Raw genomic sequence first — 55,802 nt, 5'->3', positions numbered from 1 at the left:
AACTTTACGATAACTCCATAGTTCCTGCCAGTGAACGGTTCCGTTCAACCGGAGTTTCATTGTTCGTGCTGCGCACGCAACGAATCTCTAGCTGTTAGCGGATGTCTTATTTACTACTTGTTATCTCAAAACTATTTGGAAAATTTTCTTTTTTTACGAAAAGCAATGAAATAAATGGAATAAATATTAAAGGCAATATTACTTTTTTAGCAATAATTAATTGAACAATTAAACCTGTAATTGCAATTCCTATAATAATTCCCAAACCTAATTTATAAGTAACACTTGCATTAATAGTTATAGTTATGTCTTGAGCATATTTTATATTTATCTCTTTTACAATAGTGGTATTTTCATTTTTAATCTGAATAATATTTTTTCCGCTTTCTGCAATAAATATTTGTCTGTTATTTACATAGTCAAGTTCAGCTTTAGATTCATTATTAATGAGTATTTCGTACTTGTTACTTTTATTATAAATCCCAGTACTTTTAGACATTCTTACTATAATATTACTTTCTGCCATATTTACAACATTTAGGGTTTATTGTTTTTTGAATAGTTTCTTTATTTCACATTGTTTTTTAATTAACGAATTTTCCGAAGTTATACGCTAACTTGTATATAGGTCTGACAAAATCATCCCAATTTACCCTTATTTGGGTGGCTTTGTCTGACAAACGTCATCCCTTTTGCTTTTGCTAAAATAGAAATAAATTCGCACAAATCATTAAAAGGATTATAATTTACAATATCCCTTAGGCTGTCACAGAATAATGCTAAGAAGTCAGGACACTAGTATCAAAAAATAAAAAACATCTAATCATCTTTTCCTCCTTACCCCTACTCGTCCAACTATCATTATAATTACAAGTATTACTTATCACTATAAAAAAAAAAAAAGACACCTCATCAGCATCTTTTTCATCCATAAACAAAGTATCTACTTCTTCCTCCTACTCTTCCAGCTATCATTCTTTACGATTTTCCGTGAATACATTTAAATTATAATATAATTAGTTTAAATGCTCAATCTTTACCACCTCCGAACTCAAAACTTTAGTACCGCTTTCATTCATAGTTTGCTTTACGGTTACTTTAATTTTATCATATTGAGGAGTAGGGAACTTCATCAGGTCTGAAATATTTTTATACCCAAAAGCCTTTGCCAATAATGCAATATGACGCGTAGAATATTTGTGTCGTTGAGTAAATGATTCAACATTTCCAACAAATGTTTTTGTTACACCCATCGCCAGGCTTAAATCTTCCTTAGTAAAACCTTTTGATTTTCTCAAAGTTCTAATGTGATTTATTAACTCAAAATCGAATTGAGTAGTTTGAAATGCAAATGTTTTTTCCATTTAAAGCAAAATATAATATCCAACTTGTTGGATAATTAAATATTATTATTATATTTGTTCTAGCGAATTGACAATTAGCCTTTATTGGCATAATTAAAACGATGTTTTCTCGAACCGAAACGGCCAATTTTACCTCGAGAGTATCGTGAAGTCGCTCCATGTCAAAAAGTTTCTTACTTTTGCAACGGCATGCGAGCGGTTCTCACGTTAGCTTTAGGAGGTAACTTTTCAATCGAAAGATTTAAAAGACGGGTTTGGTCGCCCACGGTCCTGAAGTGTGAAACCGCTCCTTGCTTTTTTTGCAAGTACTCTTCATACCCGAAATACATCGTTCCATAACCATAAACCTATAAATTATGAGAACGATTTTTTTATGTACAACCGTCACCAAACCACCTTAACTACCTGCTAAAAGCAAGCTGCCTTTTGTTTCCCAAAACTGAAACAAACATTGTGTTAGGATAGGAAAACACCTAGAAGTACTCTTAATTAGAGACACTTCCTCCATCAGGATTTTAATACTGATTTGTTTAACTCTACCTTGATATATAAAAAGGGAATTATATAAAATAATAATCCTCTATATATCTAATCTCAAACCTAAAATGCTTTTGGCACTTAGATTTAAGCTTTTTCTATTTTTAAACTCGCACTTTAAAAGTATTGTCTTTATTTCTATTTTCCAAATGGTATGTTGTAATTTTTAGACTTTGTTTCAGAAAGGGTAACAAAAGGAGTTTTTTTAACTGAAAAACAAAGTGTAAATTTTAAAAAAATCTTAGTTGGAAGTTAGCATTTATATCTAAGTTCAACGAAAAAATGACCATAATCTTTAAATACCTGCACCGAAAAAACCTTTTGAATACAAATGGACATAATTTAATTTGAGTTAGTTACTAAAAGGTGCAGGTTATTTAGCCGCAACAGCAACTCATAACTCAGAACCCTTAACTAATAATTAAAAAAATGCCTATGAAATACTATAAACAAATACAAATAGGAATAATTATACTTTTTATAGCAACGATGTGCCTGTGGTTTTATGGTTGATATAAAGGTTATTTAGCAACAACCATTAACCCATAACTAAAAAACGCCTATGATATAGTAAAAAACACAATCCCTAAAGACATTCGACTTTAGACTTTGAGACTAAAGAAAAAGGCCCTCTAACTCGCCGGCAAGCTACACTAGAGGACCATCGCTAACAAAACTATCGTTTCATTTAACTATACCAATATTATGAAAAATATTTCATTTTACAAGGGTGGTTCGGCTTTTTGGTACCTGATTCTTTTTGGGTTCTCACTATCCTACACCCCTGCTCCAGCAAAAACCATACTGAGGCAATTGCAGTCGCAACCACAGCAAAGCCAAATAAGCGGTACCATTACTGATGCTACAAGCCCATTACCTGGCGTAACCATTTCCATAAAAGGAAAAGCTACATCTGGAGCTATCTCTGACGTGAATGGGAAATATACCCTGACCGCATCGCCCAACGACATTGTTGTTTTTTCTTTCATGGGCTTTAAAACCATAACAATACCACTTAATGGTCGCTCCGTTTTAGATATTCAGATGCAAGAGGATGCCACTGCGTTGCAAGAAGTCAAAATTAATGCTGGTTATTATTCCGTGAAAGAAAGCGAACGAACGGGAAGTATTGCCCGAATAACAGCCTCAGCTATCGAAACCCAACCGGTTACTAATGTGTTGGCCGCCATGCAAGGTCGTATGGCTGGAGTGAGTATAATACAAACCACTGGCGTACCAGGTGGTGGATTTGATATTAAAATACGAGGGCAAAACAGTATTCGAACCGATGGAAATTCGCCCTTATATATTATTGATGGTGTTCCTTACGCCACTGACCCTATTGGTTACAATCAAACAGCCTCTACATTCCCATCAGTTACCAGTCCTTTAAACAGTATTAATCCTGCAAGTATTGAAAGCATTGAGGTACTAAAAGATGCGGATGCTACTGCCATTTATGGTTCCAAGGGTGCGAATGGTGTAGTGCTCATTACCACTAAACGAGGAAAGTCGGGAAAAACGACCGTCAACGTTAAATCGACGACCGGCGTTGGAACGGTGACTAAATTCATGAAACTAATGAATACCGAGGAGTATTTAGCTATGCGCCGTCAGGCTTTCAGTAACGACCGTATCACAACCTATCCTCAATCTGCCTATGATGTAAACGGTACATGGGATCAAAACCGGTATACCGACTGGCAAAAAGAATTTATTGGAGGTACAGCACAATTTAACGATGTGCAAGGTGTGCTTTCTGGAGGCTCTAATAAAACGCAGTTTTTACTGAGCAGTACCTATCATACAGAAACTACTGTGTTCCCGAGCGATTTTATCTATAAAAAAGGTGGTGCTCAATTTAATATGAACCATAGCTCTGAGGACAATAAATTCAAATTCACTTTTTCGACGGGATATAATCTCCAGAATAACGACCAGCCGGCTTTCGATCTTACCGCAAGCTCTCGTTCTCTAGCCCCAAATGCACCAGCACTTTATAATGAAGACGGCAAACTCAATTGGGAAAATGGCACATGGCAAAATCCTTTGCGCTTTATGGTCGCTAAATTTAAATCCAAAACGAATGACTTGGTATCGAATGCCGTAATATCCTATGAAATTTTTCCAGCTGTTGTTTTAAAAAGCAATTTTGGATTTACAGACTTAAGACATACCGAAACCCGAACCTCACCCTCCACTATTTACAATCCATCCTTTAATTTAACAAGCAGCAATTCAAGTATCTACTTCAACACTACCAATCGACAGTCTTGGATTATAGAACCTCAACTAAATTGGGAAAAGGAATTAGGCACAAGTAAAATTGGAGTGCTTTTAGGAGGAACTTTCCAAAACCAAAACACAACCCGTCTTTACCAATTTGGTAGTGGTTTTACATCCAACAGTCTCCTTTATGATTTGGCCTCAGCAACAACTGCTCGTGTTCTTTTTAGCGACGATGCACAATACAAATACCAAGCTTTTTTTGGAAGAATAAATTACAATTGGAACGAACGCTATCTTTTCAATTTTACAGGAAGACGCGATGGCTCCAGTCGTTTTGGTCCCGGCAAACAGTTTGCTACTTTTGGTGCCATTGGTATGGCTTGGCTATTTTCGAAAGAAAATTTTCTAAAAGAAAACAGCTGGCTTAGCTTTGGAAAGCTTCGGGCCAGTTACGGTACTACCGGAAACGATCAAATTGGGGATTACCAGTTCTTAAACACTTATACTTCCACAGGTATTCTTTATGATTCCAATGTAGGATTGCAACCTTCAAGACTCTTTAATCCCAACTTTGGATGGGAGATTAACAAAAAATTGGAAGCTGCTATAGAGGCGGGATTTTTCAATGATCGACTATTTCTAACAGCGGCCTGGTACCAAAATCGATCTTCCAATCAACTTGTAGGTATACCATTGCCTGGTACAACAGGATTCCAGACCCTACAGGCCAATCTAGACGCTACCGTAGAAAATGCAGGTTGGGAATTTACTTTACGGACGGTTAATTTTAGTACTAAAAATTTTAACTGGACAACCAATTTGAATCTTACATTTGCTCAGAATAAACTCTTACGCTACCCCGGTTTAGAAACATCTACAAACAGTCAAAAGTATCGTATTGGTCAACCTTTGAACATTGAATTACTTTACGAATACACTGGTATTGATCCACAAAAAGGAGTTTATCAATTTAAAGACATTAATAGCGATGGTGCTATCACCTTCCCGAACGATAAACAAACTGCTGTAGATCTAAATCCTCAGTATTTTGGAGGAATCCAAAACCAATTGAGTTACAAAAACTGGAAATTAGACTTTCTTTTCCAATTTGTAAAACAGGAAAAACGCAATTACACCATCGGATTTGCAGGACAAATGACCAATCAGCCTGCCCGAATGGCTGACAGTTGGCAACAACTGGGAGACGATGCCACTGAACAAATCTATACAACCGGAGCAAATAGTGCAGCAGTGACTGCGAGTTCGCTGTACAATCAAAGTACTGGTATACTTACTGATGCCTCTTTTATACGGCTGAAAAACATTGCATTATCTTATGATTTGCCCCTCGTTATCCAAAATACAAAATGTCAAATCATTTTTCAGGGTCAAAACCTGCTGACTTTGAGTAGCTATAAAGATGGAGATCCCGAATTTATAACTGCTGGCTTTTTACCTCCTTTAAAAATTATAACTGCAGGAATTCAACTCACTTTCTAACTGTACACTTATGAAAACAATAAAACTAACACCGACTTCTAAACATCGCAACTGGCTGGTATTTCCAGTAGCGTTAGTATTACTTTGTATAACGTCATGTGATTCTTTTGTGGAAGTGGAACTGCCAAAATCACAACTAACAACCGTTACAGTATTCGATGAATATGCCACGGCCGAAGGTGCCTTAACTGATGTTTATTCAAAGATTAGAGACCAAGGTCTATTGACTGGCACTTCAGCAGGTCTTTCCTATCAATTAGCAAATTATACTGACGAATTTACTTGCTACTCTGCTCCGGGGGGACCTGCTCTGCCATTTTACTTCAATACGCTCCTGCCGGCTAACACTTCAATTTCTAGCTATTGGAATAGTTCGTATAATCAAATTTTCTCTGCCAATGCTGTAATGGAGGGTGTTCAGAAGAGTGCTAAACTATCTGTTAAACAAAAAGAGCAGCTTACGGGGGAGGCTCTCTTCATAAGGGCGCTGCTGCATTTTTATCTCACAAATCTTTATGGTGAAATTCCTTATATCCTAACTACAGATTATCAAAGTAATACTACAGTTAAAAAAAATACTGTAAATGAAGTTTATACACAGGTAATTTCAGACTTAGATACAGCAATAAATCTATTGTCACAACAATATGACGGTCCTGAGAGGATTCGTCCAAATCAATTTGTAGCTAAATCACTTTTAGCAAGGGTATATCTTTACGATGGAGCCTGGGCGGAAGCTGCCAATGCCTCGTCTGCAGTTTTAAATGCCACAAATTTCTATTTTCTTGAAAATGCGATCAGTACTGTTTTCCTTAAAAATTCAAAAGAAGCCATTTGGCAACTGCAACCTGCCACAGCTGGTAAAAATACCGATGAAGCTGCCTCATTTATCTTCCTTTCGGGTCCTCCGACGATGGTGGCGTTATCTGATAACCTGATAAACTCGTTCACTAGTTCTGACTTAAGAAAGAGTAACTGGACTAAAGCTGTATCAAAAGGCAGCGATATATGGCATCATCCATATAAATACAAAGCATTTAATCCAACGGCCGCTTCCGTAGAATATTCGATTGTGTTTCGTTTATCCGAGCAATATTTGATCCGAGCGGAAGCAAGAGCACAACAGGGCGATTTGATTGGGGCAAAAGAAGATCTTAACAAGATTAGAAAACGTGCAGGATTAAATGAAACAACTGCTGTTACACAACCAGAAATTTTAAATGCAGTACTGCAGGAAAGAAGATGGGAATTATTTACCGAATATGGACATCGATTTTTTGATTTGAAACGCTTTGGAAAAATTGATTCCGTGTTGTCTGCTACCAAAGCTGGTTGGAATTCAACCGATGTTTTATTTCCGTTGCCTCAAAATGAACTGAGTGTAAATCCTAACCTACGTCCTCAAAATAATGGCTATTAAAATTTATAGTATGATAATCCAAACTATTTCCGTTCGAGAGAAACTCAAAATAGGAAAACACTTCCAGCTGAATTTAAAACTCATTTTACTTTTAGTATTGATTTTTGCATTTTCAACCTGTCCTATTTGGGGGCAGGTGGTGCAAAAAAAACAGCTCATGGAATCTGACTATCATTTATGGGGAAAATTAAATCTTGATAAGGTAGCATCAAATGGAAAATGGTCCAGTTATAGCATGCGCTATGAAAAAGGTGCTGATACTTTGTTTGTGAGCAATACAGAAACGAGTAAAAAATTCGATTTCCCATCTGGAAAAAATTCGCTTTTCGCCGGAACAAATCATTTTGTTTGTATGGATGACAAAGGAGCTTTACGAATTTTAAATTTAGTCACTGGAAAACAGCGGATTTATCCTCCAGTAAGCCACTACGATTATTCTATAGAAACGAACCAGATTGTCCTACTCAGTAAAGAAGAACAGGTACTGAAAATTATAAATCTGAAGACCGACGCAACTGACACTATTAATGATGTTCAAAATTTTAAGATGGATCCTAGTAAAAAGGAACTCGTTTTTACGAAAATGAAAAATTTAAAGCACTCCATTGGTTTACTCCACTTGGGAAACCGCAATGCAATAAACTGGATTGTCGAAAACAGTTCGAATCATTTCCGTTATTTTACCTGGCATGAACTCGGCAAATCAATCGCCTTTTATACCTTTAATCTTTCAGATTCTGATGATACTAAACTGTATTTCTATAATGTAAAATATAATGCTTTACAGGAATTGAATCCTACAACTCAGAAGGATTTTCCAACGGATAAAATCTTGGATAGAAAAATGGTGTACCCTTTAACAATATCCTCTGATGGACTAAGTGTCTTTTTTGGGCTCTGTCCCCAATCGGAACAAGAACAAAAAAAAACGGCTGATAATGTCGAAGTTTGGAATGGCAATGCTAAATGGATTTATCCTTTTGAGAAAATAAAAAGCCAACCAAACGCAAAGGTTACATTAGCGTTATGGTATCCACATCTTAAACGTATAAAATCAATTTCGTCTCCTGCATTACCAAAAGTGATGCTGTCAGGTAATCAGGATTTTGCCATTCTATCCAACCCAAAAGAATATGAGCCTCAATTTGAATACGAAGGCCCAAGGGATTTTTATATCATGAACTTAAAAACCGGAGAAACAGAAATTCTACTTCAAAAACACAAATCCTTCAGTAAATATCTTTTACCCTCACCTTCTGGAAAATACATTGCCTATTTTAAGGACGCTCATTGGTGGGTGTATGATATTGCAAAAAGAACACATCAAAACGTAACTAAAAACAGCAATACGTCCTTTTCTGGAAAAATTCATATCCTTGACGGAACCGCTGCGTATGGAACTGTGGGATGGAGTAAAAATGATGAAAACTTAATTGTTTACGATCAATATGATTTATGGTCCATAAAATCCGATGGCACCGCTAGTAAGAGGCTTACACATGGGAGGGAAAAGCAAATAACCTTCAGAATTGCGTCACTCGCCGATAATGATCTTTTTAAATCTAATTTTGACGGAAATAAAAGTAAAACTATCGATCTCGACCATGAGCTAATTTTAAGTGCGGCAGGTGCTGATCAAAAAACAGGCTACTTCAAGTGGAACAGTAATTTTGGAGAAAAGCCAATTGTTTATAAAGACAGCTACATTGATCAAATGCACTATATCAAGGATCAGCAGGTATATGTCTATCAGGAACAGCAATCAGACCTCTCGCCTCGCTTGATGTTTCAAAAAAAAACCGAAATACCAAAACCTTTTTTCGAAAGTAATCCGCAACAGTCAAAATACCACTGGGGAACCTTAAAGCTAATTTCCTTTCGCAATTCCAATGGACAGGAACTAAAAGCAGTTTTATATTATCCGGCTAATTATGATCCCCAAAAAAAATATCCAATGATTGTTAATGTCTATGAGAAGCAATCCGATAAAATTCACTTTTACCACAATCCTAGCCTATTGATGCAAGCCGGATATAACCGAACTGTTTTTACGTCAAAAGACTATTTTGTGCTTTGTCCTGATATTGTACATGAGCAAGGAAAAGTAGGATTCAATGCTGTAGATTGTACGGTATCTGCAACCAAAGAAATAATCAAACTCGGTTTAGTGGACCCAAAAAAAATTGGACTAATTGGACACTCTTTTGGGGGTTATGAAAGTGCCTTTATTATTACTCAAACCAATATATTTGCAACTGCAGTTGCTGGAGCTACGGCAACGGATTTAACTAGTTTCTATTTGACTGTTGGCTGGGATACAGGAAGACCTGACATGTATCGTTTTCAAAGTGAGCAATGGCGGTTAGGAAAAACTCCTTTCGAAGACCCTTCAATGTACACAAGAAATTCACCAGTTGCGAATGCGAGTTCTATTGAAACTCCATTATTATTATGGACAGGAAAAGAAGACCAACATGTGGACTGGCATCAAAGTGTGGCATTTCATTTAGCCCTGCGCAGACTGGGGAAAAAGAATATTATGCTACTGTACCCCGATGAAAAGCACGTCATATTAAAACCTAATAACCAGAAAGATCTCAGCCACAAAATAGAGGAATGGTTTGATTATTACCTCAAGGAGAGAAAAGATAAATCCTGGATTAAAGAAGGCGTAAAGTAATTATTTTATAAAAAAACAGTGCAGTTCCTTATCGGAACTGCACTGCTCTTTTTGCTCGGCTGATAATTAGTTTGAAGGACGATATAGAATCTCACTACAATTATTATCTTTTCCGAAAGCCTGAACACCGTTTACCTCGCAAATTAGACCAGGATTGGTATCACAATTTACCTCGACACTACAAGGCCCTTCTGGCCCATCCATGTACCCTTGTTTCGGAGTAGCTAAATTAGAACCACTTTGCATCGACGTGGTCAAAAAGGCTCCTGAAATGCCTAGAATTGCAACTGCTGCAAAAGGCACGATCGTTTTAAAAAATGTCGTTTTCATAATAAAAAGTATTAAAATTAAACTTAAAATTGATCTACTTTTTTCTACAGGTTTTCGATCTTTTTTCCTGATACTGGCCGGTATTTTTTTATAAATGAGAATGTGAACACATTCCATTTATCATTTCTTTTCTAAGAATGTCTTTCAATTCGTAAATTTTTAAATTGGTACCAAGAATCACATACAAATGGGTTTTCGTAACAAATAGAGATTGTAATTTATTCTCCTTGACACCAAAAATTGGAAAGCTTAAAACATAGGTGTTCTTTTTTAGATTGTAGACGTCAATAATAGCGGCTTGTTTCCACATGGCATCATCCTCATATAATCCGGGAACCTTCGATTCAACAAATAAAAGGTTACTTTTTGTAGCAGTGTTTGCATTTACGATAGCGGGTGGGGCAGACATTTTTCGTTGCGAACCTTCTTTCAGATAAGCTACTTTAATCTTAGCATTTGATATGGTGTCAATCGTATGTTGCCTTTGTTGTAAGGTTCCATTTTTATCCGCTAAAATAATTTCATTACGATAGAAATAAACATAAACTATTCGACCTAATTCAGCATTAAAAAGCAACATCCCATCGGTATCAAAAATACCATCTATTTGTTTTTGCAATAGAGTAGGCAAATACTCAACTTTAGAAGATTGATTCGAGTTAAAAATACCAAGAATATGGGCGGCTCCTAACCCCGTATTATTTCGAAAAACTATGCTAGTACTATCGATAGGTTCTGCTAGTGTAAAATTAGGAACTCCTTTTAACTCCTCTGTAATTTTCCAATCTTCAATGCTGCCCTTAAAAATTCTGGGCACACTTCCATCTATTAGAAAAAAGTAGTTACCTCTGACTAAAACTTTTACCGAGCGAAAAGGAAGATTCCTATTTTTAAAATCAATTTCAATTCCTTTTACTGCTTTAAAACTAGAATCTATTGATAGTATGCGAAGTGGGTCTGTATAATTACCAAGATACATAGTGCCTTGGTTGTACCCTGAAAAATAGTAGGAATTAAATTTTAAATCTACCGAATGAACCAGCTCAATAGAGCGTCGGATATACCGCCTAACGAAAGGATTTTTTCGTTGCATTAAATCCTCTGAGGACAAAAAAAGAATAGTCATAATACCTACACTCGATACTATCGCGATAGAAATACTTTTAACAAGAGGCTGTATTATTTTAAATCGTGTATTTTCAATACTTATTTGATTTTGCCAAACCAAAGCTACAACAGCTAATCCAACAAATGCAACGTTAAAGACAAGATGGGTATTCCAACTCATTTTTTCCAATATACCGCCGCAAGAACAAGGAACAAAAGCACTAAAATTCAGCACAATAAAAATATAGCTTGTAAACAAGGTCATTAAACTTAGCGAGGCAAAAAGACCTAAAATACGCCACTTTGGAATTGCCAGTACTACCACTATTCCAAGTTCCATTATCGGAACTAATCCAGATACCCACCAAGCAAAAGCACTTAATAACGGAGACTGTCCCAATTGAACTTGAAAATTTTCAAAATCAAGTAATTTACTGACCGCTGCGTATATAAATAACAGAACGTATAAAAGACAAATTAATTCAACGGCAACACGCTTGATTTTGTTTAGTTGTTTCATAATTCTATAGTTTTTTAGTATACTGCTATTTTAATTAAATCCGTTACATTAGCTACATCCAAAACAAATTTAGGTACGTTATTTTAAAGATAGCGTGTCTGAAACAAGCCAATAGTTTTCAGAAATAAGCCATTTTATCCTTTTAGAAGAACAATAAAAAAAAGTGCTTACCACTATTTTGTTTGGTAAGCACTTCATTTTACTTTGAGCCGCTTATGCTATTTACAAGCTGCACTTAAAGTAGTAAGCTTTTGATTCAATTCTACAATTCCAGCTTTTTGAAGACACTCTTCAGCTACATTCTTAAGCTCTGATAACCCTTCTTTCGACAGGCTACCTAATACTCCTGAAACATCATTTTCCACTGTCATTCCCCGCTCAATAACATGATGCAACAACAGTACATTTTTTCGTGAAATTTTCAAGTCAATTTTCACCATCTCATTCATCCCAGGCGTGCTCAATATCGTATCAAACACTTTAGCCACATCATTTGTTGTCAGCATAATTTTCACATTTTAATTAATAATTTACTGTTACAAAGGTATAAAGGGACGTATTAACTTTGATAGGCGAAATATACATATGATAGGTAAGATTGCTACCGCTTACTTAACTTCGTATCTGATTCAAATTTTCAACTTAAAATTTATGGTACCAGATGCTGTTTTTTCTTTAAGACAAGAGCCAAAAACCTTCCTAAAAATAGTCAGGACTTTGTCTCTTTTAAGTCGAAATATTGCTTTGAAAAAGCACTTTCTAAATCAAAAATTTTGAATAAAACCGATTTGGATTTCGGAGGTCCAAAAGTTCAAAATTTTGCTTAGCGTGCCTTTTCCTTGAGTATTATAAATAAAGACAATACATAGACTTTGCAAAAACTGTAACATTTCAAAAATTATAGCAGTAGGCTTTTACACGCTCCGAAATACTGTTTTTACTATCTCTGATTTTAAAAAGTTGCTGTAAATAAGAAATCAGCTTTTTGAGCATTTTAGAACTATTTAAAATTCTAATAGACATTAAAGTCTCCGAAAGATTGCCACGTTCCTGCAATCGGCAAGATGTCCGGTTGTATCACAACCGATATCTTGCTGCCTATTCACTCGGGACTCGTGGGCAGTGACACTTAAAGATTAAAAGAGTTTGAAACACAAAAATGATAGATGATGGAAGAGCAAAAGAACCGAACAAAGTGGCTTCATCTGCGGTTAACCCCTGATGAATATCAAAAGATAATGAAGGAGTTTAATAAATCAACCTGTCGAAAAATAAGCGATTACGCAAGAAAAAATCTTTTACACAAACCTATCGTCAATACCTATCGAAATCAATCCTTAGACGATTTTATGGCGGAAATGATTCGTTTAAGAGGAGAACTTAATGCTATAGGAAACAACTTTAATCAGGCTGTAAAAAAACTTCATACGTTACATCAGATTATAGATTTTAAGCACTGGCTCATTAGCTACGAATTGGAAAAAAAGATTCTTTTTAATAAGGTGGATGAAATCAAAAAACACATTCAAAAATTTGCAGAATCATGGTTGCAATAATCAAAACTGGTCATTCCATAAATCGCATTTTGAACTACAATGAAAATAAAGTTCAGCAGGGTGTAGCAGAATGTATTGGCGCTGGAAATTATCCAGTCGATATTGAAAAAATGGTCTTTACAATCAAACTAAACCGGTTCGTGAAACAAGCGGATTTAAATGAAAATGTGAAACGGAACAGCGTACATATTTCGCTCAATTTTGATGGGACTGAAAAAGGAATTCCAAAAGAGAAACTAATGGAAATAGCGGATACTTATATGGCGAAAATTGGTTTTAGAGAACAACCCTATCTGGTGTATCAGCACCATGATGCGGGACACCCTCACATTCATATCATTTCCCTAAAAGTCAGGGAGGACGGTAGTAGAATTGACATGCAGAATATTGGTCGGAATCAATCTGAAAAAGCACGAAAAGAAATTGAAACAGCGTATGGATTGGTTCCAGCGGAGAAGCATAAACGAGAAAAAGAATTAGGAATAAAACCTGTTGATACCAACAAAGTGGAATACGGATGTACTGAATCCAAACGGGCCATAACCAACGTCTTGGATAAAGTGATTCAGAATTATAAATACACCAGCCTGCCAGAATTAAATGCCGTTTTGAAACAGTATAACGTTGCAGCGGACAGGGGAAGCGAAAATTCAAGGATTTTTCAAAACAAAGGGTTAGTGTATCGCATACTAGATCAAGGTGGTAATAAGGTTGGCGTCCCAATTAAAGCGAGTGACTTTTACAGCAAACCAACACTTAAATTTTTAGAAGATCGCTTTATTGAAAATGAAAAAGGGAGAGCACCCCATAAATCAAGAATAAAAAATACTGTTGATATTGCATTATTGAAGAACAAAAAAATTTCAATTCAGGAATTGGCAAAAATTGTAGAAGCGTCTGGAATCAAAATGGTTATTCGGCAAAATAAAGAAGGTTTAATTTACGGTATTACGTATGTGGATCACCAAACTCAATCTGTTTTTAATGGAAGTGCTTTGGGGAAATTATACAGTGCAAAAGCCATTCAGGAGCGTTGCAATTTGAATGAATTTGTTAATCAAAATACAACTGTTTCCACCGTTAAAAAATCCGATGAAAATTCCTTGAAATCAGACTCTAAAGAAGTTGGGCATATTTCTGTTGATCAAGATTCTAAAAAAAGTATAACGGGTGATGATGGTAACGTGATGTCAAAATTTGTTAACGCACTTACACAGTCGGAACACGATTCCTCCTACTTGCCCAATCAACTAAAAGGCAAGAAGAAAAAAAAGAAACGAAAAGGACAATCTGATAATCAATAAACGAAACCATTATGGCTATGCAAACAGGCGAAAACGAACAGGCATTACGAAAAATTCTCGATATGACCCGACTCATAAGTATTGTACTTTTACTCCTCCATTTTTATTATTACTGTTATAGCGCCTTCAAAGAGTGGGGCTTTGTTAGTGCCTTTAGTGATTCTATTTTAGGTAACATAAAGCGTACGGGATTGTTTTATTATTTTCATAAATCCAAGATTTTTACTTTGGGATTATTGTTGATTTCCTTACTTGGAGCAAAGGGCCGCAAAGACGAAAAACTAAATCATAAAACAGCTATTGCCTATATCATAACAGGTGCATTAATTTACTTTATGAGCTACCTGTCGCTATTGGTAAAAACAGATAATACTGCAAAATCAATTGTTTATATCGGTAGTACGACTATCGGATTTTTAGTAATGCTTTCGGGAGGTACCTTACTCTCACGGATTATAAAAAACCGGTTGAATAGCAACGATATTTTCAATAAAGAAAATGAAACCTTTCCGCAGGAAGAACGATTGCTGGAAAATGAATATTCCATCAATCTTCCGGCGCGGTATCATTTGAAAGATAAAGTCCGAAAAAGCTGGATTAACATCATCAATCCCTTTCGTGCGATGATGGTTTTGGGAACTCCAGGATCAGGTAAATCCTATTTTGTTATTCGACATGTGATTACCCAGCACATTCGCAAAGGGTTTACCATGTTTATTTATGATTTTAAATTTGACGACCTTTCAAAAATAACTTATAACACCTGGCTTAAATACAAACACCTCTATCCTATTCCACCACAGTTTTATGTGATTAATTTTGATGACCTGACCCGCACACACCGATGCAATCCATTGGAGCCTTCTGCTATGACCGACATCACTGATGCAGCAGAGTCAGCGCGAACTATACTATTGGGTTTAAATAAGGAATGGATTAAGAGACAGGGAGACTTTTTTGTCGAATCACCAATCAATTTTCTGACTGCGATTATCTGGTATTTAAGGAAGTACAAGGAGGGCCAATTCTGTACACTGCCCCATGTTATTGAGCTCATGCAGCTCGACTATGAGAGCCTGTTTACGATATTGCGGACGGAGAAAGAAATTGAGGTACTTATCAATCCCTTTATCACTGCCTATCTAAACGATGCCATGGAACAATTGGAGGGACAAATTGCTTCCGCTAAGATAGCCATGGCCCGACTTTCTTCTCCCCAGTTGTATTATGTACTATCGGGAAATGACTTTACATTAGATATTAATAATCCGGCTGAACCAAAGATTGTCTGCATGGGTAATAACCCTCAGAAAATACAAATTTATGGTGCAGTATTGTCCTTGTATGTCTCACGCTTGGTAAAATTGGTGAATCAAAAAGGTAAACTCAAAAGTAGCCTGATCTTCGATGAATTCCCGACCATCTATCTCAACAATATGGATAGCCTAATTGCCACTGCACGAAGCAATAAAGTAGCCACTTGTTTGGGGATTCAGGACTTCAGTCAGTTGCGTAAAGATTATGGTCGCGAACAGGCAGATGTGATTATGAACATCACCGGAAATATTGTGAGCGGTCAAGTTACTGGTGACACCGCCAAGCAATTGTCAGAGCGTTTTGGAAAAATTATGCAGGACAGAGAATCGCTATCTATAAATAGCGGCGACACTTCCATCAGCCGTTCTAAACAATTAGAGTCAGCCGTCCCTCCTTCTAAAATTTCCTCTTTAAGTTCCGGTGAATTTGTTGGCATGGTTGCCGATGATCCTAACTGCAAAATTGATCTAAAAACGTTTCATTGTGAAATTGTCAACGACCATGAACGGCTAAAAAAGGAAGAAGAAAATTATACAGATATTGCCATTATTAGGAAGATTGACAACACTATAGTGCAACGAAATTATTTACAAATTAAGCAGGATATTCAAGAGATTATGCAATCTGAAATTGAGCGTCTTTTAAATGATCCGAGTCTGGCCTATTTGGTATTGAAGAATTGAGATTGTCTATTTCCAATGAAAATAATATTTTTTATAGTGGTTTCAAAAACACTGTTAAACACCTATTCAATTCTTTTATTAGCTTCTTCCATGAGATGAGACTAAAAGCCTACGAACTCACTTTTTTACCGTTGGAGTATCATGAAGTATCACATAAGTTCGGCATAGTAGTATTTAAAAAAAACGACAATTTGTATTGTGATACCAAGACGTTGCAACAAGCAATTTTCATTATCATGCAAGACATTGTAGGAGAAAAATCGCTGTACCAAAACATCAATTTTGCGCAGTTGGAACAAGTACCGGATAACAAGGACGGGGTGATTAAATTGTACGATTTCCAATTGTTTCTAAGCAGTCTAAATGGTGCTGAATTAAATAATTATTTTCTCAAAATGTGGGAAACCGTAAGATAACTGAAATTTTATACTATAGATTTGACGGGATATTTTTAATCTAAACCTCACTAACAAATGAAAAAATTTACTATTGCTTTAATTATTACCCTATCATTAATACCAAAACAAGCACAAGCACAAAATAATGGTGGAGCAGCAGCTGCGGTGGCCGGTGGTCTGTTAGCCATAGGAGCAGGAATTGCTGCCGTAGAGGATATGAAAGAAAGAGCAGAATTGACTGCTACCCAATATGTTTTAGCGAATCATCCGGAATTAAATAGTTTTTCATTAAAAACACTTGATTTTAATGGAAAAAAAACAAAAGATATGTCAGCTACCTCTGTTATTTCTTTTAAAATACAAGAATTTAGTCCATCCGACAATCCAAAACTGGATGGTAAAAAGCTGGTATTACTTGCTTTTACCAGCTACGGTTGGATTAGCGATCAAGGTATTGATTTTAATAAGGTAGAATGGTACTTGATTGACAATAGCGAATGGATAAATATGATGGTAGCCTATGCTAAAGTAGCTTCAAAAGAAAAAAGTGATGCAGTACTAAAGGATGCGTTAGCTAACGGCGTTGTAGTTAATAAAGGAATAAAAGCAAAAGGTAAATCTGAGATTCCTTTTTTTAAATTAGAAGGTGATATGTATTTGGTAACCGATTATTCTTCGGAAATGAAATTGATTTATAATGAAAAAACACTCGGAATATTTTTAAAAAAAACTCGTAATTTAGTTCAGATGGGAAGAGCTGCCGTCATCGATACACACGAGTTCTTATTTCAACAAAATTAAGGCTAGAAATATCTAGCGGTCAACAAATGCAGCGGACTACCCTTTACACCAAATTAAAAAATAAACGATAACAAAAGGCACATGCAGCCTCTCCAATAAAAAGAAGCTGCAAGAGTCAATAAAGAGTTAGGTTGCTCCTGTTAAATAGTAAAGTAAAGGAGAACAGGCAACTTAAATATCACTAAAAGTGGGTATGGTAAAATTCTATAATACTTCGTTTATTTACACAATTACAATCAAAAGAAACAAACGGTATGGAATTATTGTAATTTAAAAATCACTTTAGAGGTTTCCTCTTTTGCCTTAATGAATTATTCAATACTTTAGCGGAAATTGCAAATCTTTCAAAACAATCATCGCTTAATGGCAGCCGAACAAAAACAAAAATTAGAACAACAACTCTGGAACATCGCAAACACTCTTCGTGGGAAAATGGATGCCGATGATTTTAGAGACTACATATTAGGTTTCATTTTCTACAAGTACCTTAGTACTAAAATGGATTTGTACGCCAACACCATCCTACAACCCGACGGTTTGACTTTTCAAGAAGTGATAGGAAATCCTGACGAAGCACTCTTGATGCAAGAAATAAAACAATTGGCTATTGACAAATTAGGCTATTTCTTAGAGCCTGCCGATTTATTCTCAGAACTAGCACGCAGAGGCAACGCAGGCGGAAAAAACAATTTCATTCTGGGCGATCTCGCCAAAGTACTAACGCACATTGAGCAAAGTACGATGGGATCAGAAAGCGAAGAAGATTTTGGAAACCTGTTCTCTGATCTAGATTTAACGTCACACAAACTAGGAAAGTCCGAAGCGGATAAAAACGAATTGATCGTAAAAGTCTTGATTCACTTAGACGAAATCGACTTTGATTTAGAAAATACCGACAGCGATGTTTTGGGCGATGCTTACGAATATTTAATAGGACAGTTTGCCAGTGGTGCCGGCAAAAAAGCAGGTGAGTTTTATACACCACAACAAGTCAGTAGTATTCTAGCACAACTTGTAACCGTGGGTAAAGACAAACTGAAAAGTGTGTATGACCCAACGTGTGGTTCGGGTTCCTTGCTGTTGCGCGTAGCCAAAGAAGTAAAAGATGTAAGTGCTTTTTACGGTCAGGAAATGAATCCTACCACCTACAATTTGTGCCGCATGAACATGATCATGCACGATGTACACTACAAACGTTTTGATATTAAAAACGAAGATACTCTAGAACGCCCACAACATTACGATTTGCGTTTTGAAGCCATCGTTGCCAATCCACCATTCTCAGCCAACTGGTCTGCGAGTCCGCTACACATGACGGATGATCGTTTTTCGGCTTACGGGAAACTCGCCCCAAGTTCTAAAGCTGATTTTGCTTTTGTGCAACACATGGTGCACCAGCTAGATGATAACGGAACCATGGCTATTGTTTTGCCACATGGCGTTTTGTTTCGTGGCGGTGCCGAAGGACACATTCGCCAATATTTAATACAAGAGAAAAACTACCTTGATGCCGTAATAGGTTTACCCGCCAATATTTTTTACGGAACGAGTATTCCGACTTGTATTTTGGTCCTAAAGAAAAAACGCAACAATCCAGATAACATTTTGTTTATTGATGCCAGCCAACATTTTGAAAAAGTAAAAACCCAAAACGTATTGCGTACCGAGGATATTGATAAAATCATTAGTACCTACGAAAACCGTTTGCCCGAAGATAAATACAGCCATTTGGCGAAGCTAAGCGAATTAGAAACCAACGATTACAACCTGAACATTCCGCGTTATGTAGATACGTTTGAAGAGGAAGATGCCATAGATTTAAAAGCAATAACGACCGAATTACGGGAATTAGCTTCACAATCTAAAACGACCGATGCTACCATTGCAGATTTTTGTATAGAATTAGGAATCGAAACCCCATTTTAATGAATACAGCAACTTTAAAAAACGGTTCTAAAAAAGGAATAGTACCACAATTACGATTTTCTGGGTTTGATGGGGAATGGGAAGTGAAAAAGGTAGGTGATTTGTGCGATAGTATTGTCCCGGGTAGAAATAAACCAACAAATTTTGAAGGTGACATTCCCTGGATTACTACGCCTGATATCGAACACAATGGAATCATAAATTATTCGAAAAAAGGATTAAATATTTCAAGACAAGAAGCTAAAAAAGTTGGATCAAAAATAGTTCCAATCAACTCAATTATTATTTCCTGTGTTGGTGAACTAGGTTTGTCAGCTATTGCTGGAAAGGAAATTATTATTAATCAACAATTACATGCTTTTATTCCCAAAGAAAGAATTGATTATAGATTTCTACTTTATCAACTAAATTTGAAGAAGAAATATATGGATAAAGTTGCCACTAAAACGGCTGTTCCATACATGAATAAGGATAATTGTAATTCTATTCCAATTGATTTTCCTACCATCCCCGAACAACATAAAATAGCTTCTTTTTTAAGTGCAGTCGATGAAAAAATACAGCAACTTTCCCGTAAAAAGCAATTGTTATCCCAATACAAAAAAGGTGTAATGCAACAATTGTTCTCAGGTAAATTGCGGTTTAAAGATGAGAATGGAGTGGATTATGCGGATTGGGAAGAGAAATTTTTTGGTGACATCTTCACATTCTATACTACTAATTCTCTATCAAGAGAAAAATTAAATTATGAATATGGTGAAGTAAAAAATATACATTACGGAGACATTCACACAAAGTTTAAAACTCTATTCGATATTAAAAATGAATTAATTCCTTTTGTAAATTCAGATTTTGATGTTTCTAAAATAAAAAAGGAATGCTATTGTCAAGAGGGAGATTTAGTAATTACAGATGCTTCAGAAGATTATGCAAATATTGGAAAATCTATTGAAATTATAAATCTAAAGAATGAAAAAGTTCTTGCAGGTCTCCATACTTTTCTAGCAAGGCCCAATAAAACGAGAATGTATATTGGTTTTTCAGGATATATAGTTCGTTCAGATAATTTTCGAAAACAAATTATGACAATTGCTCAAGGCAGTAAGATTCTAAGTATTTCAACAGGAAGGTTAGCAATGGTAGCAATGAAAATCCCATCCCTACCCGAACAACAAAAAATCGCCAATTTTTTATCGGGCATCGATGGTAAAATAGAACAGGTCAATGGGGAATTGGTAAAAACGCAAGAATTTAAAAAAGGATTGTTGCAGCAAATGTTTGTATAGTTATGAATAGGAAAATTATAGATTATATTGTTGTAGAGGTTAGAAAAGATCCAAATGAATATAACCAACATTATTCTCCAACAAATAAAGGGGAAGCCCTTAATATAAGCTTAAATATAAAAAATATTGAGAATGAAATATTAATTCAGGAGAACAAAAAAATACTTTCCCAGGAAGTAATTAAATACATTGATAAACTTTTGAATATAGTTGAAGATTTTTCAACTTATAAAGTATCTGAGAGTGATGATTTATTTTATCAAAATAAATACACTGATTTACACCCGTTAATAAGAATAACATCTTATGCTTTTTTAGATGAAAAGGAGGATGAATATTATAGAGTAGAACTTAAAAAAGAAACTCGAAAAAAGGAGAATGAAATTGCTGCTATTGATAAAAAAAATGAGAGGGCAACAAGTGAAATTCAGAAGCTGAAAATTAAAGAAAGCGCAATTGTAGAAAATAATCACAATCTCGATTTTGAAACTTTTCGCACTGATTTTGAAAAGAGTGTCATCTATTATTTGAAAAAAGGATATGAACTTCAAGGTGGGGTTTCAATGTCAAAAAGAGACTCTTTTGATTTTATATATTGTCAGGCGATGGTTAAATACGAGGATTAATAATTTCGGTATATAAAAGGATAAAGTATGAAAATTCTAGGCTATTCGGAACGTGGTATAATCAATTCTTTGATATTCTCTATAGGTGAGGATAAAGAGTTAATGGGAGAATTTATCAATAAAATAACATTAAACGAACCTTTTAATTTAGGAAAACCGGATAGGTACACTGTACTTTTAGAACAATCCTTTTCAGATTTTGGTGATGCAGATTTGGTAATTATCATTCATTACAAAGATGAAAAAATCGAAAAGGCAGACGACAAAATAGTATTATTTATTGAAGGAAAAGTTAAAACATCGGGTAGTAACTGGATTATAAAAACTCAATTTGATAAGTACTTTCAAAAGAAAGAATATAAAGGTTATTCATCCAACTTATTCTATCAGCTTTACTTTAAAAAACAACTAATTGACAATTGGCCAGAAATAAAAAAACAGATTGAAAAAGATAAAATAGATAAAAAAGGTGAAAAGCTTGAAATCAAATCCTTTTTTAGAAATAGGAAAATAGGAAACAATCCTATTGTTGAGAAAGCTTTTAATTTAATTGAATGTAAAGAAGCCTACTATATTGGTATTATTCCGACACTTCAAGAAGATATTAATAAATTTAATGATAAGATAGATTTTGAAATGAGTTTTCTTTCTTGGGAAAAAGTTGAGGAATTTTGTGAAGAAAATAAATCAAAACACCCTAGTTTAGAAAAAGTAATAGAAATATTTGATTACAATGATAAACAGATATATAATCGAATAAAAAAGGATTAATAATTTAATAGTCATGAGCCACCAATCCGAAGCCACATTAGAAAACAACTTAATCAAGCAATTGCGGGGTTTAAGCTATTCATCTGTCAAAATTCAGGATGGAGACGCTTTAGTTTCCAACCTTAAAAGTCAGTTGGAGCTTTTCAATGAAACCACATTTACAACCAAAGAGTTTGATGCCGTTTTGAATCACTTGGCCAAAGGCAATGTGTTTGAAAAAGCCAAAACACTTAGGGATCGCTTTCATTTAACTAAGGAAGATGGGACTTCGTTTTATGTTCGGTTTTTTAATGCAGAGAATAACAGCAAGAATTTATATCAAGTTACCAATCAAATCAGTCTGGAAGGCAGTTACAAAAACCGTTTTGATGTTACACTTTTGGTCAATGGTTTGCCATTGGTACAAATAGAATTGAAACGTTCCGGCATTGAAATCAAAGAAGCGTTCAACCAAATCAATCGCTACCAAATGCACTCGTTTTGGAGCAACCATGGTTTGTTTCAATACGTGCAATTGTTTGTGATAAGCAATGGCGTCAATACGAAATATTTGGCCAACAATAAATTACAATCGGTCAAACAAACCTTCTTTTGGGCTGATGCCAATAATAAAAACATCACCGAGTTACCAGAGTTTACAGCTGCTTTCCTAAACCCAAACCAATTGGGTAAAATGATTGCGCATTACATCGTGATCAACGAAACCCATAAAGTGATGATGGTGTTGCGTCCATATCAATTTTTTGCTACCGAGGCGATTATCTACCAAGTCAAAAACTCGAATGACAACGCATACATTTGGCACACTACAGGATCGGGTAAAACCTTAACTTCGTTCAAGGCCAGCCAAATTTTGATGGAATTGCCTGAAGTTTATAAAGTCGTTTTTGTAGTCGACAGAAAAGATTTGGATTATCAAACCATGAATGAGTTCAACGCTTTCAAAAAAGATAGTGTTGATGTCACTAATAATACCCAATCGTTAGTTAGGCAATTGACCGATAATACCAAGCTTGTCTTGACTACGATTCAAAAATTGAACAATGCCATTTCGGAAAGGTTTTCGGGCAAAATAGAAGCTTTACGACATAAGAAAATCGTTTTTATATTTGATGAGTGCCACCGTTCCCAATTTGGAGAAACACACGACCGCATTACCAAATTCTTTGAAAAAAGTCAGCTAATAGGTTTTACAGGAACACCAATTTTTGCCGAAAATGCTTCCAAGAATGATTTAGGAAAACGTACCACCAAAGATTTGTTTGGCAACTGCTTACACAAATACGTCATTACAGATGCGATTCGGGATCAAAATGTTTTGCGTTTTGGAATTGAATATGTTGGGAAATACAAGAACAAGAGCAATGCTTTTATAGATATAGAAGTAGAAGATATTGACAAACAAGAAGTGCTGGATTCCGAAAAGAGAATCAATAAAATTGTAGATTATATCATTGCGTATCACGATCAAAAGACGTTCAATAAAGACTACTCTGCACTGTTAGCAGTAAGCAGTATTGATAATGTGATTCAGTATTACGACCTTTTTCAACAAAAGAAAGAAGCTGGAGCACACGACTTGCGCATTGCTACTATTTTTACGTATGGCACCAATGAAGATTCAGAAGAAGCGCAAGATTATTTACCAAGTGACGAGGTTGACTTTGATGTTTTAGCGGAAAAGCCAACGACCTATCAATCCAAGCACACCAGAGACAAGCTAGAAAAATACATTAGTGATTACAACAAAATGTACAATACCAGTTTTTCGACAAAGGACAGCCAACAGTTTGAGAATTACTTCAAAAATATAAGCCAGCGATTAAAAGATCGCGAAAAAGAAAACTTCAATCACGAGAAAGACCGATTGGATATTGTGATTGTCGTGAATATGATGCTTACCGGTTTCGATGCTAAAAAAGTAAATACACTTTATGTAGATAAAAACTTGAAACAACACGGTTTGATTCAGGCCTATTCCAGAACCAACAGGATATTAGGAGAACAGAAGTCACAAGGAAACATTTTGGCTTTTAGAAACCTTAAAAAAGCTACTGATGAGGCTATTACTTTGTTTTCGAACAAAGAGGCCATTGAAGTCGTTACCATGCCCGATTATGAGGCCATTGCTGAAAAGTTTGATGAGGCCTTGAAACTTTTAAGAGAAATTACACCCACGTATCAAAGTGTAAATGATTTAAAAAGCGAAGATGAAGATGCTCAATTTGTGCAAGCGTTCAGAAAATTGATGCGAGCCATGAATGTATTGCAATCCTACACTGATTTTGATTGGGAGGATTTAGGAATTGATGAGCAAGAATACGAGGACTACAAAGCCAAGTATTTAGACATCTACCAAAAGGTGAAGCAGGATAATGAAAAACAAAAGACATCGATTCTGGATGACATCGATTTTGAATTAGAATTAATCCATACCGACCAAATCAACGTAGCGTGCATCTTGAAATTGTTAGCTCAATTGAAAGGCGAAAAAACGCCAACGGCAGCGGCAGCGCAAAAGAAAGCTATCATTGATTTATTGGGAGGAGACATTCAGCTACGAAGCAAAAGGGATTTAATCCAAAAATTCATTGATGAGAACATGCCCAACATCAAAGACGGTGATTCTATTGAAGATGAATTTGAAAAATACTGGCAAGATCAAAAAGTCTTGGCATTAGGCAAACTATGCGAGGAAGAGCACCTGGACAAAGCACAATTCAAATCCTTAATCGACGCGTACATCTATAGCGGTCGAGAGCCCATAAAAGATGAAGTTTTTCAATGCTTAGACAACAGGCCCAGCATCCTGCAAGCCAGATCCATTGGTGACCGAATTATTGCTAAAATGAAAGAGTTTGTGGAGGTTTTTGTGAAGGGGATGATGGCTTAGAATTTATAAATAATATCAAAGACTTAAGTACCAAAGTTAATGTTTTAAAGTAAAATATTTTAAATCAAAAATAAACTTATGAATTCCAGCCCTATATTCTCTTTCTTTAAAAAAAGTAAAAATGTAATTGATGATGTAACTTCTATCTCTTCTCTTGCTCCAAAAGTTTTAACATTAGATAATGATCTTGCCAAAGTACAACCCTATTTAGATAAATTAAAAGATACTCTAAATGCGAAGGGAATAAATAATATTGCTTTAACAGGTGGATATGGTTCTGGTAAAAGTACTCTGCTAAAAACGTTTCAACATTTGCATAAGAATGATTTTAAATTTTTAAATATTTCATTAGCTGCTTTTAATCAAACTAAGAGAAAAGACAACTTTAAAGATATTTATGAAATAAAAATTAAAAATGGGAAGTCGGAAAAAGAAGCTGAAAGAGAGATTGTAAAGGAATTTAAAGAAACTATAATTAGTAATACTGAAATTGAAAAACAACTTGAAATAAGTATTTTACAACAAATAATTTACAAAGTAAAGCCCGCAAATCTTCCGGAATCTCGTTTTAAAAGAATCGTAAATATTCCAAATTGGAAACTATGGGGATTAATTCCTTTTTCTTTTGTCTTATGGTTGTCAAGTTTAATATTACTTTTCAAATATGATTATCTAAAAAATATAAATCCCAATGCTTGGATTTATAAACATGATTTAGATTGGAGTTCCGTTTGTGTTTTCTTAATTTCTTTTTTTGGAATTGGATATTTTTCAAAATTAGTAGTTGAATTGTTTAGTAATTCAAAAATTAATAAGGTTAATTTAAAAGGTGAAATTGAAATCGGTGATGATTCTAGTAAGTCAATACTAAATGAGCATTACGACGAAATACTCTATTATTTCGAAAAAAACGATTTCAATGTAGTAGTTATTGAAGATTTAGATCGATTTGATAATACCAATATATTTACCAAATTAAGAGAACTTAACATATTACTAAATAATGCTGATACAATCCGAAATAAACCTGCTTATAAGAATTTTGGAATTAAGTTTTTATACGCAGTTGGAGATGATTTATTTAATGATAAAAAAGAAAGGGTAAAATTTTTCGAATATATTATTCCAGTAATTCCTTTTATTAACTCATCAAATGCGAATGATCAATTAAAGACACTAATAAAAGATTCAGACTTAGAAGAAAATGTATTCCCTAAAGAATTTATTTCAGACATAACTACTTTTATTGATGATATTGATATGCGGTTATTAATCAATATTTTTCATGAATTCGTTATTTATAGAAATATTTTAAAACCTGATGTTTTAGATGGTCATGAAGCTGAATTATTTGCAATGATTACTTATAAAAATATTGATCCCGAAGACTTCAATAAATTAAATTGTAAAGAAGGAAAATTATTCAAATTGATCAATAATAAAAGGACATATGTTCAAAAATTAATTTCTACTATATCCGCAAAAATAATCGTTAACGAAACTGAAATTGAAAACATTAAGGCTGAAAACATTTCTGATCTTGAAGAATTAAAGCCAATATATTTAATTAAAATTTCAGAAAAAATTGATAACGCAACAGATTTGTATATAAATAATAGAAGGCTCCGATTTAGTGATTTAATGCCGGATGATATATTTAATGTAATTATCAACTCGACAAGTTTTAAATATTATCAAAATGGAAATGGTGCATATACAAGTAATGTATCTTTTAAAGATGTAGAAGATGAAGTAAATCCAGATTTGACATACAAACAAAGAGTAGAACTAATTGAAAATAAACATAGCAACCGAATTACTTTATTACAAAGGGAAATCGAAAACTTAAGACATGAGAAATCAGAAATTCAAAATTGGGATTTAAAGCAAATTTTCAAAGAAGTAGATATAAATCAATACCTAAGCGATTTTTCTAATAATGGATTGTTAAGAAACCTAATCTTAGAAGGATATATTAGCGAAAATTACAACGATTATATTTCATTATTTCACGAAGTCTCACTAACCAGAGAAGATAAAAAATTTGAAAGAAATGTAAAAAGTGGGATTAATGAAGGTTTTGAATACAAACTAACACACATTGATAATCTTATTACTAATCATATTGATCTGAAGTATTTCGAAAGGGAAACAATTTTAAATTTTGATTTATTAGATTTTATGGGAAATAACTATAATGAATATTCAAAACAATATGATTTGTTTATTAAGTTATTGTCAAATGGAAAGGAGAAATCCATTGAATTTATTGATAGTTATATTTCAGATGAAAATCGACAATTAAATATATTCATTCAAAAAGTAGTAGAGAACTGGAAAGGTTTTTGGGAATATTTTTATAATAATCATTATTATACAGACGAAAAAATTTATACATATTTAAGTTTAATTATTAAATTTTCAAGATTTGAAACCATAATAAAAAATCAAAACAATAACTTATTAAAAAAAGCGATTGAGATTAATCCTCAATTTTTATCTTTAATTAAAAATGCGGATGGACTAAATTATTTTGGAAAAATTACAAAGCTTTTTGAACTTTTAAAAGTTAAATTCGAAAAATTGGATAATCCTACAGAGGAGACCAAAGAACTTTTTGATTTTGTGTACAATAACAATCACTATGAGATTAACGTTGGTAACATTATTCAAATGTTTGAACTAAATCGAGAAGATGAAGGTCTTTTTGATTCTTCAAATTATTCAACCATTCAAAAATCCAACTGTAAACCTTTAATCAATTATATCAATATTGAAATTAATACTTATGTAAAAAATATCTATTTGAAGTTAGATCCGAATAAATTTGAAGAAGAAGAAAGTTTAATCAACTTATTAAATCACAAAGAATTAGATTTCAAATTAAAATGTGACATTATTGAAAAAGTAGAAACAAAAATCTTTGATATAAGCGATATAAAAAGTAAGACCTTAAAAGGTGTACTATTGGATGAAAATAAGGTTTCTCCTAAATGGAGCAATGTTGTTGATTATTATATAGATTGTGATAAAACAATTGATGAAGATTTAATTCGTTTTTTAAATTTTGAAAATGTTTACAATGAATTATCTAATGAAAAAATGATTTTTAAAAGTGAATCTATTGATTACGCTTCATTTAGAGAAAATTTACTTTTGTGTAATGGGCTTTCATATGAAAGCTATAGTATTATTCTAAAAAGCAGTATTTATAGTCGTGGTATTTTACCTTTTGAGAACCTTAATGAAGATAAAGTTATATACTTAACAGAGTTCGTTCTGAATACAACAAAATCAAATTATGATTTGTTAAGAGAACATTTTCCAGGTAATCATATAACATTAATCGAAAGGGATTTTAAAAAAATAATTGAAAAAACCACTGAATTTGAAACTGATGAAGATGATATATTAATTTTATTGAAATCTGAAAAAATCAATATTAACTATAAATTTGAATATATCTCAAAATTGAGTAAACAAATAATTATAGACAATGACGATATAGCAAAAAAAGTTGGAGAAATTATCGTAAGTAAATGTGAAATAATTGAATTCGAATTCAATACAATTGAAAGCATTGTAAAAAGCTTTGATTCTACTGAAGATAAGGTGTGTCTAATTAATCTGTATTTTACAGAATTGAGTAATGAAAGTATTATTTCTTTAGTAAAAGGTATAGCATATTATTACAGTGAATTATTTGTAAAGCAGCATAGACCAATATTTAGAGATAACTCTTACAATAAAGAATTGCTAACAAAATTAGAATCAAAAGGTCTCATCAAAAGTTTTGATATAGACAAGAAAGATAAAACTTTAATTAGAGCTGTTGCTAACTACTAAAAATAATTTCAATGAAATTCACAAATACATTACGGCTTGAATTTGAACATGTTTTTCCAGAGGAGAGTCAGAATGAAGTTATTGAATATCTGAAATTAATTTCTAAAGAAACTCTTTTAAATATTATAGGTTTTGCAAATACATACCCACAACCTAATTTTGATAATTTTGCGTCTAATTTAGATATTAGAACAGACATTATTAATCGTGTAATTTATTATTGTCGTAAAAATAACATTAAAGGTAAGCCACAATTAGTATCAAGAGAATCGAGTTTAAAATTAGCTGAGATAATATTTTCAAATAAAGAAGTATTAATCGTTGGCAATAATAATCCAAATAAAATTGATTCAGACGAAATTAATTTGTTTAAATCATTTTTAGTAATCAATAAAGAAGTAAACGGTAAACAAAAATTAACTTCATCAGAAAACAAAGAAAGTCGAGAATCACTTGCTCAGATGATGATTGCTATGACATTTTCTGCCTCTGATTTAGGTATTTTTGAAGATAGCACATTTGAATTTGGAAAATTAGTCTATTGTGCTATAGATAGATTTGAAATATTAATAGAGTTTTTTAATTCGGATCCTGAATATCAATATTTAACCGACAGTATTTGTTCGTACTTTAAAGTAGAATCTATTGATGAGTTAAGAAAACACGTTAAATATTTGTTTTCTCAGTTACTGATATTAAAAACTAAAAACAGCTATAAATTTTATGTAAAAAATGATGATGATGAATCTAAGTTATTTTTAAATACTTTAATCTCGAATAAAATTGATATTGATGATGATTTTACAATTTTAAAGAATTACCCACTTTATAAAATAGATAGTGAAATATATTCTATAATTGATCACTTTTTTGTTGTAGATAAATTTTATAAAAGTGTTCGGTTCATTTTGAAGGAATCATTTAATAAAAAAAATAATTTATCAGATAAGGATAGAACATTCTTTAGTTTCTTCAATACTAAATTTTCAGAAGATTTTTTGATGAAAAAGGTTTTAGATAAAATATTTAATAGACCTCATTATGTTAAAAAATATCAGAATATAAATAAACCTCATGAACCTGATTATTATATTAGAGATGGTAAAGCGGTTTTTATTTTTGAAAACAAAGATGTTTTAATAAGAAAAGATATAAAAAGTTCGGGGGATATTGATGAAATATTAAATGTTTTTAAAGATAAATTCTTAGAGACTAAAGGAAAACCTATTGGTATTGGACAGTTAGTAAATTCGGTTTTTCAAATAGTTGAAAATAATTTTGACTATGATAATTATGTAAATACTAGAAAGAATTTCACTATATATCCTATTTTATTAGTTAATGATAGAATATTGGAAATCCCAGGAATTAATTATATTTTAAATAAATGGTTTTTGAAATCTATTAAAGAGAAACTAAAAGAAAAGTATAATTCAAAGTTCATCAAAGATTTAACAATAATTGATATAGACACATTGATTTTTGGTACAAACTATTTTAGAAAAAAAAATAATAATTTCAGACATTTTATAGAAAATCATTTAAAAGAAATAATCACAGTAAGAAGGCCTGGGGGTGAAACTTTGGAAGAAGTAGAAGAATCTAATAATAAAAATTTAATGAAACAGTTTTCTCCAATTAGTTTCAGACTTTCTAAAGATAAATTTGATACTAATTTGTTTATTGAAAAATTCAAGGAAATAATTACGGATTATCCAAAGTAGTGTTGTAGTAACTGTGTTAGTTAAAAACATTTTAACTTTAAATAGTTCTACCCTAAAACATATACGCTAAAAAATGCGGTGAATAGATAATCTTTTCACCGCATTTTTTTGTTGAGATTATTGAAACATTTGTATCTTAGTTTTAAGTTGATTCCAATGTTTTTCTTTCATATCCTTTGACAGAAAAGAAATTTCAAGCAATTTCTTCCATTTTGGAGTTTTTTTTCATTTGCTGCATAATAGTAGCGATTGCCTTTTCATTTAGTTACAGTCTTTCTTTGGCATAATAATCTACAAAAGCAGCTGCTTTTAAATTACTTTTTTTCCCTTTCAATGTCAGTGCTATTTCCTCTTCTGCATTTTTAATTGCTATAGTAGAATTTAAGAAACTATAAGTACAAATCTTCAGTTGATGCGGTGAATAATTAACTTATTCACCGCATTTTTGCGGTTTATTAAAATTGTTTACACCGCAAAATTACTTTCATGCCGTAATTAAACACTATATTTACCGCAAAAATGCGGTACTATGTATATTTATGAAAAGAAAGAGTGGCCAAATTTCACTTGGGATGCAGCTATAATTACGCCATTACTCGGGAAAGTAAGGCATCAGCAGGGAATAATACTAGGTGTTATGCAAGGGCTAGGTTTTCGGTTACAAGAAGAAACTGTACTTCAAACACTGACTCTTGATGTAATTAAATCAAGCGAAATTGAAGGCGAACAACTCAATCATGATCAAGTACGATCTTCGATAGCAAAACGACTCGGCATTGAGATCGCTGCTGCCGTGCCAGCTGATCGCAATGTAGAGGGTGTTGTCGAAATGTTGCTAGATGCCACACAACGCTATGAAGAACCACTAGACGAGGAGCGTTTATTTGGGTGGCATGCAGCGCTTTTTCCAACAGGTAGAAGCGGAATGTATAAAATCAAAACTGCAGACTGGCGCGATGGAGTGATGCAAGTAACATCGGGTGCAATGGGGAGAGAAATAGTTCATTTTGAAGCACCTGTAGCAGATAAAGTACCCCATGAAATGGATGTCTTTTTTAATTGGTTTAATACTGAGCAATCACTTGATCCTGTATTGAAAGCGGCTTTTGCACATTTATGGTTTGTTACCATACATCCTTTTGACGACGGAAACGGTCGTATTGCTAGAGCAATTACGGATATGCAGTTAGCACGAGCCGATCAAAGTAAAAAGCGATTTTACTCTATGTCAGCACAAATTCAAATTGAGCGTAAAACATATTACAGCATATTAGAAAAAACGCAAAAAGGGGATCTCGATATAACAGATTGGTTGGACTGGTTTTTGAATTGTTTGTTGCGTTCTATGAAGCAAACAGACCAGACTATTGCCATGACTTTAAAGCGTGCTCAATTTTGGGAAATTAATCACAATATTGATTTTAATAATCGCCAACAGAAAGTTACTCAAATGTTGCTAGATACTTTTTTTGGAAAACTGACCGTTTCTAAATACGCAAAGATAACTGGCGTTTCTACTGATACTGCGCTAAGGGATTTACAAGATTTAATATCTAAAGGTATTTTAGCACAAGAAGGTGCAGGAAGAGGTACTAGTTATAAATTAATTGATATAGCGTAAATCTATGTTATTAAGGCGATTATCTAATAATAAACTTGATACTTTTTGAGTGCAATTTTTGAAAGAAAGAAATTATTAATTGATGTTGATGTCAAGTTATTTGCTCAAAAAACTTGACATTTTAAATTGAATTATTTCATGGATTTATTTGCCCAAGTAACTTATGTCTTCGGTTTTTAATTTTTTGTGGTCATTTTTTCATCTAGTAAAAGAGGAAATAGATAAGAATTCATGGATTTTTGGCTGTAAACTTCTAATATCTTGAGCGATTGATCCCGCAGCTTAAAATCCAAATGTACCCCACTGCTGCACGAATCCTTTCGTGTAGTTCGTGAATAAAGAACAAAGATTTGAGGATAAAAAATATAATGCATTGAAATTATAAATTTAAAAAGACATTCGCGCGGAATTGAATTCCGTGTCCATTACATGTTGTAAAAACTAACTTCTCATAAATCCCACGTTAATAACTATTTCTTCACATTTCCTAACAACCAATTTCAACCTTCTCAAATTTTGTAAAATGAAACTACGAAGCCTGCATAAAACTCCAACACTGTAATTTTACTTCCATGACTATTCTTCAGCTTTAAATTGCTCTCTCTTAAGCTTCCTGACTTCGGTAGTCCTTTCTAACAATAACCTAAATTTAAAGCTTAATTTTCAAATCATTAATATCTCTTTTTAACTCTAAAAACATGTCTTTTACACTTGCTGTTTCCGTTACTTGCTGTTTTTCGTCGGTGAGTCCAATGTTACATACGTATTCCCAAATTTCGAGAACGTCAGAAACCTTAACTTCATAAACTGGGTAAAAACTGTTGTCTGATTCCACAAACAGTACATTTTTTTTGTTTTTATTCAAGCGCTTATAGACCATACCTTCACTTTTGGTTATCAGTATGTAAGTCTTGCCATCCTTGACATCTCCCAACTTTTCAATGTACTTCCCTACGATAATACTGCCATCCTCATGCGGTGGCATAGAATCTCCTTCCACCGGAAATCCCCTGTGCTTGCCCGAGCCCAAAAACGGTAATGAAATTTGCTGCAGACTTTCTATATATTCCGGATCGGAATACCCATTCAAATACCCGGCTTTTACTTTCTGTGTAACAACTTCTATAAAATTTTCTCCCTTATTATCTACAGTAATTGGTAACACCAATCTGTTATTTTCCAATTGTAACAAATCATCTACCGGTATTTTTCGAACATCCACAGATAGCAACAAGTCTATACTGATATGGTAATAATACGCAATTTTCTTTAATATTTCATACGGGGCTTCCGAGGTTCCGTCTTCGTATTTGACGTACCTACCTCTCGTTATCCCTAAGGATTCCGCCAGCTTTTCTTGCGAAATTTTATGTTGCACCCTAAGGTTCCTGATGTTGTCGGAAAATAAAGACATAGGTATTTTGTTATAATTTGTAACAACAAATATAATAAAATTTGTTAGTATCTGTACTAATTTTGTAACGTATAAAAAAGAAAAGAAGATGGAAAGAGCAATTGTACACATGGATTTAGATACTTTTTTTGTGTCCTGTGAAAGACTGGGGAATTCAAAACTGGAGGGAATTCCTTTGATTATTGGTGGCGGAGATCGTGGTGTCGTGGCTTCTTGTTCTTATGAAGCCCGAACTTTCGGAGTGCGTTCCGCCATGCCTATAAAAATGGCACTCCGCCTCTGCCCGCAAGCTAAAGTGATGAAAGGCGATATGGAATTGTATTCCAAATTATCGCATGATGTAACCGAAGTGATCCAAGATAAAGCACCAATTGTTGAAAAAGCCAGCATCGATGAATTTTACCTCGATATTACCGGAATGGATAAATTTTATGGGGGGTACAAATGGACCAACGAACTAGCACATTCCGTTACTAAAGAAACTGGTCTACCAATAAGCTTTGCTTTATCGGTTAACAAAACGGTTTCCAAAATTGGTACCGGCGAAGCCAAGCCGAAAGGAAACTTAGAAATACCCGAAAATATGGTGCGGTCTTTCTTAAATCCGCTTTCGATTCAAAAAATTCCTATGGTGGGCGATGTGACGTTTCAACTGTTATCCCGAATTGGAATCCGTACTATTCAGACCCTTTCAGAAATGCCTGCCGAAGTATTACAGCGAATGATAGGCAAGAATGGTATCGACATTTGGAAGAAAGCCAATGGCATCGACAACAATCCGGTGGAACCCTATACGGAACGAAAATCCATTTCAACCGAACATACGTTTACTCAGGATACTATTGACATTCCAAAATTAAAATCAATACTGGTCGGAATGGTGGAAAAATTGGCTTTTCAGTTGCGTTCCGAAGAATGGCTGACTTCCACGGTGGTGATCAAAATTAGATATTCCAATTTTGACACCGAAACCAAACAATGCAAAGTAGCCTATACCTCAGCCGATCATACGCTGACCAAAACAGTTACCGATTTATTTGATAAAGTATACCAACGTCGCATGCGGCTCCGTTTAATCGGAATTCGTTTCAGTGGGTTGGTTCGTGGAACCTATCAGATCAACTTGTTTGAAGATACCGAAGAAATGTTGTCTTTGTATCAAGCCATGGACAAAATGAAAACACGCTATGGATTTGATGCGGTGATGCGATGTGCCGGGGCCACCTTTAAACCCAACAACAAATCGGAAATTTTAAAACGTAAATCATAATCCATGTACCTTAACTGCCATTCTTTTCATTCCCTGCGCTACGGCACCATTCCGCTGTTGGATATAATACAGCAAGCTGTTGTTTGTGGGGTAAAAGCAATGGCATTAACGGACATCAACACGGTTACTGGCATCTATGATTTTACAAAAGCCTGTCACGAGGTTGGGATAAAATCAATCGTCGGAATAGAATTTCGCTGCAACCATCAATTGCGGTATATCGGTTTGGCTAAAAATGCAGATGGGCTCGCCGAAATGAACCGTTTTCTGACCCAACATAATTTTGAAGGCACTTCTTTGCCTTTGACTGCTCCTTCATTTAATAACGTCTGTATTATTTATCCTTTCGAAAATAGGCCAACAGAATTAAAAGAACATGAATTTATAGGGATTACTCCCGATCAGCTTCCCAAATTATTTCTACCGGAATGGAATTCTTGGCTTAGCAAAATGGTGATTTTACAATCTGTTACCTTTCGAACTAAAAGAGAATTCAACCTGCATAAAATTCTTCGAGCTATTGATACCAATGTGATTTTGTCCAAATTGACTGTGTACGATTATTGCAAGAACTCAGAAGTAATGATTCCTTTGGAGGAACTGCTTTCTAAATTTGAGGAGTATCCACAGATCATCGAAAACACGCAGAAACTGATGGATCAGTGTCATTTTGAATTTGACTTCAAAACGCCCAAAAACAAAAAATACTATTCTGGAAGTAGGGAAAGCGACATGCAGCTTTTGACGAACTTGGCTCACGAAGGGCTATTCAAAAAGTACGGTTCCGATAATTCGCAAGCTTTAGCAAGAGTAGAAAAAGAATTAAAGGTGATTGACCAATTGGAATTCAGCGGCTATTTCCTCATCACTTGGGACATCATCCAATACAGCATGAGTCAGGGCTTTTTGCACATTGGTCGGGGTAGCGGTGCCAACAGTATCGTGAGTTATTGTCTGGGTATCACGGACATCTGCCCTATTGAACTCGATTTGTATTTTGAAAGGTTCCTGAATGTGAACCGCAAGAGTCCGCCCGATTTTGACATTGACTGGTCCTGGAAAGAACGCGATACCATTCTCCGATACATTTTTGATACTTACGGTGCCGATCATGTCGCTTTTTGTGGTACCAATGTGGAATTTAAATACCGCTCCATTTTCAGGGAAGTCGGTAAGGTTTTTGGACTGCCAAAAGAGGAATTAGATGCATTGGCCAAAAATCCAATGGCATTACATGATAGCAATCAAATCGTGAAGCTAGTCCAGGAATATGGCATGTTGCTCGAGAAATACCCCAACCAACGCAGCATGCATTCCTGTGGTATCTTGATTTCCGAAGAACCCATTACCAATTACACGCCTTTGGAAATGCCTCCGAAAGGATTTCCAATAGTGTTGTTCGACATGCACATTGCAGAGGACATTGGTTTTGAAAAGTTTGATATCCTGAGCCAGCGCGGGATTGGCCATATCGATGACAGTGTGAAGTTGATTGAAAAAAATCAGGGGATTAAAGTCGATATCCGAGATACTGCTATATCAAAAAATGAGACGAAGGCGAATCATTTTCTAAGCCACGGAAAAACCATTGGATGTTTCTACATCGAAAGTCCGGCCATGCGCGGTTTGTTGCGCCGACTCAAATGCGATAATTACAAAATCCTTGTTGCGGCTTCCTCGATAATACGTCCGGGTGTCGCCCAATCCGGTATGATGAAAGAATACATTTTCCGACACAACCATCCGGATCGTTTTGAATATTTTCATGACGTTTTTAAGGAACAACTCGGAGAAACGTATGGTGTGATGGTCTATCAGGAAGACGTAATCAAGATTGCTTTGCATTATGCAGGACTTCCCGCAGCCGATGGCGACATTCTGCGTCGGGCCATGAGTGGTAAAGGACGCTCCAAAGCCGCATTGCAAAAAGTGAAAGACAATTACTTTGCCTGCTGTGCCCAAAAAGGACATCCGGTAAAATTGAGTGAAGAAATATACCGACAAATTGAATCTTTTGCTGGCTATTCCTTCTGTAAGGCGCACTCCGCTTCTTACGCTGTGGAGAGTTACCAAAGCTTATATTTAAAGGTCTACTACCCTATTGAATTTATGGTAGCGGTAATCAATAACCAAGGTGGATTTTACCGTACCGAAGTATATGTTCATGAAGCTAAAATGTCGGGTGCTACCATTCAGAATCCCTGTGTCAACAAGAGCGACTTTGAAACTACGGTATATGGTACCGATGTCTATTTGGGTTTCATGCATCTGGAAGGTTTGGAAAGTAGACTAGCGCATTTTATAGTTAAACAACGTCAGGAACGGGGCAAATTCATCTCTTTGGAAGATTTTATCAATCGCATTCCAATAGGTATTGAAGGGATACAAATTTTGATTTTTATTGGAGCGTTCCGTTTTACCGGTAAAACAAAAAATCAATTGCTGGTCATTGCCAGACTTATTCTGGTCAACTTCAAACCCGAAAACAGAAACCTAATGCTGCTGCAGGAGCCAATAAAAGACTATGAACTTCCAGTACTCGAACGCTCTCCTTTTGAAGATGCTTTTGATGAAATCGAACTGCTGAGTTTTCCGGTTTCCTGTACTCCTTTTTATTTATTGCAGACTAAATATCGTGGCGACGTAATGGCGAAAGATTTATTAAAACACCATAAAAAAACGGTGAAGATGCTCGCCTATCTCATTTCCAGAAAACATGTACCCACCAAAATGGGTGCCATGTATTTTGGAACTTGGGTAGACATAGAGGGCGAATATTTCGACACGGCGCATTTTACTAAAAGTTTGGAAAAATATCCGTTCCAAGGCGGTGGCTGTTATCTGCTCTTAGGAACTGTAGAAGTGGATTACCACTTTCCTACTATTACTATTTCCAAAATGGCAAAAATGCCGTTCATCCCAGATCCAAGATATTCAAACACTTCTGATAGGCAATATAAAGTGCACGAACAGATTCGGGAAGATGTCAGCATGACCCAACGGGCACCGTATCCTCAGGAACATGAAATTAATTTGCCGAGGCATAAAATGGAGGTGGGTCCAAAAAAAGTGTCAGTTTGACTATTTGACGGTTGGAGACTAGAGCACTTTGAACTTTTACACAAGATTATCAATATCATTCACGTTAAATATTAGATGAAAAAACAGGAATACGCAATAGTTGACATAGAAACCACAGGCGGCAATGCCAGTGGCAGCCGCATTACAGAAATTGCCATTATTATCCATAACGGAACTAGCATTATCGACCGTTGGGAAACGCTCGTCAACCCAGAAAAGGAAATACCGCTTGCCATTTTTTCGCTAACCGGAATTAATAATGAAATGGTACGGGACGCACCCATTTTTGATGCCGTTTCTGAAAAAGTTTTAGAAATGCTTACCGGACGCATTTTTGTTGCCCATAATGTGAACTTTGATTATTCCTTTGTTCGGCACCAACTCGAAGCAAGCGGATTCAAATGGACTGCGCCAAAATTGTGTACCGTTCGCGCCGCTAGAAAGATTAAGTCGGGACTGGCTTCGTACAGTTTGGGTAGACTTTGTAATTCGCTAGATATTCCTTTGACAAACCAACACCGGGCTGGCGGTGATGCAGATGCCACAGCCATCCTATTTTCTCGTTTGCTGGAATGGGACGTTGAAGGAGTAATCGAAAAAATGATAAAAAAAACTTCTCAAGACCAGCGCTTACCTCCCAACCTACCGCCTGCTGATTTTGAGCAGTTACCTGAAAAAGCAGGTGTATATTATTTTTACGATCAGACAAGAAAAGTCATTTACGTAGGAAAGGCAATCAACTTAAAGAAACGGGTCGCTTCTCATTTCAGTGGTCATAATATCACGCCTCAAAGGCAAAACTTTCTGCGGGACATATATGGTATTTCCTTTGAAGTTTGTGCTACCGAATTAATGGCGCTACTACTGGAGTGTACCGAAATCAAAAAGCTTTGGCCAATCTATAACAGAGCACTCAAACGTTTTGACCCAAACTATGGACTGTATGAGTATGAAGCCCGCAATGGGTATCGATATTTGTCCATTGGAAAGCTAGGCAAATTTCAGACGTGCATTGAATCTTTCAATAGTTTATACAAAGGCATCAATGTATTGCGCAGCTTATCCGAACAATTTGGCATTGATAATCGATTCTGCAATTACGGCATGGACGACCATGGAGAATTTATCCCAAAACCGGACCGGAACGATTTACCTGAAGTAGAACTACACAACGAACAAGTCGAAAATGCTATTGATTTTTTAGTAAAAAACAGACCTAGCTTTGCCATTATAGACAAAGGAAGATCTCCCGAAGAACGCAGTTGCATTTGGATTGATAACGGTCACTTTTATGGCATGGGATATATTGCTTCGGATATTGGTTTTACGGATCCCTCTGAAATTAAAGATCACGTCACACACTACAAAAGCAACCAATACAGTGTGGATTTAATTCTTGCTTATGCTGAGAAATATCCCGGTAAAGTTCTTTTTAAACAGCACCAGGAGGAATCATAGTTTATCTCAACTGCATCTAAATATTTACGAGAAGTGGTGGTAGCGGAAAGAAATTTATTGACATTCCAGAAACGAAACTTGCACTGTTTTTTACTCAACATATTGTATCTTTAATTGTAATTTTTAAAGAAGTATATTTTATGGAAACAATCGAATTAACTAGAAAAGAATTATACGATATAGTACGGTCAACATCACTTACAAAGTTGACATAGACCCCTATATACTCGAATGAAGGAATAAAGAAATGTGCAGGCAATTTCAAATCTGTTTGCGTGAAATTACATTTTGAGTTAATTCCAATTAGCAAAACAAGAATTAACCTCATTTCATCGATTGCTTATAGAAAATGAAACTCCTTTCAATAAAACAGTGCCCCTCCTGAACATAATTCCAATCATAATATAATACAGACTAAATAGGAAAAATTACCCTTTACTTCACAATAAAAAGGAATGATATTATATCCATACAATTATGCTAGTGTAATAAAGTTCTATATATTTGAGATATACAAAAGTGAATCAACCCATAGTCAAGCTAACAATTTTGGCTGTTTAGAAAAAGGTTTGTTTCACCTTTAAACTAATTTACAGCAAGCGTAGAACAACATCTAAAGAAAAAGATCAAATGACAAAACTTTTAATTATACTTTCAGTTTTTGCTTTTTCTACAATTAGTAGCCATGCACAATCTAAGACCAAAATAGAGAAAGTTTTCCTTGATAAAACAGACACAACAAAAAATTGTTATACAATAATTTATCCTTCAATACTTCCTTGGAAAGGATATTTGTTTTTAATTCCAGGTTTCGGAGAAACGGCAGAAATAGTTTTACAACAAACCGACTTACCAAATAAAGTAGCTGAAAATGGAATATTGACTATTATTCCAACTTTCCAAGATGGAGTTTTATCATTTGGTGTCGACAGTTTAAGCCAACAAACTTTTAAAAGAATTTTAAAAGATATAACTTCTAAACACAAATTAACTGACCTAAAATTTTTTGTGGGCGGGTTTTCAATTGGTGGCAGCTGTGCTATAAAATATGTTGAAAATCCAACAATAAAACCAACAGCGGTTTTTGCTATTGATCCACCACTTGACTTTGAAAGATTTTATAATTCCGCAAAAAGAGATATTAGACTTTCAAAAGACAACGAAGCCAATCCAGAGAACATTTATATGATAGAAAGACTTGAAAAAGAAACTGGGGGAAATCCGACCACAAATCTTGCCGCATATTACAAGCTTTCCCCTTACTCATTTTCAGACACTACTCAAAACGCTATTAAAAAGTTGACAAATATGCCTTTGAGAATTTACACAGAACCTGATTTTGATTGGTGGTTAAAAGAACGAAATGCTGATTTTACAAATATGAACGCATCGGAATGTTCTGCAATGATTTATGAACTAAACAGACTTGGAAATGAAAAAGCTAAATTGATAACTACACAAAATAAAGGTTTTAGAAAACCTGACAATAATAGACATCCGCATTCTTGGAGTATTGTGGACAATGATGAATTAATAGTATGGCTACTAAATCAGAAATAAATTCAGATGCTACCAGCGGTTTTCCGAAACTGCTATTTTTTCGCTTGAAATACGCTCTTTTTCAAGACTTCGCTCATTCCAGCTGAGAGTACTCAGTTCCAATTTTCGCAATTGTACCACAGACACATAGCATTGGCTCCGAATCAAAACCTGTATCCATTGTAATCAATTATATAATGACGATTTTTAGTCCATTTCTAACTTCTCTAATCTATTTTTTACCTTACAGACCTAACTAATATTCAACAACCAAGAAAAGAAAGATAAAACTGCTTTATCTTTGAGGTAAAGTATAAAAATAATCCCTCTTATACGTAAATCTAAAAATAGTATGCCTGAAAAAATCAATGATAAGACTATTTTTTCGCTTCTGGAGGTGACAAACAGTATCAAAAAAACGCTGGAAGAAAGGTATAAAAGTGCGTTTTGGATTAAAGCTGAAATGAACAAACTCAACCATTACAGTCAATCCGGTCATTGCTTCCCCGAAATAATAGAAAAAAAAGATGGAAAAATAATTGCGGAAATAAAAGCAACGTTATGGCGTGATGATTACCAAAACATAAATCGCAATTTTCTACGAATACTAAAAGAACCACTCAAAGATGGAATCAAAATTCTATTCCTAGCTAAAATATCTTTTGATCCAGCTTTTGGACTTTCACTTCAAATAATTGATATTGATCCCCAATACACGTTAGGAGATTTGGAAAATGAAAAGCGCGAAACAATCAAAAAACTGCAGCTGGAAGGTATTTATGATAAAAACAAAAAATTAGAACTCTCTTTTCTACCCCAACGAATTGCGATAATTTCAGTAGAAACCAGCAAAGGTTTTGGTGATTTTATAGATGTAATTGATAAAAATTCCTGGAATTATAAATTCTTTTATCTTTTATTTCCATCCATTCTGCAAGGAGACAAAGCAGTACCCGGCATCATTACACAATTAGAAAGAATTAGAAAAGTAATCCATCATTTTGATGCAGTCGCCATTATCAGGGGTGGTGGCGGTGATGTGGGACTATCTTGTTATAACAATTATGAATTGGCCAAAGCAATCACCCTATTCCCTATTCCTATTATCACAGGCATCGGCCATGTCACAAATGAAACGGTATGCGAAATGATTGCACATACCAATGCCATAACACCAACAAAACTAGCGGAATTCCTATTACAAAAATTCCATAATTTTTCGGTCCCTATTCAAAAAGCCAAAGAAAAAATAGCAGACAAATCCAGACGATTACTTAGCGAGGAAAATACAAAACTAGAATCCGAACTTAAATTATTTCGCTCTATAACGGTTTCTATTCTCAACAATAATGAAAATCGAATTAAAAATGCCAGTTATGCCATTCAGCAGCAATCACAATTTATAGTAAAAAACAACTACGGAAAGTTAAATGTACTACAAGCCAAAACACGCATTGCAACTAAATTCAATCTGAATCAATTAAAAGTAGCGGTAATTCAATTGCAGGAAAAATTAGAATTGCACCCCATACTGTATCTTAAAAATTCCGAACTTGCATTGGAAAATATTGAAAAAAATATTCAAATTATGGATCCTATAAATGTTTTAAAAAGAGGTTTTAGCATCACATATTTAAATGGAAAAGCTGTCAAAGATGTTTCCCAATTGGAAGAAGGCGCAGCAATAAATACAATGCTATTTAGCGGTACAATAGACAGTACAATCACAAAAATCAAAGAATAAAATGGAAGAACAATTGAACTATACAAATGCTTTTGAGGAGCTACAACAAATTGTGACAGAAATAGAGCATGGAGAAATCTCTGTTGATGAACTATCTGCAAAAGTAAAAAGAGCAACAGCATTAATTAAATTTTGCAAATTAAAATTAACCACAACTGAAGAGGATGTGAATGCAATTTTAAAAGAACTCGAAAATTAATTATCATAGAAAATAGTATGTGTTTTCACACCAAACAAACCAAACTAGCGTTAGAAGTACAAAGCAGGTTCAATGCAACTATTGACAATCCAATGGAATTCAAGCCAAGTGCTACTATCAATGGTTTTGCATATCCTAAAACTCCTGTAATTATTGATGAAAAACCAAACGTCATCACCCATTACAATTGGGGTTTAATTCCACCATGGACTATGGACGAGGAAATTAAAAAATACACGCTAAACGCAAAAATAGAAACAGTTCACCAAAAACCGTCCTTCAAAAATTCAGTGGATAAAAGATGCTTGGTGATTGCTAATGGCTATTACGAATGGCAATGGTTGGATCCAAAGGGGAAAGAAAAACAAAAGTACGAATTGTGTTTACCTAACGAAGAATTGTTTGCTTTTGCGGGTTTATATTCCCATTGGATAGATAAAGAAACCGGAGAAGTCAAAAACACCTGCACGATACTCACCACCGAAGCTAATCCTCTTTTGGCGGAAATACACAATCATAAAAGAAGAATGCCGGTAGTTTTAAAACGGGAAGAGGAATCTAAATGGTTGAATCATGAGCCAATACAACACTTTGCATTTCCCTACTCTGCCGATTTGATTGCTGTTAAACTATAAATGATAATATTCAAAAACGACTGTAGTTTCTACTTTGGTTTCACCACGCTCTTCAATAACAGAATTCCCAGAAGGATTATGTTTCTCCACAACATTCAAAAATGCTTTTCGCACTAAATGCGGTTCCGCATCCACATCAATACCCAAAAAAGTTTGGGGAACATCAAAACGGAATAAAACACCATCAAAAAGCAGTTCATCAATACCGTCAGCACCATTGTCTGGAACTAAACCAAAATAGTTAATCGCTTCGCTATCATTCTGCAACAATTCAATAATTTTAAATTGAAAGATAGAAAATAATTGTTCCTCCGGAACTTCACATGGCAAACTAGTAACCGGTGCATCAATAATTAACGAAAGCATTACGGCATCATGTATCATCCTGATATTTTTTTATAAAATTACAAAAAACTTTTTTATCAAAAATAGTAGTTAAAAAAAAACTTTATCATTTTCAATTCCACAATACAGCCATGCTTAGGCGATTTCAATCATCCTGTCTTTGGTCGTTCCCTTTTTCGAGTGGGGTAGCACCAATCAATTCACCCTAAACATGTTTCAGGGTCTAAATAGTGTTTTCTTTTTCGTGACCGTCTTTTCCACAAACACTTCACAGCACTAAAAAAACAGCACTCCCTCTAAAAGAAAAGGCGGGACAGCTATTTTTTTTTCACTATTAATTTCCGCATCTTGATGTATTGGCTTTTTCCTTTTGACAGGTTATTACATCCATAATTCCGGTTCATTGCATTACACTCCGCAGGCTCCGTTCCACTGCATTCCAGCAGCATCATGTCTGATGCTATTTATTTGGTTTATGCGTGGTGAATTACCGCGAATATCAATAGTTTAAATTCCTATCTCACAAAGCAAAGAGGCTTGCTAAAATTTTGTAAACTGCTGTTAAATGGAGATTATACATATGGATGACTACAGTGGCAAGTGTCAGTTGTATCGGTTCGCTGTTTCAATTGAATTTTTTTACATGATTTTATCCAATAGTAAAGAAACTTTCAGCAACCCAACTGGAAAAGAAAATTAGATCTAGAATAGATAAGACTTTAAACAAAATAGTATACCGTCTCTTCTTACTGCAGGTACTATTAAATTTTAAATCAATGCGGTTTGCTGCTGGTTGCTGTTTTCATTTCAAACGGACTAAAAGGCAGCTAAGATAGTGTCTCATGGATGCTGCGAGCGCATAATGGCTGTGCTGCACTGGCCACCCTTCGGGACTTATAGCTCTCCACATCCATAAGCCCCTTTTTTCTTGCTTTCTTTTTTTCCGTTTTTTCTTTGGAAAACATTTTTTGGAATGGGAAGGATACAGAGGAAAGAAATCAAAAATTAATAGTACTAATCTAAATCACAACATCATGGCACACAATCTTAATTTCAACGAGCAGACAGCAAAACACAGCTTTTTCAGTGTTAAAGAAAAAGCATGGCACAATTTAGGACAAATTATTCAAGACTATCCCACAAGTGCTGAGGCAATACTACACGCAGGCTTGGACTACGAAGTGGAAAAAAGGAAACTTTTCACTCCCATACAAGATGGTACAATTGAAATACCGAATTATTTCAGTACCGTACGCACTGATCATGATGCCGTTTTAGGCGTAGTCGGTAAAGATTATCAAATTGTACAAAACAGGGATGCCTTTTCATTCTTTGATGCTATTGTAGGTGGTGACGGTATGCTATACGAAACCGCAGGGGCTTTAGGAAAAGGGGAACGCATTTTTATAACTGCTAAACTTCCTAACTATATCCGAGTAGGTAAAGATGACCTTATCGAAAAGTATCTTTTTCTAACGACCTCACACGATGGAAGTGGAAGCATTACAGCCGCTTTTACCCCTATACGCATTGTATGCTCCAACACCCTGAACGCTGCCCTGCGCAACCAAAGCAATACCGTTCGCATTCGCCATACTGCCAATGCCAAACAACGCTTGGAGCAGGCGCACAAAGTAATGGGAATTACCGATGTTTTATCAATACAAATGGAAGCCATTTTCAACAATTGGTCTAAAGTACGCATCGCAGACAATGAGGTAAAAAAACTCATCCAGTCCGCCCTTGCACCAAGTAAAGAGGTTCTGAAAAACCTGCAAGATGGCAGAGCGGACGAACTTTCATCCTATTTTGTCAATATGGTAGACTGTGCATTTGAGTACGCCATGAGCCACCCGACTCAATTACTAGACACCACCAGAGGCACCGTATTTGGGGCCTATAATGCCATTACTGGCTATTTCCAAAATGTCCGATCCTACAAGGATGAGGAAGCCAAACTGGCTTCTCTCTTAATGGGAGGTACAGGGCAACTTCGAGCACAATCAGCATTTAATCTTTGCACCGATTTTGCAACGAATGGTGCCGATGCACTACTTCTTAATTAAACGATGAGGACAGGCAATTTATACTGCCTGTCCTCATTTTTATCAAACTGCTTTTAATTATTATGTCATATCGTATTCTAATTTCTAACGCTGCATTGTTAAAAACAACCGACCACGACAATATCATCCTAGAAGAAACCGCTGGATAGCTCCCCTTCTGCACCACCCTGCACAAATGGCTCCGCGGTAAGGAATGCTTTTATGGTTCTACCTGGGAAAAATTTCAAAAGACTTCAATCGAGGTGCTACCCTATAACACCATTGGATGAACAGGTAATATACAGCAGCGCGATACTAGCCAATATAGAAGCATCACTATTAACGGATGTATTGCTTAAAATAGCAGACGCCGATATAGCCCCGCCGCCCCGAAATCGCACCGTACTGCGTCGGACTCTTTTCGGGGCGCTTTGGATTGAATCAATTTCTATTATAGCGTAGATTATTGTATTATAAGCTGCAGACTGCTTCAATATATACACTTCTAATTATCCGATTTTTTTCATCGACTATTTACTTTTTATAATTACAATATTTAATGGAACGTCTGAAGCTTTAAAGTGAAGACCAGCAAAAAGTTGCTATGGGGTTTTTACTATATTGATGCTTATTAGAACTACATAAGAATTTTAAAGAAATGACACTATTAAATTGCTTCGAAAAATCCAAAAACTTATTTTAAAAATTTATATTGGGTATTAAAATAAGTATTGCCCCCCTTACTATGATGCAAAATCAATATAGAATCCCTACTACAATAGATTAATTGTGAGTATAAAAGAAAGATAAATCAGCGATGTTAAAAAGCATTTTTTCGAGAAAACAACAGGAAAAAAAAGATGAAATTTATACCTAAATTCTACAAGAATCCAAATGCTGTTTTATAAAAAAACACCGCAAAAAAGAACTAAATTTGAAAAACTTTAGTAAAAAATACTGTTATGAAATTTTTTTTGATACTCTTAATTTCAATTTTCTTTTTTTCTTGTCATCTTAAAGAAAAGGAGAATGCTCCCGCTACTGCCCCATATCCAACTGCAACAGAGATAAAGAAAGAAGAGAACATACAGATAGGCGACAACATTCAAATGAATTTTAAGAATGAAGAAGGTTTCTATACTGGTGAAGGTTCCTTAGATTCGATTCATTCAAGAGTATACATCACATTTAAAAGTGAAGATTTAGGCACGTTGCACGCTATGATTGTTCCAACAACAGGTAAAGGAAACATCCGTTTCAACCAAATTATTTTTCCAGATAAATCTTCAGATGGCCCCTTTGGAATGGATTTAAAAATCCCACTCAAGCAAAAAGGAGATTATATTTTAGTGATTGGACACTCTCTAATGGCGGATAATCCGTATTTCGGGAAATTCAAGGTACAGCTTGAGAATAAAAAAGAATAATTTTTGACGCTAACTAATAGTCAAAACCATAAATTACAGGCTAATTAGTTATTAATTTGTTGAGTAAACTGATCAAATCAAAGCTCCGTAAAATCAAAAGTGCTATCCTACTAGGTTAAATACTGCTATTCACTAATAGTAATTTATAATTATTATGTGAATGAAAAACCATTGTATAAATATGAATATTTAATCGATAAAATACCTGTTAAACACTTTTAAAATCATAATAAAAAAATGTATTTCAATGAATGGATACTCGATATAATACCGAGTATCTATTTATAATTTTACAAATTTTCTTATTATGGATTTCAGCAGATTATTATCTTCGTTTAAAAGATTAGTAATAAAACTCATAATTATTACATATCAACATTATAGTGTCTCAATAATGATCTAATTTTAACACCAGATTCTTTCAAATCATTCTTTTTCCATTTCCCTTCCGATTTAGCAGATTTTTTTAGAATAGAGCACGTTTCATCTTTGTCCGATACTGACCAAGTAATCCAACTCAATTTTCTACTTTCCATCCAATCGATGTATTGCTGCCAAGATTCATAGTCGAGTGGACCGTCCCCCGTAGCCTCCATTCCAGCAGATTCTGAGACAAAAACAGGTAGTCCACTTTTTATTGCGTCATCCGTTCTGTCACGCAACCATTTTCCGTGGGTTCCTGCGTAGAAATGCATGGTATACATTAAATTATCGAATCCTTTTATAGGATTTGCAGCTGGTAAATGAATATCCTGATCCCATTTGGGACAACCTACAAGAATAATATTATCTGAATCATTCTCGCGAATAACTTTTATAACCTCTTCCGAATAGGCCTTTATTTCTTCCCAAGATTCATAATCAGGCTCATTAAAAATTTCATAAATTACATTGGGGTACCTACCATATGTTTTCGACATTTCTGCAAAAAATTCTTTAGCTTCTTCTAAATTTATGTTGTGGCTGTGCCAATCTATTATTACATAAATATCCGCTTGAATTGCGCCTTCAACAACAGCTTTAACTTTTGCTTTCGAAAATTCACGTTCTTTCAAATATGGTTTGTCCCCTACTTCAATTCCCATTGCAGCGCGAACTACATTACATTTAAAATCTTTTTTGAGCCATTTAACCGCTTTTTCATTATAAAATCTTGGCCAGAAACTATGCCAGCCAAAACTCAATCCACGAAGCACAACATCTTCTCCGTTAGTATCTACAAGCTGCGTTCCTTCAAGTTTCAATTGCCCATGATTTTTCACAAATTGAGCGTTAGAAAAGCAGCAGCAGAGCAAAAAGAGCAATCCCGTAATTTTAGATTTTACTTCCATTTTTAAATTTTATTTAATTTCAAAGTAATTACATCATGCGAGGATAAATCAGAAATAAATATTTTTTTTGTATTTCCAACCTCTTTGTTTTTCCAAAGGTCAATAATTTTATAATTTGTCGTACTAAAATTAGTTTCTAGATTGAAATCGACATCTCGTATCACCTCTTTTATCCAATCGAAATATATCTTCTTTGTAACATCACTTCGATTCAAAAAAGTTATTACCCAATTTCCATCAGATAAGGGTTTAACCCAAATTTCCAGTCCATCCTTAGCAGAATATTTAAACCCTTGAATCCCCAATTTATCTTGATTTACAGCAATTAGCTCCTTGTTTGATAAAATTGCCAATGTTTCTTTAGACATTTTTCTGAAATCATTTCCAGCTATTAACGGTGAAGACATCATAGACCACATTGTGAAATGTGCTTTATCTTCGTTATTTGTCATGCCATTACCCACCTCCAACATATCGAAATCATTCCAATGATCCGGTCCGGAGAACTTACGAATGTTTTTACGCATTTCGATAATTTTCATAAATCCCCAGGACGACCAATTTCCTTGTTCGTGTTTAAATTCACAATCAAAACACGGATAAATATCTCCGGAGATTCTCCAAAGGTTACCAACAGGTTTTCCCCAATCCCAAGGCTGATTGTCACCCCATTCACATAAACTGAAAACGATTGGTTTACCTGCTGTTTGCAATGCGTTACTCATTGTGGTGTAGGCTTCTTTTGCATTGATTCCTTCAGTATTGCACCAATCATATTTTAAAAAATCAATATTTAAGTCTGCATAAAACCGGGCATCTTGATATTCATACCCACGAGTTCCAGGATATCCGGCACAAGTGTGCGTGCCTGCACAATTATACAAACCAAATTTCAGTCCTTTGGCATGAATATATTCGACTAATGATTTCATTCCGCTAGGAAATTTTATTGGATCTGGGACTAAATTACCTTTAGCATCGCGCTCTTTCGCCATCCAGCCATCATCAAGTACAATATAAGTGTAACCTGCAGCCGCCATGCCAGAAGCTACCATTATATCAGCAGTTTCTTTTACCAAATTTTCATCGATATTTGTTTCAAAAGTGTTCCATGAATTCCATCCCATAGGCGGAGTTAAGGCTAAATCATTGTATTTGGTACTTTTTTGTGCTATTACATTTCCTTGGCTATGGGCGGACAAAGAAAAAGCAATCATAAAAAAAGAACAGATTATTTTTTTCATCTTAATATTTTTATATTTAAAAACTATTTCTAAAAAGAATTCCCTAATTGTTGAATTAGGGAATTTCTTAAACAAACTCAAACAAAACCAAATATTTACTTTAGAACAAAACCTACATCATCAATAAAAATTTTATCCCCATTATCATTTCCAAATTCTTGAAAAACAATTTCATTAATTTCTGCAGGTGCACCACCTAGATCGCTAAATGGTATCACTACGCTAGTCCATTTATTATCAAATGAAACCTCTTTTCCAGCACCAAAATTTCCATTTAATACCACTTTAAATTTACCCGTTGCCTTCGTGCTTTTAAATGAAACTCTAAGCGCTTTGTAAGAAGCTGTTGAAACTGGAGCGGCGAACATTGGGAATTTGAAACCCGTATATCCGGTAAATGTGGTTTCTATCGAATTTTGACCTTGTACTTTTTCTGTAGTATTGACTTTATAACCACTTCCATCCCACGGTCCTAAATAATTTTCAACAAAAGAAGCCGGAGCATCATCATAAATTGCTGTCCCTATAGCTTGAGTAGAGGTTGCGAAACCAGATATATTTGTAACCGTAACGTACTTATATTGTGTGAGACCAGCGGGAACTGTTACCTTAATTTCTGTCAATGATGATGAAATTACAGTAGCGTTAATATCACCAATTTTAACGGAAGGGTTTAAGAAATATTTACCACTAATTGTTATAATATCGCCTGCAACTGCATTAATAGGATTGTAACTTCCAAAAGTAGGAGCTGGTGGAGCAATTATAAATGGATAAATTACAGTACCAAATTTTGTAACTATTTTTAATTCATTCGATGCATTTGCGTACGGAGTACTTTCATCAATCGTAACAAATATGGCTTTATCGGTAACTAAAGTTGGATTAAAATACGTATCCACATCATTAAAATAAATTTTTTCAAGGGTGGCAAAACCAGAACCTTGAATTACATATACATTTTTAGGTGATCCAAACGTAGTTGGAACCAGTTCTCCTTCTCCAGCTTTACTCACACTGTCAATTGTCAATGTTCCTGAAGAACCCTCATTGTCATCTGATGAACAGGAAAACAACATACTTGCCACTAAAAACAAGGTAAGAAAGGGGTATATATATTTTGCTTTAAGATTTTTCATAATAGTATATTTTTTTAGTTATTTAAAAACATAAGGAACTGCAGGTTCTCTTAATTTTGGATTTTGCAACAGCTCATTTGCAGGATAAGGATATATAAGTGTCGTAATGGGTAACGAAGAAATTTTAGTTGGTGCAATTTTTGTACCTCTGTCTTGAGCTTCCAATTTAGCCTTTGCAACAGCAAAATCAAGCCTGCCCAAATCAAACCAATAGTCATTTTCCGCAGCCAATTCAGCTCTTCTTTCTTTGAAAATGTCTTCAAAAGTTATCACAGTTTTAGGCGCTAAGCCAGCTCTAACCCTAACTTTATTGTAGGAGGCCAATGCCGCACCGTTTGAAGTACTACCAGATTGAGAACCTAAAATTGCCTCGGCATGGATCAATAATAATTCAGCATATCGCATCACATATGTATTTTGCTTAGTAAATCCATTTGCAAGAGCATTATACACTCCTGTAATGTCAGCATTACTTCTACCACATACATATTTTTTCATTGCAGCACCAGAACCTTGTGCGAAATTAGTTTGCCCATCTTGATCTAAATCTGGCATCGTATATCCCAATGTTATTGCCCCAGTTCCGTCATAATTTGCTGATGCTGATAATTTAGGGTAATTATCTCCAGGTTTCATAAATGTTTCTTTTCTACGCAAATCTCCTGGCTCAAAAGCATTATTAATCAAGTCTTGAGAGGGACCTACAACTCCAGCATAACTAGCTTCTGTTAGATTTCTATTACTTGCAAATTGTGTATTCAATGAATTCCCATAAAAGTAAATACCAGGCATCCATTGAAAAGCAATGATTGATTCTTCATTGTTGTTATATTTCGGAAGAAATAAATCTCCGTAATTAGTTGCTGGCACATCTGTACCAAATAGTTTAAATTCTCCGCTGTTGATTACTTCTTCTGCTAGAGCTCTAGCCTCGGCATATTTCTTTTGATATAAATAGACCTTTGCCAGAAGTGCTTTTGCTGAGCCTGAAGAAACTCTCGCATTATCCTGATAACTACCTCCTCTGACTTTAACTTTCAAATTATCTTTAGCAAATATCAAATCGTTTTCGATAAACTTATAAACATCCGAAACAAGATTAGTATTAATTTGAGGATTAGCAGCAAAATCTGCTGCATTCTCAACAATTGGTACAGGTCCAAAAAATCGTACCAAATTGAAATAAGCTAAAGCTCTCATCAAATGCGCTTCACCTAGAGAATTATTGATGGCTGTTTCGCTTACATTTGGATTATTAATATTAGGTAAAGCCAAAATTAAGGTGTTTGCATTTGCAACCACTCCAAAACAGGAAGACCAAGCTCCAAGTAAATTCTCATCACTTGTTTGAAACAACAATGTATTAAACTGATTAAATTCAGAAGATGTGTTCACTAAATTTCCAGATGCCATGTCAGTTAAAGCAAAATACGGCTTTACCGTTAATTCAAACCAAGCTTTTCCATAAAGTATATTAGTACTTGAAGCTACTTTCTCATCAGAATCATAATATGTCGCAGCGTCATAAGAATCCTTAGGAACTACATCTATAAACTCGTCTGAGCAAGATGATATGACCAAAATCGAACATAAAACAACTAATGTTTTATAATTTATTAAATATTTTTTCATTTTTTTAAGTATTAGAATTCAACATTTACTCCCACTGAAATAACTCTTGGAGTTGGATAACGACCATTATCAACACCGGACAATAAAGCGTCTTGATTGAACGATCCAACTTCCGGATCATAACCAGTATATTTTGTGAAAGTGTACAAGTTTTGCACACTTGCATATAATTTAAGTCTAGTCAACTTAGCTTGCGAGATAATATCCGTTGGTAATGTGTATCCAACTGTAATATTTTGTACTCTTAGGTAAGAACCGTCTTCAACGAAACGATCAGAAAAAATTAAATTAGGATGATCATAAGATGTAGGTCTTGGTAAACTTGCATCGAGGTTAGAAGGAGAATAAAAATCCAAAGCAGAAGCAAACTGATTCTGATATAAATTGGAATTTGATGTTCCAGCTCTCCTTGTAAGATTAAATAAATCATTTCCAACAGAGCCTTGCAAAAATACTGAAAAATCAAAATTTTTGTATGCAAAATTGTTAGTAAAACCAAATGTGAAATCGGGATTTGGATCCCCAATCGTCGTATAATCTAATTCATTTATCACACCATCATTATTATTATCTGCATATTTCATATCACCAGCAATAAAATCAACCGGGCTGGCACCAAAACCGTTTTTAGGCCCTGCGCTGGCATCGGCATCCGAGGTATAAATTCCTAATGAATTCAATCCATAAAAAGTACCTATAGGGCCTCCGACTAGTGTTTTAGTAATTGGTTTTCTTGTATAATCATTTATAAGAGCATATTTAATAAGCAATGAACTGTTAGAAATCTCAACTAACTTATTTACATACTTAGACACGACTAATGTAGAATTCCAAGAAAAACCACTATCTAATTTGGTACTATAGTTCACAGACATTTCAATTCCTTTATTTTCCAATGTTCCAATATTTCCAAAAGCTGAGGCTACTCCACCACCATCGGCACTTCCAGTAAGAAATAATGGCAAAGGAATTTGATACAAGAAATCTTTAGAAGTCTTTTTATAAACATCTATCGAAGCATTTAATCCCGAGTTAAAAAGTGAGAAGTCTAAACCAATATTTATTTGTTTTTGTGACTCCCAAGTTAAATCAGGATTTGGAGATCTGGAAAGTTGGAAACCAGCACCTAAAGGAGATTGTACCAAAGTCAATGCCGGAGCATATAAATTATTTGCAATTTGCTGATTTCCAGTCTCACCATAACCAGCTCTAATTTTTATATTTTTAACAGCATTAAAGTCCTGCATGAACTCCTCATTAGATAATTTCCATGAACCCGAAATAGCAGGAAAATAGCCCCATTTATTTCCTTTTGCGAACTTTGATGAACCATCTGCCCGAATAGAACCAGAAATACTGTAGCGTCCGCCATAATCATAAACTGCTTTTCCAAAAAGTGAATACAATCTTTGTGAACCACTGTAGGCGAAACCTGGTTCAACTTTTTGCAGTTCTGCAGCCACAGGTAATTCAGGTAACGAATTATCGAAAAATCCAATTCCAGTTACAGCCAAACCTTTCCAATTGCCTTCATTAGCCTCTTGGCCTGCTAAAATATTAAAACTATGCTTTCCTATTTCAGTTTTATAGGTTAGTAAATTTTTAATGTTTATCGAATAAAAACTATTTGTTCTTGAAGTAAGCGAAGCTGTATTATTGCTTGCAGCTCCCCAATTATAAGTTGGACGGAATTCGTTTCCTTCACTAAATTCTGCATATCCGCCTATCTCAAAACGATACTCTAAACCCTTCATTAATCGCGCTTCAGTAAAAACATTTCCAGAAAAATTCTTTCTGACCAATTTATTTGTGTTAGATAAAGCTTCAGCGATTGGGTTTCTAAAATATATTCCTTGAGAATTTGTTGGAGGGCCAGCATAAGTTCCATCTGCATTATACACTACTACATCAGGTGTACTCAACAATGAAGTACTAACTATTCCGTTTTGACTTCCATTTAATGTAATATTTTCGTTTGTAATTCCAGTATTTACAAATGCACCCACCTTCAACCAATCCTTCACTTTAGCATCCACATTAGTTCGAAAAGTATATTTTTTAAATCCAGATCCAATCACAGTACCTTCCTGATCAATATACCCTCCAGATACATAATAACTCACTCCTTCTTTTCCTCCAGAAATAGACAATTGATGCGATTTCATGATGGCAATTCTGTAGATTTCATCTTGCCAATTAGTTCCTTTGCCTAATAACTCCGGATGTGAAAAATTATCATTTTTTAATGCTGTTGGGGTTAAAGCATCAATCAATCCATTTTGTAATCTGGCGTACCCTTGTAAATCCAGAACATCGATTAAATTTGTTTGCTCTTGAATAGAGTAACTATGATCATAAGTCAATTTACCCGAACCTTTTTTTCCTGATTTTGTAGTTATAATTACCACACCATTAGCGCCACGAGATCCATATATTGCTGTTGCTGAAGCGTCTTTCAGAATATCCATCGACTCAATATCATTGGGATTTAAAAAAGCAATTGGGCTTACAGAACTATTCCCTGTCGATGTACTACCCTCACTAAAATCATTTCCTACCAGCGGTTTACCTGTAGTTGACTTACTGGTTGCATCACCAGAAATTGGTACACCATCCACAACATATAATGGCTCATTTGTACCACCAAGGGAAGAAATACCTCTAATTTTCACAGAAGTGTTGCTCCCGGGTTGACCAGAATTACTAGTCACTGTAACTCCTGCTGCTTTACCCTGTAACATCTGATCTACAGACACCTGCTTTAAATTTTCAAGATCCTTAGCTTTTACAGAAGATATTGCACTAGTTACATCGCCCCTTTTTTGAGTACCATAACCTATAACCACAACTTCTTGAAGGT

The 55,802-nt window shown here is 34.7% G+C and carries 37 protein-coding genes (1 of these 37 only partly in view); 25 read left to right on the top strand and 12 right to left on the bottom strand.

Annotation, left to right across the window (positions count from 1 at the left end; translation table 11 throughout):
- Window positions 1-106: 106 nt before the first annotated feature.
- Both DR980_RS13995 and DR980_RS13990 read right to left on the bottom strand, forming a co-directional pair.
- The gene (locus tag DR980_RS13995) at window positions 107-526 is read right to left on the bottom strand and encodes a hypothetical protein (protein ID WP_113637248.1); all 420 of its coding nucleotides are present in this window, start codon (window positions 524-526) and stop codon (window positions 107-109) included.
- Window positions 527-1,016: 490 nt separating this feature from the next.
- A complete protein-coding gene (locus DR980_RS13990; protein WP_113637245.1) occupies window positions 1,017-1,364 on the bottom strand; it encodes a helix-turn-helix domain-containing protein in 348 nt (115 codons plus the stop codon).
- A gap of 1,242 nt (window positions 1,365-2,606) precedes the next feature.
- On the opposite strand from DR980_RS13990, the gene DR980_RS13985 reads away from it, so the two are divergent.
- The 3 genes from DR980_RS13985 (at window position 2,607) to DR980_RS13975 (ending at window position 9,730) form a co-directional block, all read left to right on the top strand.
- The gene (locus DR980_RS13985; RefSeq protein ID WP_113637243.1) at window positions 2,607-5,630 is read left to right on the top strand and encodes a SusC/RagA family TonB-linked outer membrane protein; all 3,024 of its coding nucleotides are present in this window, start codon (window positions 2,607-2,609) and stop codon (window positions 5,628-5,630) included.
- Window positions 5,631-5,640: 10 nt separating this feature from the next.
- Entirely contained in the window at window positions 5,641-7,050 is a 1,410-nt protein-coding gene (locus tag DR980_RS13980) for a RagB/SusD family nutrient uptake outer membrane protein (protein WP_113637241.1), read from the top strand.
- 157 nt (window positions 7,051-7,207) lie between these two features.
- Entirely contained in the window at window positions 7,208-9,730 is a 2,523-nt protein-coding gene (locus DR980_RS13975) for a S9 family peptidase (RefSeq protein ID WP_167400570.1), read from the top strand.
- A 66-nt stretch (window positions 9,731-9,796) separates the two neighbouring features.
- Here DR980_RS13975 and DR980_RS13970 read toward each other — a convergent pair whose 3' ends face one another.
- The 3 genes from DR980_RS13970 to DR980_RS13960 form a co-directional block, all read right to left on the bottom strand.
- Window positions 9,797-10,060, bottom strand: a complete 264-nt coding sequence (locus DR980_RS13970; RefSeq protein ID WP_146779248.1) for a DUF6520 family protein — start codon at window positions 10,058-10,060, stop codon at window positions 9,797-9,799.
- A gap of 88 nt (window positions 10,061-10,148) precedes the next feature.
- Entirely contained in the window at window positions 10,149-11,687 is a 1,539-nt protein-coding gene (locus DR980_RS13965) for a MauE/DoxX family redox-associated membrane protein (RefSeq protein WP_113637234.1), read from the bottom strand.
- Between the two features lie 218 nt (window positions 11,688-11,905).
- Window positions 11,906-12,193: a hypothetical protein gene (locus tag DR980_RS13960; RefSeq protein ID WP_113637231.1), complete on the bottom strand. Its 288-nt coding sequence runs from the start codon at window positions 12,191-12,193 to the stop codon at window positions 11,906-11,908.
- Between the two features lie 660 nt (window positions 12,194-12,853).
- Here DR980_RS13960 and DR980_RS13950 point away from each other — a divergent pair.
- From DR980_RS13950 to DR980_RS13885, 13 genes are all read left to right on the top strand, one after another.
- The gene (locus DR980_RS13950) at window positions 12,854-13,243 is read left to right on the top strand and encodes a plasmid mobilization protein (protein WP_113637225.1); all 390 of its coding nucleotides are present in this window, start codon (window positions 12,854-12,856) and stop codon (window positions 13,241-13,243) included.
- Window positions 13,231-14,547, top strand: coding sequence for a relaxase/mobilization nuclease domain-containing protein (locus tag DR980_RS13945; protein ID WP_113637222.1), 1,317 nt, complete (start codon window positions 13,231-13,233; stop codon window positions 14,545-14,547). The genes DR980_RS13950 and DR980_RS13945 overlap by 13 nt, the downstream gene beginning before the upstream one ends.
- 17 nt (window positions 14,548-14,564) lie before the next feature.
- Window positions 14,565-16,547, top strand: coding sequence for a conjugal transfer protein MobC (mobC, locus tag DR980_RS13940; protein WP_113637263.1), 1,983 nt, complete (start codon window positions 14,565-14,567; stop codon window positions 16,545-16,547).
- 95 nt (window positions 16,548-16,642) lie between these two features.
- Window positions 16,643-16,963, top strand: a complete 321-nt coding sequence (locus tag DR980_RS13935; RefSeq protein WP_146779247.1) for a hypothetical protein — start codon at window positions 16,643-16,645, stop codon at window positions 16,961-16,963.
- 57 nt (window positions 16,964-17,020) lie between these two features.
- On the top strand, window positions 17,021-17,746 hold the full coding sequence (locus DR980_RS13930; protein WP_113637216.1) for a hypothetical protein: 726 nt from the start codon (window positions 17,021-17,023) through the stop codon (window positions 17,744-17,746).
- A 363-nt stretch (window positions 17,747-18,109) separates the two neighbouring features.
- Complete coding sequence (locus DR980_RS13925; RefSeq protein ID WP_113637215.1) at window positions 18,110-19,672, top strand: type I restriction-modification system subunit M; 1,563 nt, start codon at window positions 18,110-18,112, stop codon at window positions 19,670-19,672.
- Entirely contained in the window at window positions 19,672-20,958 is a 1,287-nt protein-coding gene (locus DR980_RS13920; RefSeq protein WP_113637213.1) for a restriction endonuclease subunit S, read from the top strand. The genes DR980_RS13925 and DR980_RS13920 overlap by 1 nt, the downstream gene beginning before the upstream one ends.
- A 2-nt stretch (window positions 20,959-20,960) precedes the next feature.
- Window positions 20,961-21,584 (top strand): DUF1737 domain-containing protein, encoded by a 624-nt coding sequence (locus tag DR980_RS13915; RefSeq protein WP_113637211.1) that lies wholly within the window; start codon window positions 20,961-20,963, stop codon window positions 21,582-21,584.
- A 27-nt stretch (window positions 21,585-21,611) separates the two neighbouring features.
- Complete coding sequence (locus DR980_RS13910) at window positions 21,612-22,355, top strand: hypothetical protein (RefSeq protein WP_113637207.1); 744 nt, start codon at window positions 21,612-21,614, stop codon at window positions 22,353-22,355.
- A 13-nt stretch (window positions 22,356-22,368) separates the two neighbouring features.
- Window positions 22,369-25,248, top strand: a complete 2,880-nt coding sequence (locus tag DR980_RS13905; RefSeq protein WP_113637204.1) for a type I restriction endonuclease subunit R — start codon at window positions 22,369-22,371, stop codon at window positions 25,246-25,248.
- 78 nt (window positions 25,249-25,326) lie between these two features.
- Window positions 25,327-29,094, top strand: coding sequence for a YobI family P-loop NTPase (locus DR980_RS13900; RefSeq protein ID WP_113637201.1), 3,768 nt, complete (start codon window positions 25,327-25,329; stop codon window positions 29,092-29,094).
- Window positions 29,095-29,105: 11 nt separating this feature from the next.
- Window positions 29,106-30,818, top strand: coding sequence for a hypothetical protein (locus DR980_RS13895; RefSeq protein ID WP_113637198.1), 1,713 nt, complete (start codon window positions 29,106-29,108; stop codon window positions 30,816-30,818).
- Between the two features lie 529 nt (window positions 30,819-31,347).
- On the top strand, window positions 31,348-32,439 hold the full coding sequence (locus DR980_RS13885; RefSeq protein WP_113637195.1) for a Fic family protein: 1,092 nt from the start codon (window positions 31,348-31,350) through the stop codon (window positions 32,437-32,439).
- Window positions 32,440-33,088: 649 nt separating this feature from the next.
- Here the strand turns inward: DR980_RS13885 and DR980_RS13880 are convergent.
- Entirely contained in the window at window positions 33,089-33,853 is a 765-nt protein-coding gene (locus tag DR980_RS13880) for an XRE family transcriptional regulator (protein ID WP_113637192.1), read from the bottom strand.
- Window positions 33,854-33,941: 88 nt separating this feature from the next.
- On the opposite strand from DR980_RS13880, the gene dinB reads away from it, so the two are divergent.
- The 7 genes from dinB to DR980_RS13845 all read left to right on the top strand — a co-directional run bounded on the left by dinB (window position 33,942) and on the right by DR980_RS13845 (window position 43,779).
- A complete protein-coding gene (gene dinB / locus DR980_RS13875; RefSeq protein ID WP_113637190.1) occupies window positions 33,942-35,123 on the top strand; it encodes a DNA polymerase IV in 1,182 nt (393 codons plus the stop codon).
- A 3-nt stretch (window positions 35,124-35,126) separates the two neighbouring features.
- Window positions 35,127-38,204: a DNA polymerase III subunit alpha gene (locus DR980_RS13870; RefSeq protein ID WP_113637188.1), complete on the top strand. Its 3,078-nt coding sequence runs from the start codon at window positions 35,127-35,129 to the stop codon at window positions 38,202-38,204.
- Between the two features lie 75 nt (window positions 38,205-38,279).
- Window positions 38,280-39,662: an exonuclease domain-containing protein gene (locus DR980_RS13865; protein ID WP_113637185.1), complete on the top strand. Its 1,383-nt coding sequence runs from the start codon at window positions 38,280-38,282 to the stop codon at window positions 39,660-39,662.
- A 630-nt stretch (window positions 39,663-40,292) separates the two neighbouring features.
- Window positions 40,293-41,222, top strand: a complete 930-nt coding sequence (locus DR980_RS13860; protein ID WP_113637183.1) for an alpha/beta hydrolase family protein — start codon at window positions 40,293-40,295, stop codon at window positions 41,220-41,222.
- Window positions 41,223-41,553: 331 nt separating this feature from the next.
- The gene (gene xseA / locus DR980_RS13855; protein ID WP_113637180.1) at window positions 41,554-42,945 is read left to right on the top strand and encodes an exodeoxyribonuclease VII large subunit; all 1,392 of its coding nucleotides are present in this window, start codon (window positions 41,554-41,556) and stop codon (window positions 42,943-42,945) included.
- A gap of 1 nt (window position 42,946) precedes the next feature.
- The gene (gene xseB / locus DR980_RS13850) at window positions 42,947-43,144 is read left to right on the top strand and encodes an exodeoxyribonuclease VII small subunit (RefSeq protein WP_113637178.1); all 198 of its coding nucleotides are present in this window, start codon (window positions 42,947-42,949) and stop codon (window positions 43,142-43,144) included.
- 17 nt (window positions 43,145-43,161) lie between these two features.
- The gene (locus DR980_RS13845; protein ID WP_113637175.1) at window positions 43,162-43,779 is read left to right on the top strand and encodes an SOS response-associated peptidase; all 618 of its coding nucleotides are present in this window, start codon (window positions 43,162-43,164) and stop codon (window positions 43,777-43,779) included.
- Here DR980_RS13845 and DR980_RS13840 read toward each other — a convergent pair.
- Window positions 43,774-44,163, bottom strand: coding sequence for a hypothetical protein (locus DR980_RS13840; RefSeq protein ID WP_113637173.1), 390 nt, complete (start codon window positions 44,161-44,163; stop codon window positions 43,774-43,776). The genes DR980_RS13845 and DR980_RS13840 overlap by 6 nt on opposite strands.
- Before the next feature lie 995 nt (window positions 44,164-45,158).
- Here DR980_RS13840 and DR980_RS13835 point away from each other — a divergent pair.
- On the top strand, window positions 45,159-46,190 hold the full coding sequence (locus DR980_RS13835; RefSeq protein ID WP_113637260.1) for a DUF932 domain-containing protein: 1,032 nt from the start codon (window positions 45,159-45,161) through the stop codon (window positions 46,188-46,190).
- Between the two features lie 941 nt (window positions 46,191-47,131).
- Complete coding sequence (locus DR980_RS13830) at window positions 47,132-47,596, top strand: hypothetical protein (protein WP_113637170.1); 465 nt, start codon at window positions 47,132-47,134, stop codon at window positions 47,594-47,596.
- A gap of 365 nt (window positions 47,597-47,961) precedes the next feature.
- On the opposite strand, the gene DR980_RS13825 is transcribed toward DR980_RS13830, so the two are convergent.
- The 5 genes from DR980_RS13825 to DR980_RS13805 form a co-directional block, all read right to left on the bottom strand.
- A complete protein-coding gene (locus tag DR980_RS13825) occupies window positions 47,962-48,927 on the bottom strand; it encodes a glycoside hydrolase family 5 protein (RefSeq protein WP_113637167.1) in 966 nt (321 codons plus the stop codon).
- 2 nt (window positions 48,928-48,929) lie between these two features.
- Window positions 48,930-50,171, bottom strand: coding sequence for a glycoside hydrolase family 27 protein (locus DR980_RS13820; protein WP_113637165.1), 1,242 nt, complete (start codon window positions 50,169-50,171; stop codon window positions 48,930-48,932).
- 95 nt (window positions 50,172-50,266) lie between these two features.
- Window positions 50,267-51,310 carry an IPT/TIG domain-containing protein gene (locus DR980_RS13815; RefSeq protein WP_113637162.1) on the bottom strand — a complete coding sequence of 348 codons (1,044 nt, stop codon included), beginning with the start codon at window positions 51,308-51,310 and terminating at the stop codon, window positions 50,267-50,269.
- A gap of 18 nt (window positions 51,311-51,328) precedes the next feature.
- Window positions 51,329-52,942 (bottom strand): RagB/SusD family nutrient uptake outer membrane protein, encoded by a 1,614-nt coding sequence (locus DR980_RS13810; protein WP_113637159.1) that lies wholly within the window; start codon window positions 52,940-52,942, stop codon window positions 51,329-51,331.
- 11 nt (window positions 52,943-52,953) lie between these two features.
- Window positions 52,954-55,802 carry the 3' portion of a SusC/RagA family TonB-linked outer membrane protein gene (locus DR980_RS13805; RefSeq protein ID WP_113637156.1) on the bottom strand. It continues 331 nt past the right edge of the window, so 2,849 of the gene's 3,180 nt are visible here — the last part of the coding sequence; the start codon falls outside the window, past its right edge — the gene reads right to left on this strand; it ends in the stop codon at window positions 52,954-52,956.

It is taken from the genome of Flavobacterium psychrolimnae (assembly GCF_003312425.1).
GTDB lineage: Bacteria > Bacteroidota > Bacteroidia > Flavobacteriales > Flavobacteriaceae > Flavobacterium > Flavobacterium psychrolimnae.
The sequence above is the reverse complement of the archived record's forward strand: the minus strand, read 5'-3'. Positions and strand labels throughout refer to the sequence as shown.

Bases quoted from the DNA above. Each gene is read 5' to 3' on its own strand.
- DR980_RS13995 (WP_113637248.1), bottom strand. From the start codon at position 526: ATGGCAGAAAGTAATATTATAGTAAGAATGTCTAAAAGTACTGGGATT.
- DR980_RS13990 (WP_113637245.1), bottom strand. From the start codon at position 1,364: ATGGAAAAAACATTTGCATTTCAAACTACTCAATTCGATTTTGAGTTA.
- DR980_RS13985 (WP_113637243.1), top strand. From the start codon at position 2,607: ATGAAAAATATTTCATTTTACAAGGGTGGTTCGGCTTTTTGGTACCTG.
- DR980_RS13980 (WP_113637241.1), top strand. From the start codon at position 5,641: ATGAAAACAATAAAACTAACACCGACTTCTAAACATCGCAACTGGCTG.
- DR980_RS13975 (WP_167400570.1), top strand. From the start codon at position 7,208: ATGGAATCTGACTATCATTTATGGGGAAAATTAAATCTTGATAAGGTA.
- DR980_RS13970 (WP_146779248.1), bottom strand. From the start codon at position 10,060: ATGAAAACGACATTTTTTAAAACGATCGTGCCTTTTGCAGCAGTTGCA.
- DR980_RS13965 (WP_113637234.1), bottom strand. From the start codon at position 11,687: ATGAAACAACTAAACAAAATCAAGCGTGTTGCCGTTGAATTAATTTGT.
- DR980_RS13960 (WP_113637231.1), bottom strand. From the start codon at position 12,193: ATGCTGACAACAAATGATGTGGCTAAAGTGTTTGATACGATATTGAGC.
- DR980_RS13950 (WP_113637225.1), top strand. From the start codon at position 12,854: ATGATGGAAGAGCAAAAGAACCGAACAAAGTGGCTTCATCTGCGGTTA.
- DR980_RS13945 (WP_113637222.1), top strand. From the start codon at position 13,231: ATGGTTGCAATAATCAAAACTGGTCATTCCATAAATCGCATTTTGAAC.
- mobC (WP_113637263.1), top strand. From the start codon at position 14,565: ATGCAAACAGGCGAAAACGAACAGGCATTACGAAAAATTCTCGATATG.
- DR980_RS13935 (WP_146779247.1), top strand. From the start codon at position 16,643: ATGAGACTAAAAGCCTACGAACTCACTTTTTTACCGTTGGAGTATCAT.
- DR980_RS13930 (WP_113637216.1), top strand. From the start codon at position 17,021: ATGAAAAAATTTACTATTGCTTTAATTATTACCCTATCATTAATACCA.
- DR980_RS13925 (WP_113637215.1), top strand. From the start codon at position 18,110: ATGGCAGCCGAACAAAAACAAAAATTAGAACAACAACTCTGGAACATC.
- DR980_RS13920 (WP_113637213.1), top strand. From the start codon at position 19,672: ATGAATACAGCAACTTTAAAAAACGGTTCTAAAAAAGGAATAGTACCA.
- DR980_RS13915 (WP_113637211.1), top strand. From the start codon at position 20,961: ATGAATAGGAAAATTATAGATTATATTGTTGTAGAGGTTAGAAAAGAT.
- DR980_RS13910 (WP_113637207.1), top strand. From the start codon at position 21,612: ATGAAAATTCTAGGCTATTCGGAACGTGGTATAATCAATTCTTTGATA.
- DR980_RS13905 (WP_113637204.1), top strand. From the start codon at position 22,369: ATGAGCCACCAATCCGAAGCCACATTAGAAAACAACTTAATCAAGCAA.
- DR980_RS13900 (WP_113637201.1), top strand. From the start codon at position 25,327: ATGAATTCCAGCCCTATATTCTCTTTCTTTAAAAAAAGTAAAAATGTA.
- DR980_RS13895 (WP_113637198.1), top strand. From the start codon at position 29,106: ATGAAATTCACAAATACATTACGGCTTGAATTTGAACATGTTTTTCCA.
- DR980_RS13885 (WP_113637195.1), top strand. From the start codon at position 31,348: ATGTATATTTATGAAAAGAAAGAGTGGCCAAATTTCACTTGGGATGCA.
- DR980_RS13880 (WP_113637192.1), bottom strand. From the start codon at position 33,853: ATGTCTTTATTTTCCGACAACATCAGGAACCTTAGGGTGCAACATAAA.
- dinB (WP_113637190.1), top strand. From the start codon at position 33,942: ATGGAAAGAGCAATTGTACACATGGATTTAGATACTTTTTTTGTGTCC.
- DR980_RS13870 (WP_113637188.1), top strand. From the start codon at position 35,127: ATGTACCTTAACTGCCATTCTTTTCATTCCCTGCGCTACGGCACCATT.
- DR980_RS13865 (WP_113637185.1), top strand. From the start codon at position 38,280: ATGAAAAAACAGGAATACGCAATAGTTGACATAGAAACCACAGGCGGC.
- DR980_RS13860 (WP_113637183.1), top strand. From the start codon at position 40,293: ATGACAAAACTTTTAATTATACTTTCAGTTTTTGCTTTTTCTACAATT.
- xseA (WP_113637180.1), top strand. From the start codon at position 41,554: ATGCCTGAAAAAATCAATGATAAGACTATTTTTTCGCTTCTGGAGGTG.
- xseB (WP_113637178.1), top strand. From the start codon at position 42,947: ATGGAAGAACAATTGAACTATACAAATGCTTTTGAGGAGCTACAACAA.
- DR980_RS13845 (WP_113637175.1), top strand. From the start codon at position 43,162: ATGTGTTTTCACACCAAACAAACCAAACTAGCGTTAGAAGTACAAAGC.
- DR980_RS13840 (WP_113637173.1), bottom strand. From the start codon at position 44,163: ATGATACATGATGCCGTAATGCTTTCGTTAATTATTGATGCACCGGTT.
- DR980_RS13835 (WP_113637260.1), top strand. From the start codon at position 45,159: ATGGCACACAATCTTAATTTCAACGAGCAGACAGCAAAACACAGCTTT.
- DR980_RS13830 (WP_113637170.1), top strand. From the start codon at position 47,132: ATGAAATTTTTTTTGATACTCTTAATTTCAATTTTCTTTTTTTCTTGT.
- DR980_RS13825 (WP_113637167.1), bottom strand. From the start codon at position 48,927: ATGGAAGTAAAATCTAAAATTACGGGATTGCTCTTTTTGCTCTGCTGC.
- DR980_RS13820 (WP_113637165.1), bottom strand. From the start codon at position 50,171: ATGAAAAAAATAATCTGTTCTTTTTTTATGATTGCTTTTTCTTTGTCC.
- DR980_RS13815 (WP_113637162.1), bottom strand. From the start codon at position 51,310: ATGAAAAATCTTAAAGCAAAATATATATACCCCTTTCTTACCTTGTTT.
- DR980_RS13810 (WP_113637159.1), bottom strand. From the start codon at position 52,942: ATGAAAAAATATTTAATAAATTATAAAACATTAGTTGTTTTATGTTCG.